At 34.9% G+C, this 57,671-nt stretch carries 53 protein-coding genes (2 of these 53 only partly in view); 33 read left to right on the top strand and 20 right to left on the bottom strand.

Annotated features, from left to right (window positions below; translation table 11 throughout):
• A protein-coding gene (locus AO58_RS0107805; protein WP_074917690.1) for an O-antigen translocase crosses the window boundary here: on the top strand, positions 1-26 show its end. Its footprint begins 1,246 nt before the window's first position; only the last 26 of its 1,272 coding nucleotides appear in the window; its start codon lies beyond the left edge, outside the window; it ends in the stop codon at positions 24-26.
• Here the strand turns inward: AO58_RS0107805 and AO58_RS0107800 are convergent.
• Positions 23-1,162, bottom strand: coding sequence for a glycosyltransferase family protein (locus AO58_RS0107800; protein WP_024981176.1), 1,140 nt, complete (start codon positions 1,160-1,162; stop codon positions 23-25). The genes AO58_RS0107805 and AO58_RS0107800 overlap by 4 nt on opposite strands.
• Positions 1,163-1,254: 92 nt before the next feature.
• Here AO58_RS0107800 and AO58_RS17050 point away from each other — a divergent pair, with 92 nt between their 5' ends.
• From AO58_RS17050 to AO58_RS0107785, 3 genes are read left to right on the top strand one after another with little or no spacing between them, the layout of a single operon-like run.
• Positions 1,255-2,031, top strand: a complete 777-nt coding sequence (locus tag AO58_RS17050) for a glycosyltransferase family 2 protein (RefSeq protein WP_162150399.1) — start codon at positions 1,255-1,257, stop codon at positions 2,029-2,031.
• Positions 2,028-2,435 carry a sugar 3,4-ketoisomerase gene (locus AO58_RS0107790; protein WP_024981174.1) on the top strand — a complete coding sequence of 136 codons (408 nt, stop codon included), beginning with the start codon at positions 2,028-2,030 and terminating at the stop codon, positions 2,433-2,435. The genes AO58_RS17050 and AO58_RS0107790 overlap by 4 nt, the downstream gene beginning before the upstream one ends.
• A complete protein-coding gene (locus AO58_RS0107785; protein ID WP_024981173.1) occupies positions 2,432-3,535 on the top strand; it encodes a glycosyltransferase family 4 protein in 1,104 nt (367 codons plus the stop codon). Before AO58_RS0107790 ends, AO58_RS0107785 begins: the two co-directional genes overlap by 4 nt.
• Here AO58_RS0107785 and AO58_RS0107780 read toward each other — a convergent pair.
• The gene (locus AO58_RS0107780) at positions 3,522-4,418 is read right to left on the bottom strand and encodes a glycosyltransferase family 2 protein (RefSeq protein WP_024981172.1); all 897 of its coding nucleotides are present in this window, start codon (positions 4,416-4,418) and stop codon (positions 3,522-3,524) included. The genes AO58_RS0107785 and AO58_RS0107780 overlap by 14 nt on opposite strands.
• Entirely contained in the window at positions 4,418-5,101 is a 684-nt protein-coding gene (locus AO58_RS0107775) for a cell division ATP-binding protein FtsE (RefSeq protein WP_024981171.1), read from the bottom strand. Before AO58_RS0107775 ends, AO58_RS0107780 begins: the two co-directional genes overlap by 1 nt.
• 349 nt (positions 5,102-5,450) lie before the next feature.
• Between AO58_RS0107775 and AO58_RS0107770 the strand changes: the two genes are divergently transcribed.
• The 7 genes from AO58_RS0107770 to AO58_RS0107735 all read left to right on the top strand — a co-directional run bounded on the left by AO58_RS0107770 (position 5,451) and on the right by AO58_RS0107735 (position 14,493).
• Positions 5,451-8,465, top strand: a complete 3,015-nt coding sequence (locus AO58_RS0107770) for a tetratricopeptide repeat protein (RefSeq protein WP_024981170.1) — start codon at positions 5,451-5,453, stop codon at positions 8,463-8,465.
• Between the two features lie 66 nt (positions 8,466-8,531).
• Positions 8,532-9,395, top strand: a complete 864-nt coding sequence (locus AO58_RS0107765) for a PhzF family phenazine biosynthesis protein (RefSeq protein ID WP_024981169.1) — start codon at positions 8,532-8,534, stop codon at positions 9,393-9,395.
• 123 nt (positions 9,396-9,518) lie between these two features.
• Positions 9,519-11,267 (top strand): TonB-dependent receptor, encoded by a 1,749-nt coding sequence (locus AO58_RS0107760; protein WP_024981168.1) that lies wholly within the window; start codon positions 9,519-9,521, stop codon positions 11,265-11,267.
• Positions 11,268-11,323: 56 nt separating this feature from the next.
• Positions 11,324-11,773, top strand: a complete 450-nt coding sequence (locus tag AO58_RS0107755; protein WP_024981167.1) for a hypothetical protein — start codon at positions 11,324-11,326, stop codon at positions 11,771-11,773.
• A 413-nt stretch (positions 11,774-12,186) separates the two neighbouring features.
• Positions 12,187-13,773, top strand: coding sequence for a hypothetical protein (locus tag AO58_RS0107745; RefSeq protein WP_024981165.1), 1,587 nt, complete (start codon positions 12,187-12,189; stop codon positions 13,771-13,773).
• A 4-nt stretch (positions 13,774-13,777) separates the two neighbouring features.
• The gene (locus AO58_RS0107740; RefSeq protein WP_024981164.1) at positions 13,778-14,122 is read left to right on the top strand and encodes a hypothetical protein; all 345 of its coding nucleotides are present in this window, start codon (positions 13,778-13,780) and stop codon (positions 14,120-14,122) included.
• A gap of 11 nt (positions 14,123-14,133) precedes the next feature.
• Complete coding sequence (locus tag AO58_RS0107735) at positions 14,134-14,493, top strand: hypothetical protein (protein WP_024981163.1); 360 nt, start codon at positions 14,134-14,136, stop codon at positions 14,491-14,493.
• Positions 14,494-14,540: 47 nt separating this feature from the next.
• Here AO58_RS0107735 and AO58_RS0107730 read toward each other — a convergent pair whose 3' ends face one another.
• The gene (locus AO58_RS0107730; protein ID WP_024981162.1) at positions 14,541-14,747 is read right to left on the bottom strand and encodes a hypothetical protein; all 207 of its coding nucleotides are present in this window, start codon (positions 14,745-14,747) and stop codon (positions 14,541-14,543) included.
• Positions 14,748-14,940: 193 nt separating this feature from the next.
• Here AO58_RS0107730 and AO58_RS0107725 point away from each other — a divergent pair, with 193 nt between their 5' ends.
• From AO58_RS0107725 to secDF, 5 genes are all read left to right on the top strand, one after another.
• On the top strand, positions 14,941-16,566 hold the full coding sequence (locus tag AO58_RS0107725) for an amidohydrolase (RefSeq protein ID WP_024981161.1): 1,626 nt from the start codon (positions 14,941-14,943) through the stop codon (positions 16,564-16,566).
• Positions 16,567-16,987: 421 nt separating this feature from the next.
• Positions 16,988-18,664, top strand: coding sequence for an asparagine synthase B (asnB, locus tag AO58_RS0107720; protein ID WP_024981160.1), 1,677 nt, complete (start codon positions 16,988-16,990; stop codon positions 18,662-18,664).
• A gap of 185 nt (positions 18,665-18,849) precedes the next feature.
• Positions 18,850-20,793: a DNA topoisomerase (ATP-hydrolyzing) subunit B gene (gene gyrB / locus AO58_RS0107715; protein WP_024981159.1), complete on the top strand. Its 1,944-nt coding sequence runs from the start codon at positions 18,850-18,852 to the stop codon at positions 20,791-20,793.
• Positions 20,794-20,848: 55 nt separating this feature from the next.
• Complete coding sequence (gene mdh, locus AO58_RS0107710; protein ID WP_024981158.1) at positions 20,849-21,784, top strand: malate dehydrogenase; 936 nt, start codon at positions 20,849-20,851, stop codon at positions 21,782-21,784.
• A gap of 226 nt (positions 21,785-22,010) precedes the next feature.
• Positions 22,011-24,989, top strand: a complete 2,979-nt coding sequence (gene secDF, locus AO58_RS0107705; RefSeq protein ID WP_024981157.1) for a protein translocase subunit SecDF — start codon at positions 22,011-22,013, stop codon at positions 24,987-24,989.
• Between the two features lie 231 nt (positions 24,990-25,220).
• Here the strand turns inward: secDF and AO58_RS0107700 are convergent, their stop codons facing one another.
• The gene (locus AO58_RS0107700; protein WP_024981156.1) at positions 25,221-26,669 is read right to left on the bottom strand and encodes an IS1182 family transposase; all 1,449 of its coding nucleotides are present in this window, start codon (positions 26,667-26,669) and stop codon (positions 25,221-25,223) included.
• A gap of 382 nt (positions 26,670-27,051) precedes the next feature.
• Here AO58_RS0107700 and AO58_RS0107695 point away from each other — a divergent pair, with 382 nt between their 5' ends.
• On the top strand, positions 27,052-29,160 hold the full coding sequence (locus AO58_RS0107695; RefSeq protein WP_024981155.1) for a prolyl oligopeptidase family serine peptidase: 2,109 nt from the start codon (positions 27,052-27,054) through the stop codon (positions 29,158-29,160).
• A 46-nt stretch (positions 29,161-29,206) separates the two neighbouring features.
• A complete protein-coding gene (locus AO58_RS0107690) occupies positions 29,207-29,845 on the top strand; it encodes an acyloxyacyl hydrolase (RefSeq protein WP_024981154.1) in 639 nt (212 codons plus the stop codon).
• Positions 29,846-29,892: 47 nt separating this feature from the next.
• Here the strand turns inward: AO58_RS0107690 and AO58_RS0107685 are convergent, their stop codons facing one another.
• From AO58_RS0107685 to AO58_RS0107670, 3 genes are all read right to left on the bottom strand, one after another.
• Complete coding sequence (locus AO58_RS0107685; RefSeq protein WP_024981153.1) at positions 29,893-30,291, bottom strand: T9SS type A sorting domain-containing protein; 399 nt, start codon at positions 30,289-30,291, stop codon at positions 29,893-29,895.
• A gap of 648 nt (positions 30,292-30,939) precedes the next feature.
• Positions 30,940-31,338, bottom strand: a complete 399-nt coding sequence (locus AO58_RS17045) for a T9SS type A sorting domain-containing protein (RefSeq protein WP_024981152.1) — start codon at positions 31,336-31,338, stop codon at positions 30,940-30,942.
• A gap of 227 nt (positions 31,339-31,565) precedes the next feature.
• Complete coding sequence (locus AO58_RS0107670; RefSeq protein WP_024981151.1) at positions 31,566-31,961, bottom strand: T9SS type A sorting domain-containing protein; 396 nt, start codon at positions 31,959-31,961, stop codon at positions 31,566-31,568.
• A gap of 191 nt (positions 31,962-32,152) precedes the next feature.
• On the opposite strand from AO58_RS0107670, the gene AO58_RS0107665 reads away from it, so the two are divergent.
• The 3 genes from AO58_RS0107665 (at position 32,153) to AO58_RS0107655 (ending at position 34,516) form a co-directional block, all read left to right on the top strand.
• Positions 32,153-33,040 (top strand): AraC family transcriptional regulator, encoded by an 888-nt coding sequence (locus tag AO58_RS0107665; protein ID WP_024981150.1) that lies wholly within the window; start codon positions 32,153-32,155, stop codon positions 33,038-33,040.
• Positions 33,041-33,094: 54 nt separating this feature from the next.
• Entirely contained in the window at positions 33,095-33,946 is an 852-nt protein-coding gene (locus tag AO58_RS0107660; protein WP_024981149.1) for an alpha/beta hydrolase, read from the top strand.
• A 72-nt stretch (positions 33,947-34,018) separates the two neighbouring features.
• A complete protein-coding gene (locus AO58_RS0107655; protein WP_024981148.1) occupies positions 34,019-34,516 on the top strand; it encodes a hypothetical protein in 498 nt (165 codons plus the stop codon).
• A gap of 60 nt (positions 34,517-34,576) precedes the next feature.
• Here the strand turns inward: AO58_RS0107655 and AO58_RS0107650 are convergent, their stop codons facing one another.
• On the bottom strand, positions 34,577-35,530 hold the full coding sequence (locus AO58_RS0107650) for a TerC family protein (RefSeq protein WP_024981147.1): 954 nt from the start codon (positions 35,528-35,530) through the stop codon (positions 34,577-34,579).
• 293 nt (positions 35,531-35,823) lie between these two features.
• Here AO58_RS0107650 and AO58_RS0107645 point away from each other — a divergent pair, with 293 nt between their 5' ends.
• The 12 genes from AO58_RS0107645 (at position 35,824) to AO58_RS0107590 (ending at position 47,726) form a co-directional block, all read left to right on the top strand.
• Positions 35,824-38,013, top strand: a complete 2,190-nt coding sequence (locus AO58_RS0107645; protein ID WP_024981146.1) for a glutamine synthetase III family protein — start codon at positions 35,824-35,826, stop codon at positions 38,011-38,013.
• A 344-nt stretch (positions 38,014-38,357) separates the two neighbouring features.
• Positions 38,358-39,584, top strand: a complete 1,227-nt coding sequence (locus tag AO58_RS0107640; RefSeq protein ID WP_024981145.1) for a hypothetical protein — start codon at positions 38,358-38,360, stop codon at positions 39,582-39,584.
• Between the two features lie 68 nt (positions 39,585-39,652).
• Positions 39,653-40,147, top strand: a complete 495-nt coding sequence (locus AO58_RS0107635) for a hypothetical protein (protein ID WP_024981144.1) — start codon at positions 39,653-39,655, stop codon at positions 40,145-40,147.
• Positions 40,148-40,151: 4 nt separating this feature from the next.
• On the top strand, positions 40,152-40,550 hold the full coding sequence (locus AO58_RS0107630; RefSeq protein ID WP_024981143.1) for a hypothetical protein: 399 nt from the start codon (positions 40,152-40,154) through the stop codon (positions 40,548-40,550).
• A gap of 35 nt (positions 40,551-40,585) precedes the next feature.
• Positions 40,586-40,873 (top strand): CsgE family curli-type amyloid fiber assembly protein, encoded by a 288-nt coding sequence (locus AO58_RS0107625; protein ID WP_223253682.1) that lies wholly within the window; start codon positions 40,586-40,588, stop codon positions 40,871-40,873.
• 15 nt (positions 40,874-40,888) lie between these two features.
• Entirely contained in the window at positions 40,889-41,293 is a 405-nt protein-coding gene (locus AO58_RS0107620) for a curli production assembly/transport component CsgF (protein WP_024981141.1), read from the top strand.
• Between the two features lies 1 nt (position 41,294).
• Complete coding sequence (locus AO58_RS0107615) at positions 41,295-42,668, top strand: CsgG/HfaB family protein (protein WP_024981140.1); 1,374 nt, start codon at positions 41,295-41,297, stop codon at positions 42,666-42,668.
• A gap of 41 nt (positions 42,669-42,709) precedes the next feature.
• Positions 42,710-44,191 carry a carboxypeptidase regulatory-like domain-containing protein gene (locus tag AO58_RS0107610; protein WP_024981139.1) on the top strand — a complete coding sequence of 494 codons (1,482 nt, stop codon included), beginning with the start codon at positions 42,710-42,712 and terminating at the stop codon, positions 44,189-44,191.
• 142 nt (positions 44,192-44,333) lie between these two features.
• The gene (locus tag AO58_RS0107605) at positions 44,334-45,512 is read left to right on the top strand and encodes an AIR synthase related protein (RefSeq protein ID WP_024981138.1); all 1,179 of its coding nucleotides are present in this window, start codon (positions 44,334-44,336) and stop codon (positions 45,510-45,512) included.
• Positions 45,513-45,626: 114 nt separating this feature from the next.
• Positions 45,627-45,983 carry a hypothetical protein gene (locus tag AO58_RS0107600; protein WP_024981137.1) on the top strand — a complete coding sequence of 119 codons (357 nt, stop codon included), beginning with the start codon at positions 45,627-45,629 and terminating at the stop codon, positions 45,981-45,983.
• A 467-nt stretch (positions 45,984-46,450) separates the two neighbouring features.
• Positions 46,451-47,047, top strand: a complete 597-nt coding sequence (locus tag AO58_RS0107595) for a GNAT family N-acetyltransferase (protein WP_024981136.1) — start codon at positions 46,451-46,453, stop codon at positions 47,045-47,047.
• Positions 47,048-47,285: 238 nt separating this feature from the next.
• Positions 47,286-47,726 carry a hypothetical protein gene (locus tag AO58_RS0107590; protein WP_024981135.1) on the top strand — a complete coding sequence of 147 codons (441 nt, stop codon included), beginning with the start codon at positions 47,286-47,288 and terminating at the stop codon, positions 47,724-47,726.
• 202 nt (positions 47,727-47,928) lie between these two features.
• On the opposite strand, the gene AO58_RS0107585 is transcribed toward AO58_RS0107590, so the two are convergent.
• From AO58_RS0107585 to AO58_RS0107535, 11 genes are all read right to left on the bottom strand, one after another.
• The gene (locus AO58_RS0107585) at positions 47,929-49,143 is read right to left on the bottom strand and encodes a peptidylprolyl isomerase (RefSeq protein WP_024981134.1); all 1,215 of its coding nucleotides are present in this window, start codon (positions 49,141-49,143) and stop codon (positions 47,929-47,931) included.
• Between the two features lie 204 nt (positions 49,144-49,347).
• Positions 49,348-50,454, bottom strand: coding sequence for a peptidylprolyl isomerase (locus AO58_RS0107580; RefSeq protein WP_024981133.1), 1,107 nt, complete (start codon positions 50,452-50,454; stop codon positions 49,348-49,350).
• A gap of 16 nt (positions 50,455-50,470) precedes the next feature.
• The gene (gene gldI / locus AO58_RS0107575) at positions 50,471-51,103 is read right to left on the bottom strand and encodes a gliding motility-associated peptidyl-prolyl isomerase GldI (protein WP_024981132.1); all 633 of its coding nucleotides are present in this window, start codon (positions 51,101-51,103) and stop codon (positions 50,471-50,473) included.
• Between the two features lie 4 nt (positions 51,104-51,107).
• Entirely contained in the window at positions 51,108-52,112 is a 1,005-nt protein-coding gene (locus AO58_RS0107570) for a DHH family phosphoesterase (RefSeq protein WP_024981131.1), read from the bottom strand.
• Between the two features lie 59 nt (positions 52,113-52,171).
• Entirely contained in the window at positions 52,172-53,425 is a 1,254-nt protein-coding gene (locus AO58_RS0107565) for a chloride channel protein (protein WP_024981130.1), read from the bottom strand.
• Positions 53,426-53,484: 59 nt separating this feature from the next.
• Positions 53,485-53,871, bottom strand: coding sequence for a RidA family protein (locus AO58_RS0107560; protein ID WP_024981129.1), 387 nt, complete (start codon positions 53,869-53,871; stop codon positions 53,485-53,487).
• A gap of 401 nt (positions 53,872-54,272) precedes the next feature.
• Positions 54,273-55,331, bottom strand: coding sequence for a nucleoid-associated protein (locus AO58_RS0107555; RefSeq protein ID WP_024981128.1), 1,059 nt, complete (start codon positions 55,329-55,331; stop codon positions 54,273-54,275).
• A gap of 147 nt (positions 55,332-55,478) precedes the next feature.
• Entirely contained in the window at positions 55,479-56,018 is a 540-nt protein-coding gene (locus tag AO58_RS0107550) for an IS1096 element passenger TnpR family protein (protein ID WP_024981127.1), read from the bottom strand.
• Between the two features lie 155 nt (positions 56,019-56,173).
• Positions 56,174-56,569, bottom strand: a complete 396-nt coding sequence (locus tag AO58_RS0107545; protein ID WP_024981126.1) for a hypothetical protein — start codon at positions 56,567-56,569, stop codon at positions 56,174-56,176.
• Positions 56,570-56,649: 80 nt separating this feature from the next.
• Positions 56,650-57,414 (bottom strand): DUF2490 domain-containing protein, encoded by a 765-nt coding sequence (locus AO58_RS0107540; RefSeq protein ID WP_024981125.1) that lies wholly within the window; start codon positions 57,412-57,414, stop codon positions 56,650-56,652.
• A gap of 200 nt (positions 57,415-57,614) precedes the next feature.
• Positions 57,615-57,671, bottom strand: partial view of a carbonic anhydrase gene (locus AO58_RS0107535; RefSeq protein WP_074917619.1) — the end only. 600 nt of this gene lie beyond the right edge of the window; only the last 57 of its 657 coding nucleotides appear in the window; the start codon falls outside the window, past its right edge — the gene reads right to left on this strand; the stop codon is at positions 57,615-57,617.

Genomic DNA, 57,671 nt, shown 5'->3' with positions numbered 1-57,671 from the left:
GAAAACTATTTTTACCGAAGAGTTAAAGTTTCCAAGCCGCAAGATATTGTTCTGCGATTTTTTTATAATGATGTTCTTTTTCTATGAATGCTCTTGCTCGTTCTCCAATTTCCTTTAGTTTGCTTGGGTTTTCGATTAAGTGGGATAATTGGTTCACAAGGTAATCTTTATCTGGTATCGTGTGAATTGCTACATTTTCATTTAAACCATAATAATTCGTAAACGCCTCGTTAGCACCCGTAAAAACTACTTTTCCTTTTGCCATAGCTTCCAAAGCGTTATACCCTTGGTCCATAGCATAAATTTGGTCCAGCACGATATGTGCTTTATTGTACAGGCTGATGTAAGCTTCATAGGGTTGGTTTTCGCAAATAGAGATACGAACTTTACTACCGAATTTTTTCTCAATTTCGGCCAATGCTTTTTCAAAATAAGGTATTCCTTTTTTAATATAACTCCCTCGATTAATACCTAAGAAAATCACAACGGGTTCAAGATGGCTTATGGCTTCAAAAGGAATCTTTTCACAATTTACCGGATTAGGAATCAAGGGTGCATTGAATCCCATACGTTCCATCGGAATTTTATAATCCATATCAGAAGTCGTCATCGTTTGACAATTTTGTGCTAACCATTCGAAGGTTTTTCTGTAAGCTGGTTTGGTGTATTTTAAAGGGTAATAAAAATGATTTTTGAGTGTAGCATCTTCAAAAAAAGGCGTCAAAATAGAATAAGGCAATTCTTTTTTTAGCAAATAATCAATGACGGGCGTTTCGTCACCGCAAACCACCAAACTTCTACTTTTTATATTTTGAAATAACTTGCGATATAGAAATCTCGAAACCCAAGGAAAAGTGGCTAATGCATCTGAGTTAATGAGTTGCACATGGTCAAATTTATTAAGCTTTGGAAGTAAAAAGTAAAAACGAATCGCATGTTCTATCTGCTCCATTTCAATTCGAGTTACACTGTAAATAAGGTTTCTTGTTTTCTTAAAAAACCAATTACTATTGGTAATTTGGGCTCGAAACGAATAATCAGAAGGGAAGTTTTTGAAAGCATCACCCGAGGCTACAAGTACGACTTCATGACCCAATGCCACCAAGCCTTCTTTTAAAGAATTGTGCAACCTGCTGTATTCGCCAATCAAAAGTATTTTCATTTACAAACCCTATTTTTCTATATTTGTGTAAATGTAAGAACAAATTGAATATTCGCTATACAAAAGAGGCTGTTGAAATTATAATTGCAACGATGAATAGGAATTCGTTGGATTTTTTGATTCCGATGTTTCCTTTTGCTCATTTTGCTGATTTTTCAATTTTAATCGTCAATCAAACCGATGAAAATGCTATTTTAACCTCCAGTTTTCCTACTGTCAAAGTCATTAATTCCTTTGAAATAGGGTTGTCTAAAAGTAGGAATTTGGGATTGAAAAATTCCCAAGGAGAAATTTTAATTTTGGCAGATGACGATGAAGTATTTCAACCTGATTTTATAGAAACAATTGTCGCTGCTTATGAACTGTTTCCCGATGCAGCAGTGATTAGTTTTCAGATTGAAAACGAAAATAGGAAGTTGTTTAAAAAATATCCAAAGAAGAGTCAAAAGTTTTTAAAACCATTGACTTTGTTTTCTGTAATGTCAATTGAAATAACGATAAATAAAGCCATTTTGGACGCCTCAGGAATTGAATTTGATACTCATTTTGGATTAGGAGCGACCTTTGAGATGGGTGAAGAAGCGATTTTTTTAATGGATTTGTACGGTCAACAACAGCAAATTTCTTTTGTTCCCAAAGTAATTGCTGCCCATGAGACACAAACGACTACAGATAAAGTATCGTTTTTGCAACGGTATTACATTCAAGGCGCTTTTTTGAAACGTATAGGAATGAGCAATTGGATTTTTCGCGTTTTACAAAAAGTGTTTTATGATGTAAAACAGAAAAAGATAAGGCTAAAAGAAACACCCAAAGCCATTCAATTTGCGTTTAATGGGCGCAAAAAATACTTAGAAATTACCCAATGAAAACTACTCTTAAAGACCTAAAAACGATTGCAATTCCAGTGGTAGAAGACACTCGAGGGAATTTAGGATTTATTCAAAAGGATATCTTAACCTTCGATTTCAAACGAGTTTATTACCTTTTTGATGTGCCAAGTTCGGCATTTAGAGGAGGACATTCGCATATTGTTCAGCAAGAAGTTTTGATTGCTTTAAGCGGCAGTTTTGAAGTGGTGTTAGATGATGGCTTGGATAAAAAAACAATTTTACTCAATAAACCTTCGGTTGGATTACTAATTCCGACAGGGATTTGGAGAGAATTACAAAATTTTTCTTCGGGTGCTGTTTGTTTGGTTTTGGCATCGGATGTTTTTGAAGAATCGGATTATATTCGAGACTATCCACAATTTTTGGCATCCAAACAATGAAATTGCTTTATCTGATTCCCTCTGTCAATAATGCGGGAGGTGTGGCCAAAATACTTTCTCTAAAAACGCATTATTTTATTGAAAAATGGGGTTATGAAATCCACGTAGTTACCCAAAATGAAGGCCATAAAAATCCCTTTTTTGATTTTCATCCTACTATTGTTTGGCATGATATTGAGCGAAAAGGGCAATCGATGAAGGCTGTTTTTCAATATAAAAAGCAACTTAAGGAATTAGCACTTTCTTTACAACCCGATAGTATTATTGTTGCAGACAATGGATTGAAAGCCTATTTGGTTCCATTTTTATTAAACAAAAAAATACCCATTGTATTCGAATGTCACGGGTCGAAATACCAAAAAGAAGCGCCGTTTTCTATTTCCTTTTTGAACAAAATGAAATACAATTACACCCTTTGGTTTAAAGAATGGGCAGCCAAGCAATTTGATGCCTTCGTTGTTTTGAATGCTGAAAGCGCCAAAGAGTGGCCTGCTTCAAATTGTACCATTATTACCAATCCCTTAGTAATTAGAACTTCAGAAAAGAAGCAAATCAGTTCTAAACGCGTAGTGGCAATTGCCAGAAATGCCTATGAAAAAGGATTGGACCGTTTGCTGGTGATATGGCAGCAAGTGGCTAAACTTCAACCCGAATGGGAACTTTGTATTTATGGCGTTTTGAATCCTGAAACCCAATTGCTTCCGTTGGCTCAGGCATTAGGTGTTGAAAGTAGCGTTACGTTTTATCCACCTGTTGTGGCCGTTGAGACGGTTTATTTAGATAGTGCTGTGTTTGTGATGACTTCACGTTATGAAGGATTGGGTTTGGTGCTGCTTGAGGCTATGGCTTCTGGTTTGCCTTGTGTGGCTTACGATTGTCCAGTAGGTCCAAGGTCAATTATCACTGATGGTGTAAATGGCTTTTTGGTTGAGGATGGTAATGTTGATGCATTTGTGGAACGATTGGTTTTGCTTTTTCAGGATGAAAAAATGAGAAAAACGATGGGTGAAAATGCTCAAAAAAGTATAGCTAACTATGAGCTAAATACTATTATGCACCAATGGAAAGCCTTGTTCGATAGTTTGATTATACAGCGTTAGTTTGCAAGTGACATAAATAACCCAATTTGTACCAATCGAAAAGGAGTAATGATGGTTTTTTTGAACACAAATTTTGGCTGACTTTCTTTTTCGTTTTTTGAAACAACCAACTGAGTAGTCCCACTAATTTTAATTTTTCTGCTAATAAAAATACGCGAGCAATCTTGCTTTCTTTGGTATCGATGATTTGATGGCGGACTAAAAACAACAAGTTTTTTTGCGCCATTTCTGTTTTGGCTAAAAAAGCTGTTGAAGTTTCTAAATTGAGATGAAAAGTAGGGTTGTCAAGATGGAATACAGTAATGTTCTGTGAAGCTAAATTGGTGAGAAAACAAAAATCTTCATATCCGTATTCTTTTAGAGATTCTGGAAACGGAAATTGTGTAGCGATTTCTTTTTTGATTAATAAATTAGAAGTTAAAGCGCTGCTGTTGGGTTTTTTATTCCTGATGTTGCAAGGAAGTGCTTCTCTTTTTTGACCATACACCCAGCGTAACAATTGTGAGTTGTGTGGCTTTTTGGGATGATATATAATACCTCCAAAAACCAAAGATGACATCGGTTTTTGTATAAACGAAAGATAGTTTTTGATAAAAAAAGAATCTCTAGGAAAGGTGTCGCAATCCAAAAGAAGTAACCAGTCAAATTGAGCTTTTTGAATCAGTAGGTTTCGATTGTTTCCTCTACCTAAATTGACTTTGTTTTTAGAAAAAGTGCAATAGGGTAGCTTTTCAATAGCAAGATTTTCTTCTATATGTGATGTAGAAAAATCGTCTTGGCAAAGGATTTCGAATTGAATTCCGGCGGCAATACATTGTTTGTGTACTTCCAAAACTAATGGAAATACCGCATAATTGTATACCGGAATAAGAACAGAAAGCATTATACCGTGCGCTGAACCACTTCAAAAATTTTAGAATCTTCGCACTTCAATGTTTTGGAGGGGTATTTTAGCAACAAGGCATAATCGTGAGTGGCCATGATGATGGTTTTTCCGTTGGCATTGATTTTTTTAAGCAATTCAAGTACTTCGGCACTGGTTTGAGGATCCAAATTTCCGGTAGGTTCGTCGGCTAAGATGAATTCAGGATCGTTAAGCAAGGCTCTGGCAATGGCTACTCGTTGTTGTTCTCCGCCCGAAAGTTGGTGTGGCATTTTGTTGCCAAAATCTTGCATGCCTACTTTGGTAAGCACTTCTTCGATTTTGTCATTCATGGCAACTGCCTCTGTCCAACCTGTTGCTTTGAGTACAAAAAGCATATTATCGTTTACAGAACGATCGGGTAAGAGTTTGAAATCCTGAAATACGATTCCGATTTTGCGTCTCAAAAAGGGGATCTCGTCTTCTTTTAGGGTTTCTAGACTGAAATCTACAATATGTCCGTTCCCTTCTGTTAAGGGTAAGTCGCCGTAAAGGGTTTTTAATAAACTACTTTTTCCAGATCCCGTTTTTCCAATAATGTAGATAAACTCACCATGATTTACCTCTAAATTTACTTCGGATAAAATGGTTCTTCCTTCTTGATATATGGTTACGTTGTGTAAAGCTAATACGGTTTGTGACATGATTGAAGTGATTTATTGCGTAAAAGTAAGAAGTTAGTGTTTGGATTCAAAATAAATTCAACGCATTCGAATAAAAAACGATACTGTCCTTAAAAATTGTTTGTAAAAAATCACTATTGTTTCTTTATAGCAATGATCGCAGCGGCATCCTTTTTTGTATAACAGACAGTTTTTTAACTGCCTGTTATACAAAAAAGATATAGCGAAGAGCAGGACGATGTGGCTAAATAAGCCTATTGTTGCCGCTTCAAGAAAATAAGTAAAGGGTTTTGAATGATAATAAAATGTTATAAAGCATCGTTAGTAAGGTGATAATATGATATATTTGAATGATTAAAAAATAAGCAAAATGCGTATATTTTACAGGCTTTTTTTCTTGCCTTTTCTACTTACTTTTTCTATTGTTTCTGCTCAAAAATCAACCCTTTATACTCATGATTTAAAGGATTTTAATACGGCACTTTTGTTGTATAACGATCAGCAATATGCTGCTGCAAAAGTGATTTTTGAACAAGTTGCCAAAAAAACAAATCAGGAAGAAATTTTGGCCGATTGCGCCTATTATGTGGCCAATTGTGCGATTCGTACGCAACAGCCGAATGCGGATCAGTTGGTAGAACATTTCGTGACGAGGTATCCAACGAACATCAAACGCAATCAGGCGTATCTTGAAGTGGCTCATTTTTATTTTGAAAAGAATAATTTTCCGAAAGCTTTGTTTTGGTTTGATAAAGTGGAAAGTAACGAGCTTAGCAAAAAAGAATTGGATAAATTCAATTTTCAAAAAGGCTACAGTTATTACAATGCCAGAAAGAAAAAAGAGGCTATAAAATATTTGAATACTGTTGTGAATACGCCAGAATACGGTGCTCAAGCCAAGTATTACTTGGGCTTTATGGCGTATGAAGGCGATGATTACAAAGCGGCAACAAAGTATTTTGATGAGGTTTCAGGTGAAGAAAAATACAAAGAGAAGTTATCGTATTTTCAGGCGGATATGAATTTTAAGTTGGGTAATTTCCAAAAAGCGATTGATTTGGGTTTGAAAGCGATGGCTCAATCGAATGAAATGGAGTTGTCTGAACTAAATAAAATTATAGGAGAAAGTTATTTTAACCTCAAAAACTACGAAAAAGCGATTCCGTATTTATCTGAATATAAAGGAAAAAAAGGCAAGTGGAACAATACCGATTTTTATCAATTGGGCTATGCGTATTATCAGCAAAAACAATATGAAAACGCCATTGCTCAGTTTAATAAAATCATTGACGGAAAAGATTTTGTGGCCCAAAATGCCTATTATCATTTAGGCGAATCGTATTTGGATTTGGGACAAAAAACACAAGCTTTGCATGCGTTTAAGAATGCCTCTGAGATGGATTTCAATGCAGAGCTTCAAGAAGACGCTAGGTTGAATTATGCCAAATTGAGTTATGAAATTGGAAATTCATACGAAAGTGTGCCTTCTATTTTGTTAGCTTTTTTAGAAAAATATCCACGAAATGCGAATGCGAGTGAAGTAGAGAAATTGTTGATTGATTCTTATATCTCTTCTAAAAATTACAAAGAAGCCCTCGTTTTATTGGAAAGAAATAAAACGGCAGAGAATAAAATCGTGTATCAAAAAGTGTTGTTTTACAGCGGAATCGAAGCGGTTACGGCTGGTGATTATGCCACAGCAAACAAGCTTTTTACCCGAGCCATAAACGAATCAAAAGATCCTGCAATCAACGCTCGCGCCACGTTTTGGAAAGCTGAATCGGATTTTGTCTTAGAAGATTATGCTACGGCTTTGGCAGGTTTTAAACAATTTGCCAGTTTATCTAGTGCCACTGCGACACCCGAATTCAAAAACAGTAATTATAATTTAGGCTATGCGAGTTTTAAATTGAAAGAATATGAGCAAGCAGCCACTTATTTTCAAAAGCAAATAGAAGAGAACAAAGAAGATAAAGTGCGTTTGGCAGACGCTTATTTGCGTTTGGCGGATTGTAGATTTGTGGGTTCAAAATATTGGCCCGCGATTGATAATTATCTGAAAGCGATCGAATTGAATAGCGTAGATTCAGATTATGGCTATTTTCAAAAAGCGCTTTGTTATGGTTTTTTGGCAAAAAATGATAAGAAAATTGCTGAATTGACGGCGTTTTTAGCCCGTTTTACAACTTCGGTGTATCGTGATGATGTTTTGTTTGAACTAGGAAATACGTATGTTGCCGATAAGAAAGAGGAATTGGCACTTAAAACCTACAATCAATTGATTGCCGAATTCCCGGAAGGATCATTTACTTCCAAAGCGTTGTTGCGTCAAGGATTGGTGTATTACAATGATGATAAAAATGATTTGGCCTTGGCCAAGTTCAAAAAGATTGCGGCCGATTTTCCTAAAACTCCAGAGGCTTTAGAGGCGGTGTCTTCCGCGCGTTTGATTTATGTAGATAGCGGCAAAGTCAATGAATATGCGGCTTGGGTGCGAACGCTATCTTTTGTTTCGGTTACCGATGTCGAATTGGAAAACGACAGTTATGAAGCGGCCGAAAAACAATGGCAACAAGGCAATACCAAACAAGCTCTTGCGGGTTGGAATGCGTATCTGACGTCTTTTCCCAACGGGATTCATGCTTTAAAAGCCAATTTTCAAGTAGCGCAAGCGTATTACAATGAAGGCGCCACTGGAAAATCAATACCGCATTATGATTTTGTGGTGGCTCAATCTCGTTCTGAATTTACTGAACAAGCCCTAGTGCGTTTGGCTCAAATTCATTTAAAAGATAAAAGAAGCGAGCTTGCTACAATAGTCTTATTGCGTTTAGAAACCGAATCGGATGTGGCACAAAACAAAATTTTTGCGATGGCCAATTTGATGAAAATGTATTACGAAACGAAGAACTACAGTAAGGCGGTGGTCTATGCCGAAAAAGTTTTAGCCGAGCCCAAAACTGAAGAAATGGTCAAAAGCGATGCTCAAATTATAGTAGCTCGAAGCGCGATTGAAGTTGGAGACGAAGCCAAAGCGAAACTGGGTTATGCTAAATTGTTGCCCATTGCCAAAGGCGAAGTAGCGGCCGAAGCTATTTACTACGATGCGTATTTCAAAAATAAAGAGGGCAAATTTGAAGCTTCGAACGAAGCGGTTCAAAAACTAGCTAAAAATTACTCCAGTTATCGCTATTTGGGCGCCAAAGGGTTGGTGGTGATGGCTAGCAATTTTTATGGTTTGAAAGACAGTTTTCAAGCGACTTATATTTTAGAAAGCGTCATCAATAATTTCACGGATTATAAAGATGTGGTCGCTACGGCACAAGCAGCATTAGACAAAATTAAAACAGAAGAAGCCAAAACGAATGCTTCGATTACCAAATAGTTTCGATGCAAAATGTAAAAAAGATGGTTTTACATTTTACTTCTAACAAAATACCTTTTACAATTTATGACTTTACCATTTTATATCGTTGATGTTTTTACGAACAAAAAATATGCAGGGAATCAGCTGGCTGTTTTTTTAGATGCAGCAGGCTTGAGTGCAGAACAAATGCAAAAGATTGCTCGCGAAATAAATTTTGCTGAAAGTACTTTTATTACCAAGCTGGATGCTCAAAATAACAGTGCCGAGGTTAAAATTTTTACACCAGCGCATGAAATGCAATTTGCGGGGCATCCTATTATTGGAACTTCTTGGGTTTTGATGCATAAAGTGTTGGAGAATGCGCCTGAAAAGATCAAATTAACGGTTCCGATTGGTCCCATTACGATTCAAAAAACGGAAGTATTGCTTTGGTTGAAAGCCGCGCAACCCAAATTTTGGGATGTTTTTTCGAAAGAGGTATTCCCTTCGTTTAGTAATTTGAAAAAAGAAGATTTTGAAAATCAATTTCCTATTCAAGAAGTCACCACCGGAAGCGCTTTTGTATTGGTAGGATTAAGTAGTAAAAGAGCATTAGACAACTTGGTTCTTGATAAAGACAAAACTGATGATTGGCTCAAAAAGAATTGTAAAACCGCCCACAGAGCCTTGTATTTTTATTATTTAGAAGGGACAAAATTATTTAGCCGATTGTTGTGCATCGAAAACAATCAATTGATAGAAGATGCCGCCACAGGAAGTGCCAGTACTTGTTTGCAAGCCTTTTTGTTGAAATATCATTTACCAGCTTTTGAAATCATTAATTATCAAGGAGAGGCTATAGGTCGTCCGTCTCAGATTCATTTCAAAGGGAAATTGACGGATGAGGAATTTGATATTCAAATAGGCGGAACAACTCAGTTTATTGCCAAAGGCGAGTGGGAAGTTTAATGCCATTGCATCAAAAATTAATTTATTTAGGAAACACAATAAAAATTACGGAGAAAGTGTAGCGTTAGAAATGAAATTTTTCTTTTGCTTTTTTCATTTCTCTGAATAAAAATAAAGTAAAAAATGAAATACCAAAATCGAATCCTCCTTTTCCTGTTGTTGTTTGCGGTGCAGTTTTCCTGGGCCCAAAAAAAGAACGAAACGATTAGCGCAGAAGAAGTAAATGTGGTCAAATCTTTTTCGCCTACCGTTTTGGATGCTTTCAAAATCAAAGAAACGCCGCTTTTGGACGATAAGGGTAACGCCAAGAAAGAAACCGTGAAGTATACGGTTTTGCCTTTTCCAGTTGCCTCAACTTTTACCCCTAGCAAAGGAGTAGCCGCCGACGTCGAAAAAAGCAAAGCCATTAAGTTATTCGAAAATTATGCTGCTTTCGGAATCGGGAATTATGGAACGCTCAAAGGGGACCTTTTTGTGAATAAAAAATTAAATGCTTCGGATTATGCGGGAGGACGTTTTCAACATCATTCTTCTCAAGGTGGAATCAAGGAGGTGCTTCTCGATGACCATTTTTATGACACCAAATTAGATTTGTTTTATGGTAGTAATCAGTCTGATATTTCTTGGAAAGCAGAAGCTGGTTTTCAGAGCCAAACCTATAATTGGTATGGATTGCCTGAGGGATTTGGAAGTACTTTAACAGATGCACAACGCAACGATTTGATTAAAGGCATCAGCCCTGAGCAAAAATACAATACGATTACACTTGGAGGTACAGTAGACTTTGAGGATAGTATGTTTGGGGAAACTTCGGTAAAGTTTCATCATTTTTCTGATGCATTTGGTTCGTCTGAAAATCGATTTTGGGGCAAGCCTACTTTTGATATTGAATTGATGAATGCGGCCATTCATACGGATGTGGTGTTGGATTATGTTGGAGGAACTTTCGAGAACAACTACTTTAAAACAAATACCGAAGCGGTAAAATATGGTTTTGTTAATTTTGGAATTGCGCCTAGTTTTGACATGAAAGAAGACGATTGGTCTTTAGAAATTGGGGCGAGTTTGTTTTATAGCTTCAATACGCAAGCCAGTAAAAGCAAATTATATTTTTATCCAAACTTCAAAGCATCCTACAAAGTGGTGGGCGATTTGATGATCTTTTATTTAGGGGCTGATGGAAGTTTAAAACAGAATACTTATATGGATTTTGTGAATGAAAATCCATTTCTTTCACCAACTTTATTAATTCAGCCTACAGATTCTAAGTACAATCTTTTTGCTGGATTAAAAGGTAAATTGGCAAATTCAGTTAGTTATACTGTTAGTGCGTCTTACTTGAACGAAGGCAACAAAGCTTTGTTCAAAGCGAATAATTATAAAGAAAACAGTGCGAATGAGCCTTACGCTTTCGGAAATTCATTAGGCATAGTCTATGATGATGTTAAAACGATCAGCCTTTATGGCGAATTAAAAGCTGATTTTTCTAAAAATGTCACTTTCGGAATCAACGCCACCCTAAATACCTATACGACGGATACGCAGGCCGAAGCTTGGAATTTGCCCACGATGAAAATCAATTCAACCTTAGAGGTTGTTATTACCGATAAATGGTTTGCGGGCGCCAAAGTCTTTTTCGTAGGCGAGCGAAAAGAGAATCAATTCAACACGGATTTGGTTACCAATTCTAATAGTATTATTTTACCTTCTTATTTTGATGCTAATTTGCATGTAGGCTACAAATACAACGAACGCATTACCGCATTTTTAAGAGCTAACAATATTGCCAACCAAGCCTATCAAAAATGGCTCAATCTTCCCGTTCAAGGTTTTCAAATTGTAGCGGGAGCGAGTTATAAATTTGATTTTTAAATTTTTTCATAAAAACTCTGACAGGGTTCATAACCCTGTCAGTTGAAGTTTTTCTTATGACATTCAAACAAAAAATACACGCCTACTACCTACAATTAGTACAAGACCGAATCGATGCCTTTCGCGATATGATTACTGCATTGACCGAAGACTCAAAGAATGACGCAAAAGGATCAGCAGGTGACAAGCACGAAACGGCACTTTCTATGATGCATCTTGAGCAAGAAAAATTCAACCACAAACTCCAAGAAGTTTTGGGGCAAAAAGCGGTGTTAGATAAAATTGATACTACCATCGTAGCCGAAACCATCGTTGTAGGCAGTTTGGTTGTAGCCAATGGCATTTACTTGTACCTCAGTTTGGCCTTGCCCAAAATCACAATCGAAGGCACCAACATCATCGCGCTTTCGCCACAATCGCCTTTGGGCAGTAAATTAATGGGCAGCAAAGTAGGTTTCGAATTCGAAATCAACACCACCAAATACACCATTCAAGAAATACATTAAAAACAGTAGTTGGAGTAGGAGCAGGAGGCAAAAGGCTTTCTTAGCAACATCGTCCCGTGATCCGCTATATCTTTACTGCCGAACCCCGGCAGCAAAGGATGCCGCTCCTCCCGGGGCTAGTAGGGATTATTTTGGATTTTCGGGAAATATATATTCTATCAATCTGCAAGCCCTATCTTGGGCAAAACCTTCTATCGATAGTTATGGTAAAATGGCGTGAGACTTTTATCGCGTTTACGGATGGCAAAACAATTAAAATGGCGAAGATTCGGAGATGTTCGCAGCCTGTTCGACAATTTTTTTACTCTTCGAAGGGGAGGATAGAGCCGTTCTTTAAAACAACTCTGCACCAATAAAAATGAAATAAAAATAAATAAAATACTACTTTTGCAATTAAATTTATTAATAAAAATATGAAACCCCCTTTTTTAATTATCTTATTGCTTACCTTTTTTTTAAACTCATGTACTAAAGAAGAAGAAGACGCTTCTTCCATTAACGATCGACATTTTATTGATAACAACCTTAAAGAAAAAAATATACTCAAATTCTCTGAGATTTTATCTAAAGTGACTTACAATAGAAAGGATGTAAGAGTGTTCCTGAAAAATGAAGCACTGAAACAATTTGATAAAGACTATAACGTTCTTTATTATTTAGTTAGAAATAGTGTAATAAATGGAGACCGTTTTAGAGATATTTTAGTAAGCTTTTCTTCTGAAAAAGATATCGCTGAAATTGAGAAAAATGTTCCTTTAATTAATATTTTAGTTCCTAGCATTCCTTTTTTTAATATTTCTGCAAATAATTTAGATACTAATGATGCCGAAATACCGGTAGTTGTTTCAAAAGAAAACACAACGGACTTATATTTAAATGGAAAACTAGAAGTAACACTAGAGAAAGGTGAAGTTCCAGATTTTCATGTTTTTGTTGTAAAAGAAAACGATAGGGTTAACGTTAATTCCATTCATTTTAATTCATTGACAGCTAAAAACAATTCTATGAGCTTAAAAAACACTGTCGAATTTTTATCTCCTAACTTTAATGGATTAAAAAAAGATAATGTAAATACAGATAAGACGAATGTTAATAAAAATGAGTTAAGTAAAATTGTATTTGATTCTTTTTCTTTCTTTAATCAAAATACATCTTACAATGATGTAGCGGCAAACAAAGCTTATCAAAGAGATTATGTTTATTATGGAATAACAAACAAAGATTCTAAAGGTATTCTAAATCAAAATGTAACTGATTATATCGATTATTTAGAGATCAATCCTAATCTCTATTTCAAACTTGCTTTAAATTCAGGCGATAAAGGTAATCCTTCTATTACTTATGAGACAGTAACTCAGACAAAAAGACAATTGAGTACTGAAGAATTAATTGATAGAATGTGGACTAAAGGGGCTTATGAATTTAAATTTGAGATCTTTTCAGAGAACAGTAGTAATAGTTCTTCCATAATTATTCCTGTAAAACCTTCAGATATTTGGAATTTTAATATCACTCATACCAGACAGAACGGAACTGTATTTAGAAGTAGTAAAAACACTTACAAAATAAATCCAGCAAATTTCACAAGTAAAGTTTTTCGTTTAAATGATATGGTTGCTTTTAATAAGTGGGATATATCAAAAGAATCTCTACACCGCTTTATAAATGTATCCGAAGTTAATTTATCAAGTTCTATTACAGAAGAAGTTAATTATACCGTCAGTAAAGTTGCTGAAGGAAAGTTTGAAGGATCAGTAAAATTAGGTGTTGGGTCGAAAACGAGTGCCGAACTTGGAGGAAGTGGTTCTTATAAAGAAGAAACTACACAAGAAAAGAAATTTCTTAGAACATTTAATGTTGGAGATGATGTATTAGCTACTTCTATTAAAGTATATTTTTACAATCCGATTATTAATAATATTAACAACAATGGTGAATGCGACTTGTTTTACTATAGTACTGGTGCTGTTAAATTTTCTATAATTCCAAAAATTCAATAAAATTATGAAAAAAAAAATATTATTTTTCTTTTTATCCGTATTCATTTTTTCATTATATTCTTGTTCTTCAGATGACAATAACAGCGAATCTTATGATTTAAATGTTGTTTTTATTAGTAATAATCCAGATTCCAATGTATACATCAGCGGCACTGGTATTGATGGTAAGTATATTAAAAAAGCACATAAAGAAGTTGTTACTGTGCCTAGATCTAACGAAAAAAAATTTTATGCAAGATGTGAGGATGAAAAAACTTTGTTAACTATAAAAATTTTTAATTCCAAAGGGAAATTAATTCAAGAAAAATCTCAGAACTCAGTGGTAACTATTATACTGCCTAAATTTTGATAAAAAAAATTATGAAAAAAAAAATATTGTTTTTCTTTTTATCCGTATTCATTTTTTCATTATATTCTTGTTCTTCAGATGACAATAACAACGAATATTATGATTTAAATGTTGTTTTTATTAGTAATAATCCGGATTCTAATGTATTAATCAGCGGTACTGGGATCATTGGAGGTAAGTACATTAAAAAAGTACATAAAGAAGTTGTTTCTGTGCCTAGATATAGCGAAAAAATTTTTTATGCAAGCTGTGAGGATGAAAAAACTTTGTTAACTATAAAAATTTTTAATTCCAAAGGAAAATTAATTCAAGAAAAATCTCAGAACTCAGGGGTAGCTATTATTATACTGCCTAAATTTAAAAAAAAATAAGCTGTCAAAAATGACAGCTTATTTTTTTACCAAAAGGGCAATGAAATTTAGTATTGATTCGTTCTCCATTCAGGATATTTATTGTCTAAAAAATTTTGACTGTCTTTAGGTAAATTATAATAAAATTGTTCTCTCCCTTTTAAAATGCCTTTTTCAAATTCTTCTCTTTTTACTTCTTGAATATCTTTAAAAGCATTGATTCCGTAAACAGCTCCAGCAACTGCCACAACAAAGCAAATACCACAGAAGGACATGAGGACTTTTGTATTAGTATCTAAAAAAGAAATTTTAGTCTCCTTTTTTCTAAAACTTCTATTCTCTCGGGAATGGAAAGGTTTTTTAAATTGGATGTGACTTCATTTAAGGCTGTTTTTTAGCAAGCAGACTAAAAGTATTTTAGACTTTACTTTTCCTTATCTTAGCGTGACCAAACCCAATTTCAAAATTATGAAATCATTTTATCTGTTTTTTGTATCCCTATTCCTGTTTTCTTGTACGTCTAACACACAGACAGAAGTGGATACGCTTGTGACCAATACTAGCATTTATACCGTAAACGCTGCCTTTGAAAAAGCTTCTGCTATTGCCATTAAGGATGGAAAAATTCTAGCCATCGGAAATACGGATTCGCTTCTGAAAAAATATACTTCCAAGATCATTTTAGATTACAAAGGAAAATTTGTTTATCCTGGATTAATAGATGCGCATTGTCATTTTTATGGGTATGGCCTAACGTTACAAGAAGTAGATTTAAGAGGCACGAAAAGCTTCGAAGAAATAATTACGCGCCTTAAAGCGTTTCAAAAAGCAAAAAATCCAACATTTATTGTCGGTAATGGTTGGGACCAAAACGATTGGGCGGTGAAGAAATTTCCAACCAAAACAGCACTCGATGCTGCTTTTCCAAACGTTCCTGTGGTGCTCAACCGCATTGATGGGCACGCTATTGTGGTCAATTCCAAAGTGCTGCAAATGGCTGGAATTACCGCCAAAACAAAAGCGGAAGGCGGACAAATTGAACTTCAAAATGGTGAGCCAACCGGAATTCTGATTGACAATCCTATGGAATTGGTGTTTAAAATCATTCCAAAACCCAGCCGAAAAACACAAATCGCCGCGCTTTTGGATGCCGAAAAAGTAATGTTTGATTATGGCTTGACTACTGTGAACGACGCAGGATTAGAACCTGATATTATTCATTTGATAGACAGTTTGCAACAAGCGGGTAAAATGAAAATCAATGTCTATGCGATGATTACGGCGAATCAAAAAAATATGGATTTGTATTTCAAAAAAGGAATCTACAAAACCAATCAACTGAATGTGCGTTCATTCAAAATGTATGGCGACGGCGCTTTGGGGTCCAGAGGTGCTTGTATGCACAAACCGTATTCGGATAGTCCTAAACAATTTGGAGCTTTGTTGTCTCCAGTGCCTCAATTGAAAGCAGTAGCTCAACAAATTGCCAATTCGCCTTTTCAACTCAATACACACGCCATCGGAGATTCGGCCAATACTGTTTTGCTTAAAATCTACAAAGAAGTATTGACAGGTAAAAAAGACCGTCGCTGGAAAATTGAACACGCACAAGTAATTCAGGAATCCGATTTTGATTATTTCAAACTCGGAATCATTCCTTCTGTTCAACCCACACACGCCACTTCCGATATGTATTGGGCAGGTGATCGTTTAGGGAAAGACCGTTTGAAAAATGCCTATGCGTATAAAAAGCTACTTCAAAAAGCCGGTACCATAGCCCTAGGAACTGATTTTCCTGTGGAAGAAGTCAATCCAATGCTTACGTTTCACGCTGCAGTAGCACGTCAAGATGTAAAAGGATTTCCTAAAAATGGTTTCCAAATCGAAAATGCTTTGTCTCGCGAAGAAACCTTAAAAGGAATGACGCTTTGGGCCGCCTATTCTAATTTCGAAGAAAACGAAAAAGGAAGTTTGGAAGTCGGTAAGTGGGCGGATTTTGTGGTTTTTGATGTCGATTTGATGCAAGTGGAAGCTAGTCAGATTGTTAAGATGAAGCCTTCAAGTACTTATATCAAAGGATCAAAGCAAAAATAATCGTGATTATAGCAATAACTTATTTTTAATAGTCCATTTTGTCAGTTCGAGGTTTGATTTTAATTCTAAAAAAGCAATATTAAATGACATTTGCATTGTCAGGTTGAGCGCAGTCGAAACCCTTCTTAAACAAAAACGTCAATGGTAGCTCACTCGAGAACCCTTGTAATATCTCGACTGCGCTCGATATGACAAAAATAGGATTGGCTATAATGAAATAGTGTTTGGAATTAGATAGCGTTCTCGATTTACAGATTTTAAGCGTTTCTTCTAATTGGTTCTGTTTTGTATTTCATATTTTACTTAAAAATCCATTTTTGGTTATAATTTATAACTAAAAGTGGATTTTGTGTTTTCTATTTGTATCTGTTGTGTCATCTTTGCTTCATCAAATTAAATAATCAGATTAAAAAATATAGCTATGTGCGGAATTGTATGTGCCTTTGACTTAAAACAGAAATCAGAAACCCTAAGACCTCAAGTTTTAGAAATGTCTAAAATTATCCGCCACCGTGGACCAGATTGGAGTGGCATCTTTAGTAATGAAAAAGCGATTTTGTCTCACGAACGTTTGGCCATTGTAGATCCAGCTTCAGGGAAACAACCATTGTTAAGCGAAGATGGCAATTTGATTTTGGCTGCCAATGGCGAAATTTATAACCACCGCGATTTACGCAAACAGTTTGATGGTAAATATCAATTTAAGACCGAAAGTGATTGCGAAGTAATTTTGGCTTTATACAAAGAAAAAGGAGTTGATTTTATTGACGAAATGAATGGAATCTTCGGATTTGCTATTTATGATGTTGAAAAAGACGAGTACTTTGTAGCTCGTGATCATATGGGAATTATTCCTTTATATATAGGATGGGATCAACACGGCACTTTTTATGTAGCTTCTGAATTGAAAGCATTAGAAGGCTATTGTACAAAAATAGAGTTGTTTCCTCCAGGACATTATTTGTCAAGTAAAGATGGTGAGTTTGTACAATGGTACAAAAGAGATTGGACAGACTATGAAGCGGTAAAAGACAATGAAACTAGTATTCCAGCGATTAAAGAAGCTTTAGAAGCTGCGGTTCACAGACAATTAATGAGTGATGTGCCTTATGGAGTGTTGCTTTCAGGAGGTTTGGATTCGTCAATTACATCGGCGGTAGCCAAAAAATACGCTCAAAAACGTATTGAGTCAGACGATCAAGTAGATGCTTGGTATCCACAATTGCACTCGTTTTCTGTTGGTTTAGAAGGTTCGCCAGATTTAGCTGCTGCTCAAAAAGTGGCAGAACATATTGGAACGATTCATCACGAAATTAAATTTACCATTCAAGAAGGATTGGATGCTGTTCGTGATGTGATTTACAACCTAGAAACGTATGATGTTACTACTGTAAGAGCTTCAACTCCTATGTGGTTGATGGCAAGGGTGATTAAATCAATGGGAATTAAAATGGTGTTGTCTGGTGAAGGTGCCGATGAGTTATTTGGAGGCTATTTGTATTTCCATAAAGCGCCGAATGCAAGAGAATTTCACGAAGAGAACGTTCGTAAATTAGGGAAACTTCATATGTACGATTGTTTGAGAGCGAATAAAAGTTTGGCTGCTTGGGGGATTGAAGGACGTGTACCATTTTTAGACAAAGAGTTTATGGATGTAGCGATGCGCATTAATCCTCAAGATAAAATGATCAACAAAGAACATCCAATGGAGAAATGGGTGGTTCGTAAGGCTTTTGAAGACATGTTGCCTGAAAGTGTGGCTTGGAGACAGAAAGAACAATTTAGTGATGGTGTGGGATACAGTTGGATTGATACTTTGAAAGCAGTGGTTGCTGAAGAAGTAACTGACGAGCAATTAGCGAATGCTAAATATAAATTCCCTTTGCAAACACCAACTTCAAAAGAGGAGTATTACTACCGTTCTATTTTTGCAGAACATTTCCCAAGTGATGCAGCGGCTTTGTGTGTTCCTCAAGAAGCTAGTGTGGCTTGTAGTACCAAAATCGCCTTAGAATGGGATGAAGCTTTTAAAAACATGAACGATCCATCAGGTAGAGCCGTGGCCAATGTGCACGATGATGCTTATGTAAAAGCATAAATTTTGAATTAGTTATTCAGGTTTAAATGTGGAAAACGCGTCCTTTTTAAGGCGCGTTTTTTGTTTTGGGATATAAACCATAAATGTTGATAACTTGGACGCTTAAAAAGCCATTTTTGAACTAAAATCCTTTCTGCTTTTGTATATTTGCGTGTTATAGAAAATATATTTTAGAATAAACACATATGAGCGAAGAAATCAATAAGAACAATTATTCAGCAGATAGTATTCAGGCATTGGAAGGAATGGAGCACGTAAGAATGCGTCCATCGATGTATATTGGAGATGTAGGTGTCCGTGGTTTGCATCATTTAGTGTATGAAGTGGTAGATAACTCTATAGATGAGGCGATGGGTGGGCATTGCGACACCATTAGCGTTGCAATAAATGAAGATGGTTCTATTACAGTTGAAGACAACGGTCGTGGAATTCCAGTAGGGATTCATAAAAAAGAAGGCGTTTCAGCACTTGAGGTAGTAATGACCAAGATCGGAGCTGGAGGTAAATTTGATAAAGATTCTTATAAAGTATCTGGAGGTTTACACGGTGTTGGGGTGTCTTGTGTGAATGCCTTATCTTCTCACTTGAGAGCAACCGTTCATAGTAGTGATGGTAAAGTGTATGAGCAAGAATACGAAAGAGGAAAAGCTTTATATCCAGTAAAACAAATTGGAGATACCACTAAAAGAGGTACTATTGTAACTTTCTATCCTGACCCAACTATTTTTACGCAAACTACAGAGTATTCATATGATACACTTTCTGCACGTATGCGTGAATTGTCATTTTTGAATAAAGGAATTTCAATCACATTTACAGATAAAAGAGAAGTTGATAAAGATGGTAATTTCTTAGGAGAAGTATTCCATTCTACCGAAGGATTAAAGGAATACATTCGCTATTTGGATGGAAACCGTGAGCCAATTATCGGACACGTGATTTCTATGGATCACGAAAAAGGAGAGATTCCTGTTGAAGTAGCTTTAATATACAATACAAGTTATTCTGAAAATATATTTTCGTATGTAAACAATATCAATACACACGAAGGAGGAACGCATTTGCAAGGTTTTAGAAGTGGTTTGACAAGAACGCTTAAAAAGTATGCTGATGCTTCTGGAATGTTAGATAAATTAAAGTTCGAAATTACTGGAGATGATTTCCGTGAAGGGCTAACTGCGATTATTTCTGTTAAAGTAGCCGAGCCTCAGTTTGAAGGACAAACAAAAACCAAATTAGGAAATAGAGAAGTAGTTTCTCCTGTAAGTCAAGCGGTAGGTGAAATGCTGGAGAATTATTTGGAAGAGAATCCAAATGATGCTAGAATCATTATCCAAAAAGTAATTTTAGCGGCTCAAGCACGTCACGCAGCTAAGAAAGCTCGTGAAATGGTACAACGTAAAACCGTTATGGGCGGTGGAGGTTTGCCTGGTAAATTATCCGATTGTTCAGAACAAGATCCTGCAAGATGTGAAGTGTACCTTGTCGAGGGAGATTCGGCTGGTGGAACAGCAAAACAAGGTCGTGATCGTGCGTTTCAAGCTATTTTGCCTTTGAGAGGTAAGATTTTGAACGTGGAGAAAGCCATGCACCACAAAGTTTTTGAAAACGAAGAGATTCGAAATATTTTTACAGCACTTGGTGTAACTGTAGGAACAGAAGAAGATAGTAAAGCGCTTAATATTTCTAAACTACGTTATCATAAAGTAATTATTATGTGTGATGCCGATGTTGATGGTAGTCATATTTCTACGTTGATTTTGACCTTCTTTTTCCGTTTTATGAAAGAATTAATTGAAGAAGGACACGTGTATATCGCAGCGCCACCTTTGTATTTGGTTAAAAAAGGAAATAAAAAAGAATACGCTTGGAATGATGTTCAGCGTGATCAAGCCAATGAAAGGATGGGTGGTAGTGCAGCAATTCAACGTTATAAAGGTCTTGGAGAAATGAATGCGGAACAGTTGTGGGAAACGACTATGGATCCGAATTTCAGGACTTTACGACAAGTAAATATTGATAGTTTGGTAGAAGCAGATCGTGTTTTCTCAATGTTAATGGGAGATGAAGTTCCACCAAGAAGAGAATTTATTGAAAAAAATGCTGTATATGCCAATATAGATGCGTAAATTAGGGGATTGATTATAAGGATCAATTTTTATACATAAATAAAACAAAATTAAAATGAAAGTTACCATTGTAGGAGCAGGAAATGTGGGAGCAACCTGCGCAGATGTAATTGCTTACAGAGGAATTGCAAGTGAAGTAGTATTATTAGACATTAGAGAAGGTTTTGCTGAAGGTAAAGCTATGGATATTTCTCAATGTGCTACTAATACAGGATTTAATACCAGAGTTTCTGGAAGTACTAATGATTATTCTAAAACAGCGAACAGTGATGTAGTAGTGATTACTTCAGGTATTCCAAGAAAACCTGGAATGACACGTGAAGAATTAATCGGGATCAATGCTGGAATCGTAAAAACGGTTGCTGATAATATTCTAGCACATTCACCAAATGCAATTGTAGTAGTAGTGTCTAATCCAATGGATACAATGACCTATTTAGCGTTGAAAGCAACAGGTTTGCCAAAAAACAGAATCATCGGAATGGGTGGAGCTTTAGACAGTTCTCGTTTTAGATATTTCTTATCAAAAGCACTAGATGTACCCGCTAATGATGTTTCTGCTATGGTTATTGGAGGACATGGAGATACAACCATGATTCCATTAACTCGTTTAGCGTCTTATAACGGTATTCCAGTAACTCAATTTGCTTCTCAAGAAGTATTGGATAAAGTAGCGGCAGATACTATGGTTGGAGGAGCTACTTTAACCGGTTTATTAGGTACATCAGCTTGGTATGCACCAGGTGCTTCAGTAGCTTACCTTGTAGATAGTATTTTGAATGATCAAAAGAAAATGATTGCTTGTTCTGTTTTCTTAGAAGGAGAGTATGGTCAAAGCGATATTTGTATTGGTGTTCCATGTATTATTGGTAAAAATGGAGTAGAGCAAATACTTGATATTAACTTAAATGAAGCTGAAAAAGCAGCATTTGCCAAAAGTGCAGACGCTGTAAGAGCAATGAATGCTGATTTGAAAGCTGTATTGGTATAGCCATTTTTACATCTCAAAAAAAAGACTGCACTTTTGCAGTTTTTTTTTGAGATTAATGGGCAAAAAAATTGGTTTATCATTCCGTTAATGATATATTTGCTCGGTTTAAAAAAAATGATATAATGCACGATTGATTTTTTTGTTTTAAAAAAAACGAGGTCACCGCTTATTTTATTGAGGTTTAGAACAAAAAGAGTATTAAAAAAATAATTAATTTTTAGTAGTAATGCAGAATAAAGGACTAATTAAATTTTTCGCAATTCTATTTGCATTGGTAAGTATTTACCAACTTTCATTCACATTTGTTTCTGATAAGATTCAAAGTGATGCAAAATCATTTGCTGGTGGAAACACTGACAAAGAAGTAAAATATTTAGATTCCATTGGGAAAGAAAAAGTATTCAACCTTGGTTTTACTGATTTTACCTATAATGAGGTTAAAGACAAACAAATTAATAAAGGTCTTGACTTAGAAGGTGGAATTAATGTTATTCTTCAAATTTCAGTTAAGGATATCTTGAAAGGTTTGTCTAATAATTCTAAAAACCCAGTTTTTAATAAGTCATTAGCGGATGCAACTGCAAATCAAAAAGGGAATCAAACCTATTTGGATGCCTTTTTTGAGGCTTTTGAAGCCAATGCAAACGGTACTACAAAATTAGCGTCTCCTGAAATTTTCGCCAACAGAAGCTTGCAAGGTGAAGGTGGTGTTGATTTTCAAATGACAGATGCGCAAGTACAAAAAGTAATCAAAAGAAAAGTTAATGAATCTGTTGAGAGTGCTTTTGGTGTTTTAAGAGAGCGTATCGATAAATTTGGCGTTACACAACCAAACATCCAAAAATTAGGTGAGTCTGGAAGAATTCTTGTTGAATTACCTGGCGCTAAAGATGTAGATAGAATCAAAAGATTATTACAAGGAAAAGCAGAATTACAATTCTGGGAAACCTATAAAATTGAAGAAATTGGTAATTTCTTAGTAGCTGCTAATGATGTTTTGAAGAAAACGGAAGTGGCAAAAGTTGAAACTAAAAAAATAGCTAAAGATACATTAAGTGCTTTATTGGCTGACGAAAAAGATTCAACTGCTACAAAAGCAGGCAAAAATCCTTTGTTTGATAAAATTATTGCTCAAGGTGGCGGGCCTGTTTTAGGAATGTTTTCTCCAAAAGACACTGCTGTTGTTAATGGATATTTAAAAAGAGCTGATGTAAAAGTATTATTATCTGGAGATCAGCGTTATGCTAAATTTGTTTGGGGGAAACCTACATCAATTGCTGATGCAAAAGCAAAAGACAAAAAAATCGATGCGGTTGAATTATATGCCTTAAAAGGAAATAGAAATGATGCTCCTTCAATGGCTGGTGGTGTAGTTACGGATGCAATGGATACCTTTGATCAAATGGGTAAACCTGCAGTATCTATGCAAATGAACTCAAAAGGAGCCAAAGAATGGGAAGAATTAACGGGAAGAGCTTATACTACTAAAGGATATATTGCTATCGTTTTAGATAATGTGGTGTATTCTGCACCTGGAGTATCTTCAGGACCAATTTCTGGTGGTAGATCTGAGATTTCTGGAAATTTTGATATTACAGAAACTAAAGATTTAGCCAACGTTTTAAGAGCAGGTAAATTACCAGCTTCAGCTGATATTGTTCAATCAGAAGTAGTAGGGCCATCTTTAGGTCAAGAAGCTATTGATAATGGAACAATGTCTGCAATAGTTGGGCTTTTATTAGTTTCGCTTTGGATGATGGTATATTATGGTAAGGCAGGTTGGTATGCAAATATCGCATTGGCGGTTAACTTGTTGTTCTTGTTCGGAATTTTAGCAAGTTTAGGTGCGGTGTTGACCTTGCCTGGTATTGCGGGTATCGTTTTAACAATGGGTACAGCAGTGGATGCGAACATCATTATTTACGAAAGAGCGAAAGAAGAATTACGTTTAGGTAAAACATTGAATGAAGCTGTTATTGCTTCTTACAGTTGGAAAGGTGCTATGCGTTCTATTGTAGATGCTAACGTAACCCATATTCTTACTGGTGCTGTATTGTTTATTTTTGGATCAGGACCAATCAAAGGATTTGCTACTACCTTATTAATTGGTATCGTAACTTCATTGTTTACTTCTATTTTTATTGCTAGAATTTTTATTGATAGAAATATTGCAGGTAAAAATGACTTGTCATTCGTTACTAACTTCTCTAAAAATTTCTTTACTAATTTCCACTTTAATTTCTTAGGAATTAAAAAATGGTCTTATGCATTCTCAGCTATTGTAACTGTGGTATCTATTATTTCTATAGCTACAAATGGTTTTGATCAAGGGGTTGATTTCGTTGGAGGAAGAACATTCCAAGTGCGTTTTGAGAAACCTGTAAAAGCTGAGGAAATTAAAGAAGAATTGACTAAGGTTTTTGGAAGTGCTGAGGCTAAAATATTTGGTAAAGACAATCAATTGAAGATTACTACTAAATATAAGGTTGAAGAAAACGGCAGTGAAGCTGACGAGGAAGTAAACAAAATTTTATACGAAACCTTAAAAAAGCATTATTCTGCAGATGTTACTTATGATAAATTTGTAAATGCTTACGACGGTAAAGTTGTAGGGGTGGTTTCGGCTTCAAAAGTTGGACCTACAGTAGCAGAAGATATTAAAACAAATTCATACTGGGCAGTTTTAGGAGCTATGCTTATTGTTGGTTTGTATTTGGTAATCAGTTTCAGAAAATGGCAATATAGTTTAGGAGCTATTGCTGCGGTAGCGCATGACGTTATCTTTGTATTAGGAATCTATTCTTTATGCTACAAATTCATGCCATTCGGTATGGAAATTGACCAACACTTTATTGCGGCAATCTTAACAGTTATTGGTTATTCAATGAATGATACTGTAATTGTATTTGACAGAGTACGTGAATTCTTAGATGGTAAAACGAAAGGTAATTTTGCTGAAATCGTAAATAATTCTATTAACTCTACGATGTCAAGAACGATTAATACGTCATTAACGATGATTGTGGTATTGTTAATCATGTTCATCTTTGGTGGAGAGTCTATTAGAGGATTTATCTTCGCTATGTTGATTGGTATTGTAGTAGGAACATATTCTTCATTATTTATTGCTACTCCAGTATTAGTAGATTCTATCTCTATTGCTGATAAAAAATTAATTGAAGAAAGACATAACGAGAACAATTAAGTTATAGTCTGTTGATAACAAAGGGCGCATTGTATGATGAGGCCACTGAAAAACCTCGTCGAATTTGATAGGCATTGTTTTTAGACAATAAAAAAACGCTTATAATTGGAATTTTACCTTCCTTTTATAAGCGTTTTCTCTTTTTGATTAATTTTATTTGAGATTTTATTGTGGCTACATTTCGATTTATCTAAGTTCATTTTAGATGAATCTGGAAGTAGACCTGATTTGCTACATTAATTTCAGTATTCTTTTTAAATTGACTGTAAAAATAGCCATTGCACCCTGCATTTGCATATTGTCTATACCGTACGATAGTGCTCTGTCATAACCGTGTACATTTTTTAACTCACTATTTTTAGCCTCTATCTTGTATCGATGTTTTGCTTTTTCCTTGTAATATTCTGTTTCTTGAAAATCTATTTGGTCTTGATGTAATTTTGATTTTATAGATACCGAATACGTTTTTGTTTTGGCTCCATCTTTATAGCAACCTTCTTTTAAAGGACAAGACTTGCATTTTTTGATATCAAAATAATAAGTATCTACTTGATTTGCCCCGACATCTTTGGTTCCCCCTCGTGCTTTTCGTATTGCCATATGTCCTGCTGGGCAAACAAACCTATCAGCATCTTTATTGTAGTCAAATTTATCTTCATCTTTTCTAAATCCTTGTGCTATCGATGGATTTAGTTTTGCTACTATTTTAATGTTTTGTTCACTTGTTATTTTTAGGTTTTCTTTTCCAGAATAAGCCGCATCGCCAATAATGGTGTCAACATCAATTCCGTTTTCTTGACTAATTTCTAAAAGTTTAGGCAATTCCGGTCCATCGCCTTTTTCTCCTGATGTAACTACGGCCGCTGTAATGATGCGTTCTTGGGTCATTGCCAAATGGGTCTTGTATCCAAAAAAGGAGCTCTCGGCAGATTTATGGCCTATTTTTGCATCGGTATCTTTTGATAGCGTTAAATTTTCTTGAGTATCTTCTAGGGTTTCTTTTAGCAGATTTAATTTTTCTTTCACAGCGGGTATTGAACTTATCGATGGCTCATTTTCGATACGTTTTCCTAAGTCTTTGCAATAAGCTAGTTCCTTTTCTAAATCATTATCGGTATTTTTTTCAGGCATACGTTCTTTGAATTGGTCGTCAAAGATGTATACTGTTTTTCGAAGAAGTTTTGAACGTTCTCTCAATACATCGATAGCTGAAAATGGATTGGATCTTGATAAAGTATGTGTGGCATCAACGATAATAGACCTCGAACGGATGATACCTTTTTCAATAGCGATGGCTACCGTTTTGTTTATCAATAGATTTAATAAATCGGTGTCTTTTAAACGCAGTCTTCTGAATTTTGTCAACGAACTAGAATTGATAACATCGTCTTCTGGATTCATGTCCAAAAAATATTTAAAGGACATATCGTAACGCGAACGCTCTACTACATCAACATCAGAAACGGTATAAATTGTTTTAAGAAGCAGATACTTGAACATACGAACAGGACTTTCTGCCATACGCCCATTATCGGCGCAGTATTTATTCAATAACTCGTCGTAAATAAAGGAAAAATCAATCAAATCATTGATCTTTCTTAAAATATTTTCCTTTGGAACGATTAAATCATACAATGTAGAATGCTCGCTGAATCGTATTGTTTGTTGCTGTACTAACACTTAAAAAATATTAAAATTACAGCTAAATATAATAAAAAAGGAGCAGGAAAGCTAAGCTTTCTACTCCTTTAATTATCGCTTTTATTCCTTAAAGTACTTTTTCAGTGGCCTCTTGTATGATGCGCCCTTTTTTTGTTTACTCATTAGGTTTGTAGTTGTGTTAACTAAAATAGGAATTGTTGATCAGTTGCGTGAGGGATGGCAGTGGAGCTCTCCCGATTTTTCATCGGGAAGCGGGAACGTACAGCCCGACCCGGAATTTTTATGGAGGGGCACGCCCAAAAATAACTTTTGTTTTATATTTACTTTGAGGGTAATTTATTAGATTTGTTTTGAAGTATTTTTATCAAATTGTCTTCCATTTTAAATTAATTTCACATATATGAAAAAAGTAATTTTAAGTACTATGATTGTTTCTTCTTCTTTGCTTTCGTATGGGCAATCCGCGATAAAGTATCCTGCCACTAAAAAGACTGACAAAGTAGATGTTTATTTTGGTAATTCTATTCCAGACCCTTTTAGATGGTTGGAAGATGACCGTTCAGCCGAGACTGCCGAATGGGTAAAAGAGCAAAACAAAGTGACCTTCGATTATTTAGCAGCGATTCCTTTTCGAAATACGATTAAAGCTCGTATGGAAAAACTTTGGAATTACGAAAAAGTATCGGCACCTTTCAAAGAAGGAGATTATACGTATTATTATAAAAATAATGGATTGCAAAACCAATCAGTATTGTTTAGAAAAGATGCTAAAGGTACTGAAGAGTTGTTTTTAGATCCCAATACTTTTTCTAAAGACGCTACAACTTCATTGGATGGTGTGAGTTTTTCTAAAGATGGTTCTTTAGTGGCTTATTCCATCTCAGAAGCGGGAAGTGATTGGAGGAAAGTTATTTTTATTGATGCTAAAACGAAGCAGAGCATTGGTGAACCTTTGGTGGATGTAAAGTTTAGTGGTTTGTCTTGGAAAGGGAATGAAGGAATTTTTTATTCTAGTTACGAAAAACCAAAAGGAAGTGAACTTTCTGCAAAAACAGACCAACACCGCTTATTCTTTCATAAGCTTGGAACTAAACAAGCAGAAGACGCTATTCTATTTGGAGATCAAGAAAAACGCAGATATGTTGGTGGCTATGTATCGGATGATAATCGTTATTTGTTTATTTCTGCGGCTAATTCTACCTCAGGAAATGAATTGTACTTTAAAGATTTGTCTGTTACAAATAGCCCTATTGTTGCTATTCATAAAGGATTTGAATATGATGTTGATGTATTGGATAATGAAGGCAGTACATTGTTTATTGTTACCAATTTAAAAGCGCCTAACAAAAGAATTGTTACTGTAGATGTAGTAAACCCAGGTGTTGAAAACTGGAAAGATTTGATTCCAGAAACCGAGCAAGTATTAAATCCATCGACTGGTGCTGGATATATTTTTGCTAATTATATGAAAGACGCTGTGTCTGTGGTCAAACAATTTGATTATAAAGGAAAACTAATCCGTACTATTGCCTTGCCAGGTGTTGGTACAGCTTCAGGTTTTGGAGGCAAAGCCAAAGATAAAGAGTTGTATTTTTCATTTACCAACTACGTTACACCAGGAACCACTTATACCTTCTTCCCTGAAAGTGGTAAGTCGTCTGTTTATGTTAAGCCTAAAGTTGATTTTGTTTCTGAAAATTATGAGTCTAAACAAGTATTTTTTACTTCAAAAGACGGAACCAAAGTTCCGATGATTATTACCCATAAGAAAGGATTGCAATTAAACGGAAAGAATCCAGCTATTTTGTATGGTTATGGTGGATTTAATGTGAGTTTAACACCAAGTTTTAGCATTGCCAATGCGGTTTGGTTAGAAATGGGCGGAATTTATGCTGTTGCCAATATGCGTGGAGGCGGTGAATACGGTAAAAAATGGCACGACGCGGGAACCAAAATGCAAAAACAAAATGTATTTGATGATTTCATTGCGGCGGGTGAGTATTTAATTGCTCAAAAATATACTTCATCCGATTTCTTAGCAATTCGTGGTGGTTCTAACGGTGGTTTATTGGTTGGAGCTGTAATGACACAAAGACCCGACTTGATGAAGGTTGCACTTCCTGCGGTTGGTGTTTTGGATATGTTGCGTTATCATACATTTACTGCTGGTGCAGGTTGGGCGTACGACTATGGCACAGCTGAAGATTCTAAAGAAATGTTTGCCTATTTAAAAGGCTATTCGCCAGTGCATAATGTAAAATCAGGAGTAAAATATCCTGCTACATTAGTAACCACTGGAGATCATGATGATCGTGTAGTTCCGGCGCACAGTTTTAAATTTGCTGCTGAATTACAAGAAAAACAAACAGGCAGTAACCCCGTTTTGATTCGTATTGAGACCAATGCGGGACATGGCGCTGGAAAACCAGTGTCTAAGACAATTGAAGAAGCTGCCGATATTCAGGCGTTTACTTTGTTCAATATGGGATTTAAATCCATTCCTAAATAATACAAATTTTTAGTTTACTTTTGAAAGCATTCCTAGAGTCATAGGAATGCTTTTTTATTTAACTCAATTAAGTGCATGCGATTATTTATTTCTTTTTTTATTTCTCCTTTGTAGTAATCTTATATGGTGTCAATCGAGTAATGATAGTTGGAAAGTAGGTTTTTCTTATGGAACAGGAAATGCTTTTAAAAACACCGATTATACGTATACCAATTCCAGTTATAAAGTGTTGTTTTATAAAAAATGGGGGACTTACAAGGGAATTGATTTTTCTTTTTTCTTTGGCCCAGAATACAATCACGCTTCTCATCAATTGCTGAATTTTTATTTTGTAAAACCTGAAACGCCAAATTATGAAGCCAAACGAGACGCTTTTATGCAATTAAAAACCATTAACGAAGGTGTTTTGCATTTAGGAATGACGGTTCAAAAAAAGATCAGTAAACGAAGTGCTATTTACGTTTTAGGAAGCATAAGTCCTATGCTTACGGATACCGAGACCGAACGCTTGTCTAAAGGTTTTGCTTTTTGTGATATTCTAGCGCTTGGGTATACTCTAGAGTTAAAGCATTTTATTATTGATATTCGTCCCAGTTATAGGCATGTTTCTAATGCAGGATTAAAGCAATCGAATGCAGGTTTTAATACTAAAAATATTGAGTTTGGAGTTGTAGTTCCATTATAAACAAAAAGCCGACTTTTGGAGTCGGCTCTTATTTTGTTGTTTGTGTTTTATTTGTTGATTGTAGCTACAATTTTTTGTGCATTGTTTTTAAAAACTTCAGCGATAGCTTTTCTGTTGACTACTAATTCTTTTTTATCAATAGCGATTTCATGCTTTACTGATTTTAGTTTGTTTTCAACTACTAAATAGTATTTTCCTTGTGGAAATTCTTCTAGATTGTAGTTTTTTATGATTCCATTTTTTCCTGATGCTTTTTCAGTAAACAATAGATTGTTTTCTTGATCATAAATCGAAATTATAACATTTTGTTGGCCATTAAGAGAAAAACTAATTTCGTTTCCAGTTCTTTTTTTTACATTCAGTAAAAAATCTCCTTCAATTGCGTAAGTGTTTAAACTTGCTAGGGCAAATACTGCTACTAAACCTAATTTTGAGAATGTTTTCATAATGTTTGTTTTAAGTTGTTAGTTAGAATTTCTGGTGCTAAATTACTTGAACATGTTTTATTCAAACACAACAGGATTTTCTAATTTAGTTGTTATTTTAACCTTTCGAAAACGTAGTAGTGTTGTTTTTGGTAATTTAGCATATGTTTTAGTTAATATAGTATAGGTTCTAGATATGAAATGTGTATTGAAAAATGATTTTTATTGTTTTTTTTATCATCTAAAGAATTTTTGTAACGTATAAAAATTGAAAAATTGGCTTTTTTTATGATAATAATATAATTTTAGTTTTTAATCTGTTTTTGTATAAATAAATGCTTTGATTTTTTCGAATTTGTTAGTGTAGCAGTAGCGGAGAACATAGTGTGTTTGCAAAACAGATGAAATGGGTGAAACTAATTAGTGGTGTTAAGAAGTTTCAAAAGTATATGGTTATTCGAAAAATCCTAATGAATAGTTGGTGAGCTAATCTTTTACTATATTCTGAAACGAGTTGTAAATGTTATTTTTTGTTTTATTCTGTAAAAAGAACAGTATTGAAGGGTATCAGCAAGTCTTTTTATGGTAAAGTAAAAGGAATGCTCAATACTAAAAAAAAAGAAGACCGCTTAGGATGGTCTTCTTAGTGTGAAAATGGATAATACAAATTTATTGCACTGTAAATAATTTTTTTTTGTCTGCCTTGTTTAGGTATACTTCTACGATTGGATTTTTACTCAATTGTGAATTGGATTGAGTAATGGTTATTTTGTGCTTTACCGATTTAAGATCACTAGATACAATTAAATAATATTGGCCTTCTGGAAATTCATCAAGATTATAGGTTTTTGTAATTCCTTTTTCGCCAATAGCCTGTTCTGAGAATAATTCTTTGTTAGCGGCATCAACAATGGAAATCTTTATTTTTTGTTTACCATTTAATATAAAATGAATTTCATTTCCCTGTCTTTTTTTGACAGTAAGAATAAAATCGCCTTCAATGGCGTACGTTTTAATACTGAAGGCGAATAAAAATACAGCGAATAAAAAAGTTGAGATAGATTTCATGCTATTTGGTTTTAGTTTGGTTGTTATTTGTCTTACAAAATTAATTTTATTAGTTCCTGATATCACAACTATTTTTTCTGATACATATGCTATTTTGTCATTATGATCTATTAATGGATTAAAATGAATTTTACTAATCTGTTTTATGTTTTATTGTGGCATAAAAAAAGCTGTCCATCAAGACAGCTTTTAAAAAAAAAAGTATAAATTCTAGTTTCTTGACCTTATTATTTTGAAACCAGCGAGTTATTTTTGAATGAATTTTTGTAAACTTCTAAATAAGCTCTTCTGTTTAAAACAGAATTACCACTATTTACTTTGATTTCGTGTTTTACTTCTTTAAGTGCAGTAGTTACCACTAAAGTGTAAGTTCCCATTGGTAAATCAGCAAGATCGTAATGTTTGATGATACCATTTTGTCCTTTTGCATTTTCAGAGTAAACCAATTCATTTTCGGCGTCGTAAATAGCAATTAAAGCTTTTTCAATTCCATTCATTGAAAAACTAATTTCGTTTCCTTTAGTGTTTTTTACATTTAGGAAAAATTCACCATCAATGGTATATGAATTTAAATTGGCTAATAAGAATATTGCGATTAAGCTTAATTTTTGAATTGATTTCATAGATTTTATTTTGTAATTGTTGTAATTAATAATTTATTTGGCAAAATTATTGAAGTTTATGCAAGACGAAAACAACTTTTTTTTTCTAATATCTATGCTATATTGTCATTTTAGAAAACGATTTATGTTAATTTTGATAATATTGATTATCTTTTATGTAGCTTTGGTAGGTCAAGTAAAATCTATGTTTTATGAAAAAAATGGAAGTTGCTTTAGAAGTTATTGCGCCCTCTTACGGGAGTTCATTTACGATTCTTCAATTTGATGAAAACACAAATAGTAAGTCACATGTGTGGCATCATCATCCCGAGATTGAAATTGTTTATGTACATGGTGGTTCAGGAAAACGCCAAATAGGGAGTCATCTTTCTTATTTTACCGAGGGTGATCTAATTTTAATTGGAAGTCATTTGCCGCACTGTGGTTTTACAAATGCTCAGACAGGAAATAAGTCCGAAACTGTGATTCAATTTCATCCTGATTTTTTAGGGGATGATTTTTTTAAGATTCCAGAAATGAGTAAAGTTTCTAATTTACTGCAACAAGCCAAGGCTGGTATTGCTTTTAGCGGTGAAGCAAAATTGCGAATTGGAGAAAAGGTCGGACAAATGAATGCTCTTGATCCATTTGAGCGTTTGCAAATGTTGTGGAGTGTGCTTTATGATATGAGTAATTCAACAGAAAACTCCATTTTGAACGCTGAGGGTTTTTCTTTAGAATTACAAGTTCAGGATAATGATCGAATAAATGTTGTTTTTAATCATGTTAAAGATCATTTTCAAGAGCCGATTACTTTAGAAGAAGTGGCAGAATTGGTCAGTATGACAATTCCTTCTTTTTGTCGTTATTTTAAGAAGATTACCAATAAGACTTTTACCACTTTTGTAAATGAGTACCGCATTGTTCATGCTTGTAAACTCTTAACAGAAAAACCCATGAGCATTAATGATGTATGTTTTGAAAGCGGATTTAATAATTTTAGTCATTTTAATAAATCTTTTAAAGCTTATACGGGCTGTAGCGCCTCTCAATATCGTAATGGATTGAAACAATCATTAAGTAGTTTATTCTTTTTTTAATACAAAGTAAAGGGTAAGTTTTGTAAATTGGCCAATAAAGTTATACTAGTACTTATGAATAGGTTCAAAATTTTTGTTTTATTATTTTTCTTTTTAATGACTATTCCCGTTTTTTCTGCCAAAGTAGATACGATTATGGTGAATAGTATTGCGATGAATAAGAATTTCAAAACTGCAGTCGTACTTCCAAATTCTTATGCCAAAAGTAAAATTTCTTATCCCGTTTTGTACTTGTTACATGGTGCTTACGGACATTTTAGTGATTGGTTAAAAAATACACCAAGCAAGAATTTAGTAAAAAATTTGGCCGATCAATATGACTTGATTATTGTGATGCCCGAAGGGGAGAAATATAGTTTTTATTTGGATAGCCCGATAAACAAAGGGAGTCAGTTTGAAACCTTTATAACCAAAGAAGTGATAGGAGCAGTTGATGCCTCCTACAGAACTATTACTGATAAACGGGCACGTGCTATTACAGGTTTGTCTATGGGTGGACATGGAGCGTTATATTTATCCGCAAAACATCCTGAATTGTTTTGTGCAGCCGGTAGTATGAGTGGTGCCGTGGATATGAGTGTTATGCTCGATAGACAGTCATCTGCTCAAGTAATTGAATTGATGCAACCTGTTTTTGGGGAGGAAAGTAATAATAGAAAATTATACGAAAAACACGCTGTTTTAAGAATGATCGATGCGATAAAGGCCAATCAAATACCTTTAATAATGGATTGTGGCGTAGATGATTTTTTGATTGAGTCTAACAGGGAATTACACCGACAATTAGTTTATAATAAAGTAGCGCATGATTATATAGAGCGAGCAGGTGCACATACTTGGGTGTATTGGGAAAATGCCCTGCCGTATCATCTCTTGTTTTTTAGTAAAATTATGTCGAGAAAATAATATTTTTTTAATAACACAAAAAATGGTTCGGTTTTTGAATTGCACACTTAATAACTTAAAAAAATAATAAAAATGAAAAGAATAATTACATTAATTGCTGTTATTGGAATGATAGCATTTTCAGGATGTTCATCTGATGATGACTTTGATTCTGATACAATTGGAGAGGTTTTTGAACTTAGAAACGTAAATTTTGATTTTAATGCAACTGATGGATATAATATTTATCAGAAACTATCGCCACAAATTTTTCCGTCTGATGTCATTTTGGTTTATAGGTTAACGGGAACGGTTAATGGTTCAACGCCTATATGGCAATCCATCCCAAGAACGCTATATACTTCTCAAGGCGAGCTAGATTATGATTTTGATTTTAGTAGAGAAGATTTTACAATTTATGCAGGTGGCAATTATAATTTAGCACTAACGCCTGAGTTTTTAAGAAATCAAACATTTAGAATTGTTATTGTACCAGCTGCTTTTTCAAGAAATTTGAATTCCAATGATTATTTCTCAGTTATAAAAGCCTTAAATTTAAATGATGGTAAAGTAAAACAGATTCAATTATAACTTGGATAGGTGTTCCAATAAAAAAAGCGGTGTTGTAAGAGACACCGCTTTTTTTTTGTTTTAATCAATGATTTCCTCTTCTTTGTTGAGTTTTAACGAAACAAGAATTCCGGTTCCTAATGAAAGTACAATAAATCCTAACGAAGCCCATTCGGGGACTTCTATATAATCATGCAGTAACATTTTCAGTCCCACAAAACTTAAAATTGCAATTAAGCTGTATTCCAAATAACTAAATTTTGCCAACATATTGGCTAAAAAGAAATACATCGAACGTAATCCTAAAATTGCAAAAATATTGGAGCTAAATACCAAAAAAGGATCTGAGGTAATGGCTAATATGGCTGGAACACTATCCACTGCAAATAAAACATCCATAACTTCAATAACGATCAACGCCACAAAAAGTGGAGTAGCATGATTTTTATCTTTTATTTTAATAAAGAAATGCTCTCTGTCAGTATGTGAAGTAAGAGGAATGATTTTGCCAAGGGTTTTGTATACAAAAGAATTTTTAGGTTCAAATTCATCATCTTCGCCAGCAAAAAGCATTTTGATGGCAGTAAATAGTAAAAATCCACCGAATAAATAGGTGGTCCAAGCAAATTTATTGATGATCATCACACCAAAGAAAATCATTAACCCTCTAAAAACGATGGCACCCAAGATACCCCAAAAGAGGACACGATGTTGGTATTTTTGTGGGATTTTGAAAGCAGCGAAAATAATGGCAATTACAAATATATTGTCCACACTCAAAGATAACTCTATCAGGTAGCCCGTGATAAATTTCATAGTAGCTACCGTGGGTTTTAGTTGAGTTGGATTGTCTATTAAGTTATTGTTGTACAGCCAATAAATTACACCAGAAAAAAGCATGGATAGCGTGAACCAAATTAAAGTCCATTTACTTGCTTCTTTAGTACTTATTATATGGGGGTTTTTATTGAAAACACCTAAATCAAGTGCTAAAACCCCCATAATCATTACAATGAAAAATCCCCAAACTATCATATATTATTGTTTTATTTGAGACAAATGTAGTTGAAGAGTTGATACTAGTAAAATTTTTAGAAAAATATTTTATATTTTTATTTGACCTCCAAAAACAACTTGGTTAAAATGTAAAAATATAGATATTAATACAGGGATAATTATGGAGTTGATAGATTTGTAACAATAAATTATTAAATTCTTATTTTTTGTATTGAGCCCTATAAAATGTAGAGGTAAAATTCATGTAGAATGATAAAAGTTTTATATTTGCATTAAATTTTAGGGGTTTAATAAATAAAAAACAATCTTTTATGTCTACATTACGTTTTCAAGCTTTAAAAGAAGCATCTACAAGAAAGCCAGTTAAATTTGAAGAAACCGATAGAAAATCAACTCTTTTTGGTTCCAATGTGTTTAATGATAAAGCGATGAAGCAATATTTGACTTCAGACGCTTATAAAGCAGTAAAAGGAGCTGTAATGCACGGAACCAAAATCGACAGAAAAATTGCTGATTATATAGCAATGGGTATGAAAGAGTGGGCTTTGTCTAAAGGGGTGACGCATTATACGCACTGGTTTCAACCATTAACAGGTACAACTGCAGAGAAACACGATGCTTTTTTTGAAACGTCATACGATGGTAGCGATTCTGTAGAGAAATTTGGTGGAGCACAATTGGTTCAACAAGAGCCAGATGCATCAAGTTTCCCAAATGGAGGGATTAGAAATACTTTTGAAGCAAGAGGATATACCGCTTGGGATCCAACATCTCCAGCTTTTATTTATGGGACTACTTTATGTATTCCAACTGTTTTTATTTCCTATACTGGCGAAGCTTTAGATAATAAAATTCCATTATTAAGAGCATTATCGGCGATGGATGAGGCTGCAACGGAAGTATGTAAATATTTTGACAAGAACGTAAAGAAAGTAACTGCTACTTTAGGATGGGAGCAAGAATACTTTTTGATTGATAGCTCTTTAGCTAATTCTCGTCCTGATTTGATGATGACTGGTAGAACTTTACTAGGGCATACTTCTGCAAAAGGACAGCAATTAGATGACCATTATTTTGGTTCAATTCCTTCACGTGCTTTAACGTACATGAGAGATTTGGAACAAGAATGTATGTTGCTTGGAATTCCAGTAAAAACACGTCATAATGAAGTAGCACCAAACCAGTTTGAGTTAGCGCCTATTTTTGAAGAAACGAACTTAGCAGTAGACCACAACTGTTTGCTAATGGATGTTATGGGTAAAGTAGCTGAAAGACATGATTTTAAAGTGTTGTTACATGAAAAACCATTCAAAGGAGTTAATGGTTCTGGAAAACATAACAACTGGTCATTAGCTACAGATACAGGGGTGAATTTGTTAAGCCCAAGTAAAACGCCAATGAGTAATTTACAGTTCTTGACTTTCTTCATTAATACGATTAAAGCAGTAAATGATTATGAAGAGTTATTAAGAGCATCTATTGCTACAGCAAGTAATGATCACAGACTTGGAGCAAATGAGGCGCCACCAGCAATTATCTCTGTTTTTATTGGAGAGCAATTGACAAAAGTTTTGGCGGAATTAGAAGGCGTAACTGCTGGAAAATTATCTCCTGAAGAAAAAACAGACTTAAAATTGAACGTTGTTGGTAAAATTCCAGACGTACTTTTAGATAATACAGATAGAAACAGAACTTCTCCATTTGCCTTTACTGGAAATAAATTTGAGTTCAGAGCAGTTGGTTCTTCTGCTAACTGTTCTAACGCAATGACTACTTTGAATGCTATCGTAGCCAAACAGTTGAAAGACTTTAAAGTAGAAGTAGATGCTTTGATTGAAGCTAATGATATGAAAAAAGATGATGCTATCTTTAATGTATTGAGAGAATACATCAAACAATCTAAGAAAATCTTATTTGAAGGAGACGGATATAGCGAAGCATGGGCCAATGAAGCAGCAAAAAGAGGATTGAGTAACTTCAAAACTACTCCAGAAGCTTTAAAAGCTAGAGCCTCTAAAAAAGCTTTAGATTTGTTTAGCGAGTTAGCAATTATGAATCACGTGGAAGTTGAGGCTCGTTATGAAATCGAATTGGAAGAGTACACTAAGAAAATCCAAATTGAAGGACGTGTATTGGGAGATATTTCTAAAAATCACGTAATACCAACAGCTATTCGTTACCAAAATACTTTAATAGAGAATGTTAAAGGATTAAAAGATATTTTTGGTTCTGATTTTGAAAATGTAGCCAAGGAACAAATTATTTTGATCAAACAAATTTCAGGTCATATTGAAGGAATTAATTCTAAAGTGGCTTTGATGACCAACGAGAGAAAAGTAGCGAACAAGTTAACAGATGCTCAAGAAATGGCTGAGGCTTACTGTAATAAAGTAAAACCTTATTTTGAAGAGATTCGTAACCACTGTGATAAACTAGAATTGTTAGTTGATAATGAGTTATGGACTTTAACTAAATACAGAGAATTATTGTTTACTAAGTAATATTAGAGTATTAAATACTTTAAGGGAGCCTATTATTAGGTTCCCTTTTTTTGTTTTAAAGCATGAATAATTAACGCTATTTTACCTACTTGTTTTATTTTGCAAAATGTAGTTTATCGGAGTAGTTTTGCACTTTGTCGAAAAGTTATGTAAATCCCTAAAATACTGTATTTTATATTTTTAAAATCCGTAAAAACCATATTATATTTGACACATCAAAATAAACAAGGTTTAAATTTTTAACAAATTAAAGCCGCTTTTTTAGAAAAGTAAAAGCCCAAATTACTTTTTTTTAAATGACCTACATAACAATTTGTATTAATAACCAATTAAATATATTTATCATGAAAAAAGTAATTTTAAGCGTCTCTGCGATGCTTGTTTCAGTTCTCGGATTTTCACAAGCAAACACTAGTGGAGTTAGTTCAGTAGGTACAGGTAATAATGTAGTAGTAACACAAACTGGAAGCGCAAATGATTCAAAAGTTAATCAATTAGGGTCTAATTTCGTTGATGGTGGACATGAAAATGATGCTCAGGTAGCGCAAACAGGTAAGAAAAACAAATCAGATGTTAAACAAGCAGGCGATCGTAATTTAGGGTCTGTAATGCAATTGGGTGACAAGAATAAGGCAAAAATCGATCAAGGAGTAGGTAATGCTGAGGATAATATTGCATCAACATCTCAAACAGGAGATATGAATACTTCTAGTCAAAAGCAACGATTTGATAATAATATGGCAACAGTAACACAAACTGGTGATGGAAATGCAGCAACGCAAGATCAAAGCTCTGGACCTAATCAATCAGCTGGAAATACTGCAAAGGCCACTCAAACTGGTGATGACAATACTTCATGGCAAAAGCAAGTAGGCAATAGTAATACTGCCACTGTACAGCAGTTTGGTACAAATCATGATGCAGTTCAAGATCAAATGGGCTTGAGTAATGTTGCTTTATCTGTTCAAAGTGGTGATAGTAATACATCTAGTCAAATTCAACTTGGCGAAAATAATGATGCCTTTATCTCACAATCTAACCTTAATAATTTTGCAGCTCAATTGCAAGTAGGAGATGGGAACAAAGCAATAATTTGGCAAGACCAAGCTGGATCTTTAGGAAGTGATCAAGCTTTACAAGCACAAGATGGAAATAACAACTATGCAGCTGTAGACCAAGGTACTTTTGGGAATGATTTGCCTGCAGCCGCTGATTTTGGATCAATTAATATATCTGCAGTAGGTTCAGTTGCTGTACCTTTTGCACCACACGGATCAAATTTGGCAGCACAAATGCAAATTGGTGATGATAACAAAGCCTACACTAGTCAAGGTGGACAATTTAATGAATCTTTGAGTTGGCAAGAAGGTAATGGAAACGACACTAAGACGTATCAATATGGTAAAAGTAACTTAGCTGCTACAAGTCAATTTGGAGACGGTAATTTCTCAAGATCGTTGCAAATTGGAAACGGCAATATGTCTGGCACAGGCCAAACAGGTACAGGACATATTAGCGCGACTTTCCAAAATGGAACAGGAAATATGGCTTTAGTGCTTCAATCTAATTAAGAATTATTTTAACTGGATGAATTGTGCATACTGCAATTCATCCAGTTTTTTTTTAAAAATTTTCCAACATGAAAAATTTAATTTTATGTATCGCATTATTTTTTCTTTTTCAGTTTAAGTTTTATGCTCAAAACCAGTTTGGTTTAGAAGATAATTTTAGTAAAGCTGAGAAACAATTGATTTTGTCCAATCAATCAGAAAAAATCAAAGGGACTGTTCGCAATACTAATGGAATTTTTATACAGCAAATTGGAAATTTTAATAGTTCAAATGTTGATGTTATAGCAAGGAGTACAGAAATAAGTTTAGATCAACAAGGGAATAACAATAGTATTATAGTTTCAAAGGAAGCCTTTACGGTACAACAGAAAATAATGCAAAAAGGAGATAATAACAACGTTTTTGATATCGGTGGTTATTCTCGACATTCAGTTTCTATGGAGTTTATGCAAACAGGAAACAATCAAAATATTCACTCTTTTGGGGCCAATTCACTTTCCAAAGACATGAAAATATCACAAAGTGGAAATGGATCAACAGTTATAGTAGTCAATTTAAAATAGCGTCATGTTTAAAATTAAGTGTTTTTTACTTTTTTTATTCTTTATCAATCTAAGTTACGCACAAGTAACTCAAGATGAGGTTAAGGCTAAAATTGAAATTAAGAACATGGAAGGAAATACTATTCTTATAGGAACAGCAGAGAACAGTTCAGATATTTTAAAAAGTGCTAGCTATAAATTAACTGTTATTAAAAAAAATAGTAAAAGTAATAATCAAACTAATAATGCTCAAGAAGGTATGTTTACTTTGAACGCTGGGGAATTTAGAAAATTATCCAGTACTCAAATAAATATTGAAGATGGTGATGAAGTAATTGTAATGTTAGTTTTTTTTGATGAAAGCAAACAGATCATTAGCAAAGATAGAGTCGTCCTTGGTGAGCAAAAAAAAAAGTTGATATAAAAATACCGATCGATGGTTTTGAGTTGCGTGGGGTAGTGCTTAATGAAACAAAAACACGAATTGGACAAGATTTTTATGATCGTTATTATTACAAGTATAATGAGATAGGAATAAATGCTAAGAAAATTGTAAGCATAGGTGAAGAATTCACTTTTGCAAGAAATACAAAAATAATAATAAGTATAGATAATTCAATAGTTTATGAATTTATTGCTCGTCCAGATGACGAGTATTTAGAATCGGTAGCTCAAGAAGCCGTTGAGGGTACTTTTTATTTTTTTAAAGAACTAGAAAAACAAAGCAAATATTTCATTCAATACTAATTTATTATTTTAACCATGAAACCAATTTTAACCCTACTTTTTATTGGCTTAGTTAGTCCCGCTTTTTTTGCACAAAGCTTGGTGTATAAACCTCGAAATCCTGCTTTTGGTGGAGATACCTTCAACTATCAGTGGTTGATGAGTTCTGCAGAAAATCAAAACAAATTCAAAGATAAATCACTTGAAAGAGTTGAGAAAACTGAACTAGAAAAGTTTACAGAGAGTTTGAATTCTCAATTATTAAATCAAATTACTAGATCTCTTTTTACCCAACAATTTGGTACTTCGGGTCTTACAGAAGGATCGTATACGTTTGGAAGTTTATCTGTAGATATTTATCCTTCAGATGGAGGACTAAGTGTGACTATTTTGGATACCAATACAGGAGAACAAACTACTGTAATAATACCAAAAAAATAGTATGAAAAGCCAAAAGTATATACTAATGACTTTGGTCATTTTACTAACTAGTTGTGGGGCTTATTTTAATCAACCTACAGGAGTGCAAAAAGCCGTTATTGGCGAAAATACCCCAGCAACTTCATTATTAAAAAACCTACCTAAACCTCAAGAACCTGTGGTTGTTGGGATCTACAAGTTTAGAGATCAAACTGGACAATACAAAGAAGCAGAAACGGGAAGTACTTTTAGCACTGCAGTAACCCAAGGTGCGACTTCAATTTTAATCAAGGCGCTAGAGGATTCCAAATGGTTTGTTCCAATTGAAAGAGAGAATATTGGAAATTTATTGCAAGAACGTAATCTTATACGTTCCACACGTCAGGAATATTCCAAAAGTTCTAATCCAAATGAAGTTCAAATCACCCCTTTATTATATGCTGGCGTATTATTAGAAGGTGGAATAATTTCATATGATTCAAATATTTTAACAGGCGGTTTTGGTGCACGTTATTTTGGTGCAGGAGGGTCGGTTAAGTACAGACAAGATCGAGTAAGTATTTATTTGAGGATGATTTCTACCGCTAATGGTAAAATTTTAAAGTCTGTGTACGTTTCTAAGACTATTCTTTCTCAAGCCATTGATCAAAGCTTGTTTCGCTATGTAAATTTCAAGAGATTGTTGGAGGTTGAAACAGGTTTTACTACAAATGAGCCTGTTCATATGGCCGTTACGGAGGCCATTGAAAAAGGTGTTCAATCCTTGGTTTTGGAAGGTTTAAAAGCTGGAATTTGGAAATCTTCCGCACCAAAAAAGGAAGTGGATGATTACATAGCAAAGTATTCTGATGAAAAAGAAGAGGCTGAGGTGGCTTTACTTCATGGAAGAGATAGAGTAGAAAAAAGAGGGCGTTTCGGTATAGAAGCAACGGGAGGTGTAACGTATATGGATGGTGATTATACAAATCCAATTGCTAAGCCAATGGGAAGAGGCGCGTTTAAATTTTATTTCACGCCCAACTTTTGTTTTAGCGCTTCCACCAATGTATTTAAGCTAGGTAACAAAAACAAACTAGATGTTGGTTATGCGACTTTAGATGCTAATTTAGAATTTTTGCTATTGCCATATGATGCTTTAAGTCCTTATGTTTTCATTGGAACAGGCTCCGGATTTAACAAAAAATATGAAAATTTTCATTCAAAAGTTCAATATGGGGCTGGACTAGAATATTTAGTTTCAAACAATTTAGGGATAAAATTGTATGGAGAGTATAATATGACTTTTTCTGACAATATAGATTATATCAGTAATGGGATTCGTGACGATTATTATTGGCGATTTGGCTTAGGCATGACCTATTATTTCCCTAAAAAATTAAAAAATAAAAAAAACTAATGTATTCTAAACATCATTCAAACATTATATACTTATTCTACATGAAAAAATTATATCTATTACTTTTTGTGTGTTTTGGTTTATTTGTAGCTTGTAGCGAAGAACAAATAGATGAAGTAGGCAAGGGAATTGTAAAAGGAAGAGTGGTTGATAAAATTAGTTTCGAGCCGATTGCTAATGCCAAAATATCTTCTAGTCCAGTAACGAGTACTGTGTTTACCGATGCTGAAGGTTATTTTACCATAAATGATGTGCCTACAGGGGAATATTCTTTTCAGGCTCAAAAGGAAGGTTTCTTAGCTAAATTCGAACCAGCAAATGTTACTTTGAATGCTACTAGCCAAATTGTATTTGAATTATCAGTATCTTCTGCTAATAATAAAGCTCCAGAAGTACCTGTTTTGTCTGCTCCAATTGACAATGCAACCAATCAGCCCTTAAATGTAAAGCTAACTTGGACAGCTTCAGATATTGACAAAGATCCTTTGGTGTACACTGTTACATTAAAAAATGGAACTAATAACGATGTGATTACCTTTGCTGACCTAAAAACGGCTAGTCTTGATTTGTCAAATTTGAGTTATAACACTAAATATTTTTGGCAAGTATCAGTTTCAGACGGGATTAATAAGCCCGTAAATAGTATTACTTTTTCCTTCACAACACTTCCATTTCCTGATGGTAGGTATTTATCAGTTAAAAAAGTGAATGCGAACAATGTTATTTTTGCAGCGAATGATCAAGGGAACCAATTGCAACTTACTTCTTCGAATAGCAATTGTTACCGACCTAGACGCAATGTAAACTCAAACAAAATTGCATACATAAGTTCCGATGGTTCGCAAAACCATATTTATACCATGAATGCTGATGGATCTTCCGTTAGAAAAGTAACCAATGCTATTCCTATTGCAGGTTTTAATATGGAGCATGTTGGATTTAGTTGGGATCATTCAGGGAATCAAATTATTTATCCCAATTTTGACAAGTTGTATCGAATTAATAGTGATGGTACAGGTCTTGTGTCCATTTTTCAAACACCGAATGGTAAATTTATTTCGGAGTGTGTTTGGAGTGCTGATGGCAGTTCTATCGTGTTAAAAGTAAATAATAATGTGGGCTATGATGTAGAGATTTATGTCATTTCTCCTTCGGGGGTAGTCTTGTATACTGTAGCTTCTGGTTTAAGTGGTGCTTTTAGTGGGTTGGATATTAATGTAGATAATAGCCGTATCGTTTTTTCTAGAGATGTAAGCGGTTTTCAAAATATTGAATACAGAAGCTTAGATGCAAGGTTGTTTATTTTTAACACGCTTTCGAAAACCACACAAGAAATTTCATCTAAAAAAGTTGCTGGATTTAATGATTTTGATGTCCGATTTTCGCCAAATCAAGCTGAGGTTATTTTTGTAAATTCATCCAATGATGGAGTTTCCACACGTGAAATTCAAAAAGTTAATCTATCCGATGTGAATTCAAGAGCCACATTATTTTCAGGGGCTTCTATGCCTGATTGGAGATAAATATTTTTTCATTTTTAGTTTTGTTTTTAAAACCGATATGATTTTCTAATCTGTCGGTTTTTTTTGTAATGCAACTTCTGGTTTAAACCGAGAATTTAAAAAAACTGGTTATCTTTGCACCACATCAACACAAACTAATTTCATGAGTTCAGATACTTCTAAAAGATATGCACAACGTGGTGTTTCGGCATCCAAAGAAGATGTGCATAATGCTATTAAAAACATCGATAAAGGTTTATTTCCACAAGCATTTTGTAAAATTGTACCCGATTACCTTACCCAAGACAAAGACTATTGCTTGATTATGCATGCCGATGGTGCAGGAACCAAATCCTCTCTTGCGTATATGTATTGGAAAGAAACTGGGGATATTTCTGTTTGGAAAGGCATTGCGCAAGATGCATTAATTATGAATATTGATGATTTATTGTGCGTAGGAGCTACTGACAATATTTTACTTTCTTCTACTATCGGAAGAAACAAAAATCTAATTCCTGCTGAGGTGATTTCGGCGATTATTAATGGTACTGAAGAATTAATTCAGGAACTGGCTACTTTTGGGGTGACTATTCATTCTACCGGTGGTGAAACGGCCGATGTAGGTGATTTAGTTCGTACCATCATTGTAGATTCTACGGTTACCGCAAGAATGAAACGTTCTAAAGTAATTGATAATGCCAATATTCAAGCTGGTGATGTTATCGTTGGTTTGGAATCTTTTGGTCAAGCGACTTATGAAAAAGAATACAACGGAGGAATGGGAAGTAACGGATTAACTTCTGCCCGCCACGACGTTTTCGAGAAATACTTAGCGGCCAAATATCCTGAGAGTTTCGATGCTGCTGTTCCTTCTGACTTGATTTATTCTGGACAAGTAAAACTAACTGACGCTGTAGAAAATTCTCCAATCGATGCAGGTAAATTGGTCTTATCACCAACAAGAACTTATGCGCCGATTATAAAAGCTATTTTAGATAAATATGCTGCTAACGAAGTGCACGGAATGGTACACTGTAGCGGAGGTGCACAAACTAAAATCTTGCATTTTGTCAATAATTTACACATCATAAAAGACAATTTGTTCCCAGTACCGCCTTTGTTTCAATTGATTCAAGAACAATCCAAAACCGATTGGAAAGAGATGTATCAAGTGTTCAATTGCGGACACCGAATGGAGTTGTACGTTCCAGAAGCTATTGCACAAGATATTATTGCGATTTCAAAATCGTTTAATGTCGATGCGAAAATTGTAGGTAGAGTAGAAGCCTCAGATGCCAAGAAACTAACCATTAACAGCGAATACGGTACTTTCGAATACTAAATTGTTTAAAAGTTTAAAATGGTTTAAGCAACTGACGATTACATCTTTTAAACAACCTTAAACCTTAAACTTTAAACCATTTTAAACAATCTTAAACCCTAACCCCTTTTCCCTATGTACGAACTACTTTTTTGGCGTTATCAAGAAGGCATTTACCTCAATCATCATTTGGTTTACGAAGCCTTGGTCGAGCAAGAAATCGTTGAGGGTTTAGAAGATTTACCTGTCGAGGTTATTTTGAATCGGTTGAATAGTGTTTTCGCTACTTGGGAAAAAGTAGACGACAGCAGTTGGAAAAACACCAAAGGAAAAGGCGCTTTTCAAGTCAAAACCACTCCACAAAGCATTCAAATTGACTGCTATGGCACCGATGGAAAAACGATGAATCTATTGGCCGACACGCTCGAAGAGTTCAAATGTCCGGTGTACGACCCTCAAGTTCCCGTTCGCTACGACGAGTTTAATGAATAATTTATAGGAGCTATTTCCAGCGCTCCGTTACAAGTCCTCACAAAAAAAATGATTTTTCTACATTCTAAAAGGAGCTTCTGTTAGTCGCTCTTTTAGAACAAGAAAAATCAATTTTTTTTGCTCCGGGCTTTCCACTACGGTCTGGACTAAGTAGGTCGCTACATAGTTTTGATTATTTTTGATGGTTTTTAAGGTTGATAAAACGCTTAAAGTTTTATCTTTAAACCTGATTCGATTAATATCCCATAAACAAAATAATGATTGTTGATTGATTACACTAAACTCAATTGCATCTCGATTTAGCGGGATGACATAATGATTACTATTTATAGGCTTTAGCCGAAATTAGTGTAGATTTTGGCTAAAGCCCAATAAGAAATTCATTTTTAAGAATGGGCTAAAGCCCATTCTTATTGATTTTTCGCAAAAAAATAATCAACTAAGGATGTAAGACTTATTTAAATACTATGAACTTTAATTTGTTTTCCAACGCTATTTTAGAAAATGACCGTGTGCAGTTACGCCCGCTAGAAATGGATGATGTTACTCATTTATTGCCCATTTCTCTTCACGAACCCGAAACTTGGGAATTCTCATTAGTAAAAGCCGATGGTCAGGCCAATCTCGAAAACTATATTCAATTAGCTTTGAAGGCTAAGGAAACGCAGAAAGAATTTCCTTTTATCGTTTATGATATACAATCGGGGAAATATGCAGGAAGTACTCGTTTTTATGACATCAACTTTGAATTCAAAACGCTGCAATTAGGCTACACTTGGTATGGTAAAGATTTTAGAGGAACGGGACTCAACAAGCATTGCAAATATTTGTTGCTTCGTTTTGCTTTCGAGACTTTAGGAATGGAACGCGTAGAATTTAGAGCCGATGCCAATAACCAACGCAGTATTGCGGCGATGAAGCGCATTGGTTGCACGGTGGAAGGTATTTTGCGAAGTCATATGCCTACGCATACTCTCGAAGTACGAAGAGATAGTATTATTTTGAGTATTTTGAAGGATGAGTGGTTTGATAAGGTAAAAATGAATTTGGAGCAACAATTGTAATCTCTTTCCAAAAAGGCAGGATGTTGTTCTTTAGCCCCGATTGTAGTTGAAATCCTTTGCTGACGGGGTTCGGCAGCAAAGATTGTAACGGAAAGCGGGACGATGTAGCCTGATAAAGCCTTTTGTATCTGCTCCTGATATAAAATAATGTTTCGATATTATTTTTTGGAATTGGGTGGTTATCCCAAAAAATGGAAATACCTTTGCGCTTTAGTTATACAATTTAACACACTTTCATATGAAAATAAATTTAAAAAGCGGGATTGAGCAGCTTTTGTTCGGGATGAAACAAAATGATGTGACCGCCATTTATGGTAAGCCAGACCGCAATTACAAAGACGAAGATGATAACGTGATTTTGGTGTACAACAAATTGAAAATGCGTTTGACTTTTTATCAAGAAGAAGAGTTGAGATTGGGCTATATCGTGGCTTCGAGTCCAAAATTAGAATTGTTTGGTAATTTGATTATTGATAAACCAATTGCATCGGTTAAAAAAGACTTGGCTGCAAAAGGAATAACCAAATTCACACAAGAAGAATTTGATACGTTTGAAAATTACTTTAACGAAGAGAATTGGTTTATTCTTCAAACCGAATTTGAAGAAGTAGTAAAGTTTGAGATTGGTGCGATTATCAATCAAAAAGACGAATTTGACTGGAAATTTGGAAAGAAATAAGTTTTCCTAAAGCATAAAAAAAACCGATAACATTCATTTTTGTTATCGGTTTTTTATTTTGTTCCAAAAAGAATTTTACATCAAGCACAATTTCTATATAGTCCAATCCTGTTTTGTCATATCGAGCGCAGTCGAGATGTAACGAGGGTTCTCGACTGCGCTCGAACTGACAAAAATTAACTATTTATAGAAGTTATTGGATTTATTTTGTTTCTGGTTTTTTATCCATTATTTCTAATTCGAATACAAGATTAGCATTAGGTGGAATTACTCCGCCAGCGCCTCTTTCTCCATAGCACAAATTAGATGGCATAACGGCAATCATTTTTTCTCCTAAATTCAAAATACCCAAGGCTTCAATAAATCCAGGTATCATGCCTGTTTTTTTGCCAGCTTCGAAAGGAAAAGGTTGGTAGCCGTTTTGAGCCGCACGGTTCGCGTCGAATTTTCCGTAAGCTTTGTTGACGTCCTGGTAGCTGCTGTCAAACAGGTTTCCATCTTCAAAATAACCTGCGTAGTGAAAATAAATCGGAGTTCCATCAGCTGGTTTTACATCGGTTCCTTTTTGGATGATTTGATAGATCAATCCCGAAGGCGTTTTTGTTCCTGATGCTCTAACTGAGGCAATGTAATCAGCTTTAGCTTTTATTACGGGACCGAATTTTGCTTCATAGGCTTTTTTGGCTTCGGCTTCTAAAGCGGCTTTTTTAGCTTTGTTTTCAGCATCAATAGCGGCTTGTTTTTTGGCATCTTCTGCTTTATTGGCATAATAGTCTGTGAAAACTTTGGCTGCATTGAATTTTTTAGCCAAAGCGCCTTTGCGTGTAATGGTAACCTTAGTAATTACATCGTTTTGTTCAATGGCATTTACTACATTCATTCCTTCGGTTACGTGACCAAACACGGTGTGCTTTCCATTTAACCAAGGCGTTTCTTTGTGTGTGATAAAGAATTGGCTTCCATTAGTAGCGGGACCAGAATTCGCCATAGATAAAATACCGCCTTTGTCGTGTTTCAAATCGGTGAATTCGTCTTTGAATTTGTAGCCAGGATCTCCTGAACCATTACCTTCTGGATCACCACCCTGAATCATAAAATCTTTAATTACACGGTGGAATTTTAATCCGTCATAAAATGGCTTTCCTTTTAGTTTTTCTTTGTTTACATAAGGATTAGTTCCTTCTGCTAAACTTACAAAATTAGCTACAGTAACCGGAGTTTTTTGAAACTCAAGCGCCAAAACAATGGTTCCTTTATTGGTTTCGATGGTAGCAAATAATCCTTCTCCAGGTGCAACTTTTGTTGGATTAACAGCGGTTTTCGCTGCTGGTTTTTTAGCAGGAGTGGCTACTTTTTTTACTTGTGCATTGATGCTTACTATTCCGAAGAATAACAAAAAAAGCAATTTTGATTTCATATTTAGATACTATTTGTTTTTTTAAAGGAATATGGTATCGCCATTCTTCATTAGTGTTTGTGATTTGGAATCATGGCGATTTCATTTGTATTGATGGTTTTTAATTAGTCCTTAGTTCTTAGTTTTCACTCCATAGTCCTTAGCTGTTGTAAATAGTGCTTAGTAATAGCTAATTACTAAGCACTATGGACTATTCACTAAATACTACATTTTCTCTAATAACTCAATTTCGAAAATAATGTTAGCATTTGGTGGAATTGGTCCTACACCTTGCGCACCATAACCTAAATTAGATGGAATGAAAATAGTAGCTTTTTCACCAAATTTCAATTTTTCAATTCCTTCGATAAATCCGGGAATCAAACCGTCTTTTTTACCATACTCAAAAGGAATTGGTAGGTATTGTTTGGCTGCGGCACGAGCGGCATCAAATTTTCCGAAAGTTTTTGAAACACTCTCGATGCTACTATCAAATAAAGTTCCGTTTTCTAAAAATCCTGCATAGTGAATGTACACATTGGCTCCAACAGCAGGTGTTTTACCATTGCTTTTTTGAGTGATAACGTATTCTAAACCTGTATTGGTTTTGGTAGCTTTTGCTTTCAAGGCTTTGAAATCGGCTACTTTTTGGTCTTGTACGGCTTTGAATTTTGCATTATAAGCGTCTAATTCGGCTTGTAATTTTTTCTGATTTTCAGCTTCAACAATATAATAATCGTGGAATGTTTTTACAGCGTTGAATTTTTTGGCTGCTTCTCCATTTCTGATAATGGTCACATTTTTCATGTGATCCCCTTGTTTGATTTGGTTGACTACTTCCATTCCGTTGCCTACAACTTGACCAAAAATAGTGTGTTTTCCGTCTAACCAAGGCGTTTCTAAATGCGTGATAAAAAATTGACTGCTATTGGTTGTTGGTCCATTATTGGCCATAGCCAAAACACCTGCTTTATCAAATCTAAATTCACAAAATTCATCTTTGAATTTGTAACCCGCATCACCAGAACCTGTTCCTAGAGGGTCTCCAGTTTGAATCATAAAATCTTCGATCACGCGGTGAAATTTTAACCCATCATAATACGGACGGTCTTTTAAATTAGGATTGGTAATGAATTCATTGGTTCCTTCAGCTAATGTTACAAAATTAGCTACCGTTACAGGAGCTTTATCATACGCTAGTTGTAAAATGATATCCCCTTTATTGGTTTCAATTTTGGCATATAATCCATCTGGCAAATCGTTTTTTTCTTCATTCTTACAAGAGAAGAATGCTGTTAAGGTCAGTAATCCAAGAATAATTCTTTTTTTCATTTCTAGTGTATTAATTTTATTGTTGTAGTGTGTCTTTTACAATAGTTTTTTGTGGCAAAAGGGCTTTGGTTTTTTGTGCTTCTTGTTTTTTGAATTCAAGTTCAGACATGAAATTATTTAAAGTAACAGTGCAAAGCAAGGGTACATTTGTGCCAATTTTTTTATTATCTCCGTGATAGCCATAACTCATGTGCGAAGGAAACATGAAAACAAACGTTTCTTTTTTATGCATCAATTTGATACCATCTCGAAGCCCCATCATGATGTTTTGCTTGTCTACATAATAGGTTTGCGGTTGGGTTTCTTCCTTAGTGTAAATGATGTTACCTTTTAAATCTTTCACTTCATAGTCGAAGAAAGCAATATCTCCTTTTTTGGGAGTAAGAGTATCTGTGATGTTTTTATTTGAAACATGATACCAATACCCTTTTTTGGAAGCTAAAAATTCGATCGCGGCATTTTTTTTGATGACCGCTTGTATTTGATCTTCTTCAGAAGCAACCAATTTTTTGTTTCGATCGATCGATTTTTTCATAAAACTACCCGAGGCTTGCGAAATGGGTCGTCTTGCTTCTTGTTGTTGTTGTTGGCAGCTATAGATGCTAAGAGCAAGAAGAACTACTATTATATTGTTTTTTGTACGATTCATGGGGTTATACATTAAGTTGATGCACTAATTCTTCAAATTTTGCTACTGTATCACTAAGCGATTCCTCAGATTTTCCTCCTGCGGCATTGATGTGGCCTCCGCCATTAAAATGGTTTCTAGCAAATTCATTGACATCAAAGCTACCTTGAGAACGGAATGAAATTTTGATGATTTTTTCTTCTTGATTTTCAATAAAAATAGCTGAAAAAATAATGCCTTTGATGCTTAATCCGTAATTGACAATGCCTTCGGTGTCGCCTTTTACAAAATGAAATTCATTCAATTCGGCTTGGGTAAGGGTAATGTAAGAAGTTTGTTTTTCAGCAATCACTTTCATGTTTTGCAAAGCTCTTCCTAGTAATTGCAATCGGTCGTAAGAACTGTTGTCGAAAAGTTGGGTTGGAATAACGGTATTTTCAACACCCAAATCAATCAATTCGGCTACAATGCGATGCGTGTTTCCTGTAGTTTTTGGAAAGCGAAACGAACCGGAATCGGTTAAAATACCTGTATAGATGCAAGTTGCAATAGTTTTATCAATACTTGATTTTTGACCTAAATAGGTAATGAAGTTGTAAATCATTTCGCAAGTAGAACCAAATTGCGTATCCGAATACATAATAGTGGCATAATCATCGGGTTTTTGATGATGATCAATCATGATAAAAGGAACGGTAAGTTGTTCTAAAACCGTTTCCATCTCACCAGTACGATGAAAAGCATTAAAGTCTAGGGTAAAAACGAGTTCGGCATCCTTTAAAATGGCAGTACAATTGTCCTTGTCCTTCTCGTATATTTTTACGGTATCAGAACCTGGTAACCAAGCCAGAAAATCCGGAAATTCATTGGGTGCAACCACAATAGGTTGATGATTCTGTTTCAGTAAAAAATGATATAAGGCCAGAGTAGAGCCCATGGCATCACCATCTGGTCCGCGATGTGGAATTATGGCAATCTTTTTAGGTGTAGCTAAAAGCGCTTGAACGGCTTGAATGTCTTGTAATTTCATAGATTGCGAAATTACATTTTTTTATCTAATGAAAAAAAAGTGTGTGTTAATTTGGGAATTTAAAAGGATGAAATTGATTTTTTAATTTTTTCATAGGCTTTATATTTTGGCCCTTTTACAATTTGCGATTTATAAATCCCTACCGAACCAGAGCAGAAGTAGGCAACGGTGCAAGCCAAAGCGATGTATAGGGCACTTTCCCAACCAAAAAGCTCTAATCCCATGATCGTACAAGCAATAGGTGTGTGCGTGGCTCCAGAAAATACGGCTACAAAACCTAATCCAGCCAAAAGAGCAATAGGCATCGGAACAACAAGCGACAAAGCACTTCCTAAAGTAGCGCCCACAAAAAACAAAGGCGTAACTTCTCCTCCTTTAAAGCCAGCACCTAAGGTGAAACCAGTGAATAGAATTTTCAATAAAAAAGCATACCAAGGATTTGCAGTACTAAAAGCTTCAACAATCACTGGTACTCCTAATCCAATATAAGGTTGAACGGAAAAATTGAAAATTACCCAAGCCAAAATACAACCGCCTACGAAAGGTCGAAAAGGCGCATAAGCAATTGTTTTGCTAAATAAATTTCCCCAAAGGTGTGTGGAACGCGAAAACAGTAATGCTGCGAGTCCGAACAAGATACTGGCCAGAATTGTCCAAAAAAACAAGGAGATAGTCATTGCTGGTACTTCAGGAATACTGTAATGTGTATGAGTTACCGGCCACAATTCAACCGTGAAATAAGCGGTAAATGCCACGGCAAAGGAAAGGACGCAATTTTTGAAGTTGATTTTGCTAAAGTAAACCACTTCGATTGCAAAAATTGCTCCCGCAAATGGAGTACCAAATACAGAGGCAAAACCCGCACTAATTCCCATTATCAGTAAAGACTTTCGATCAATAGTTGCGGTTCCAAAAAAACGCTTCATACTGTCGGCAATCGCAGCACCCATTTGTACAGCCGTACCTTCTCGTCCCGCAGATCCACCAAATAAATGTGTTAGCAAAGTGGTTATCAAAACCAACGGAGCCATTCTAAAGGCTATAGGCTGTTGTGGCGCATCGTACTCTTCTAAAATTAAATTATTGCCCTTGACTACTGCTTGTCCGTAGTAATGGTATAGTAATCCGATGGCCAATCCGCCCAAAGGCAATAAACCAATGATCCAAAAATTATCCGTTCTAATTTGTGTTACTTTTTCTAAAGCTAGTAAAAATAGGGCAGAGGCTGACCCAGAAAAAAAGCCTACCAATAATACAACAGTAAGCCATTGTAGTAAGGTAAGCGTTTTGTTTTTAATAGTGTGAAAAGTCATAAATAATAGCAATCATTAGTTTTGTTACAAAACTAAACATTCCATAGTATATTGGGAGGTTATTCTGGTGCAATTGCTGTAAATTCAATTTCGACCAAATATTCTGGCGCTACCAATTGATTAATACCATAAAACCCAGTCGTAGGTTTGATGTCTTTAAAATAAGTCGAATGTGCTCTTGCTACTTCTTCAAAAGTGCTTACATCGGTAGTGAAAATGCGTGTTCGAATCACATCTTTCATCCCTACATTCAAATCTTCTAAAACTTTTTCTACTCTTTCGAGTATGTTCAGCGTTTGCGCATACGCATCATTTGCCTTCACTTTTTCTCCATCCACAATCGCTACAGTTCCCGACACCTCTATGATGTTTCCAATGCGAACCGCTCGGCAGTATCCCATTTTGTCTTCCCATGGCGAGCCTGTTAAAATGTTTTTTCTTGTCATAATTTTGGTTGTATTGTTGCCTTATTAAGGGCATTTTGATTAGTTTTTGATTAAAACAAAACTATGAAAACGAAGGGTAATAAAAAACTCATTTTCAAGAGTAAAAGTGATACTTTTATTTTAGTAGTGGTCGTATGAACGAAATTTAAGAATAGTAAAAAAAAGTTTCATAAAAAAATCCTCAACTGCAGGTTGCAATTGAGGATTGTGATTTGGTTTGGTAAAAGAGAAGCACTTAATTCTATAGTAAACCGTATTTTTTTAAGGTCACTATTTGGGCGTTACCACAAGGGTCGGGCTTTACGTTACAATCTTTTTGAGGCAGAAAAAGCCTCAAAAAGGATTTTCACTGCAATCCCTAACACAAAATGCTGAAATTAAAAGCATTAAGCTCAGGAAATCTAGTTTTTCTCTTCTTTGTTGAAATACACTAGGTAGTAATACATTTGTTTTTCTTCGTCCCAGCCTTTTTCTACAAATTTTTCGGCACTTTCTGGATTGATAAAATCCATTTTGATTTGGATATGCGTATCGAGATTAATCACGTTTTTGATGGATTTTCTCGCGTCCGAAACGGCTGCATTGGCAATAGGGAAGGAGGTCACATCTTCGATGCTGTATTTCTCCCCTTTGTCTACTTTATAGTTTTTGAATTCAGGAATCAAATCGGGATTATCAATAACCTCGTTCAAGAAATTCGATTCTTCAAATTGGTCATTTTTAGCAAAATAATTCACCGAGCGGTTCATGAACATCACTTCTTCTTTTTTGTCTTCGGCAGGAAAAACAACGTCTTTGGCAAAGTTTTGACAAAATTTCAAGTACTTTTTGGTGATGAAGTTTTCGTCCTCAAAAGCATCTACAGACAAGAAATGCTCCAACCAATAGCGCGCATCATAACGATTGCTGTCAACGGTCAATATTTTGTAACCTTCTTCTTTTTTGTGGTTAAAGATTAAACAACCTTTGTCGAGTTTGTTCAAGCTCACGCCGTGTTGTAGAATCATCTCCAAATGCGTTTCTTTTTCCTCAAATTGTAAAAAGTCGGATTGGATTTCGCTTTTAAAAACACCAATCGCATCTACTATGTTATTGTCTATCGAAACATTCGTCAAGTGCGCTACATACACCTCGCCATTCTTGATGTGCGGATGATTGGATTGCTCGAACAAATGCTGTGTGATTTGTTTTGAAACTTCGTGCAAACTGCCTGGATTATCAAAAATTTGAGTGGCAAATTTGAACATGTCGTTGTAATCCAAATCTACTTCGTGTGCAAATTGAAAGTAATTTTCTTCTTTTTCTCTGAAAGGTTTCAAGAAGAACTCTTTAATCAACGGGACAATTTCATCGTTGAGGTTAAAAGGTTGTTCTGATAAGAAGATCGCTTCATTACGACTCTTGTTTCCAACACGATGTATGGAAAGCGTTTCGATGTGGGTGTTGAATAAGTTGATCATTAAGGTAAGCCCCTCCCTTCCTCCCCAAAAGGGAGGAGTCAAGCACTGGACAGTTTATTTGATTAAATACATTTTTGAAATCTCGTTGTAGTTCCCCTATTGTAAAGCCCCTCCTTTGGAGGGGTTGGGGAGGATGGTAGGGGGCTTCTAGTTCCAATTCTCCTCAAAACCGTAGTCTTCGAAGCTATCGTCACCACTAAACATATCTAGATCGTCTTCGTCAAGATCGTCTTCGAATTCGCCGTAGATGTCGTCGTTCATATCGGCTTCAAAGTTTTTTTCACCGGCTTCTGCAGGCATGATGCCGTGAGAGAATAAGGTTTCTGGATAGGTACCACCCGCCACTGGTTCTTCGATAGCAGCCAATTCTACTAAGAATGTCCACATGTTGATGAAATCATACACATAGATAATTTTAGTATTGGCTTCGTTTAAAATATCTGACAAAGGGTAATCGCTCATGGTGCGTTGTTCGCCGGGTACATCTCCGGTGTCAAACAAAGGGATTTCATCCTCTTGGTTCCAAGTTTGGTCACAGGTATAAAAGGAAGCTACCTCCATACCATCGAAGCCAAATGCGTTAAAAATAGCATTGTGCAAATCTTCTAAAGTATCGTCAGCAAGTATTGCTATGTCTCTAAAAATGTCTTCTTCGGTATCAAGAATAACTCTGAATTTATAAACCATAATGTTTGTTTTTGTTGAAAGGTCAAAGGTAAAATTTAATTTTAGAAAACTGTTTTGCAATCTTATTTTGTTGAAAAAATTTTATTTTCAAAAGTTACGAAAACAAAAAAAGCTGTCCGTAACAGACAGCTTTTACTATGATTAATAGTGAAGTTTTAGTGTTTTTCTTCAGAACATAAACCTACGATTTCATGGAATACATCATGTAATGCAGTCAATGATTTTAGGGTAGCTTCATCTGAACCTTTTGCTTTTACTAGTTTGTCCAAACCTTTAGCACCTTCTTGCAATTTTTTGATAGAAGCTAAGATGGCTGGCGTTTTGAATTCGGCTGGAATTGCTTCTTTTGATAAGGCGTTCGCTTTTTGAATTATTTCTTCAGAACGCGTTTTAATAGGATTCAAATCGCCTTCTTCAGCAGGATGAAAAGTTTGTGACATTACCCCGTGAAAGGTTTTGATAGCAGGCCATTTTTCAAAAGTAGTTTGTGCAGACAAATTGGAAACCACCAAAAAGAAGAATAAAACAGGTAAGAATTTTAAGAATTTCATGGTTATTGTTTAAAAGTTATTGGTTCAAAGATATTAACTTTTTAGTTGTTGAAAAAAAGAACGAATTTAAATAACAACCATTATAAGTTAAAATTGGTAATGTAAGATACTCTCAAGGTAGGATTTTCTTCTTGAATGGTGTTTTTTAAATTCCAAATGTGTTGATGGATATAAGATAATTGAATTTGATGGTGCGGATTGATATTGTAGCCAAAACCACCGATGATACGGTTTTGATTTAAAAAGGTACTTCCTGCATTGCTGCCAATATTCATAAACACTTCATCGCCTACAAAGGTAAAAAGCTTTGTTTTGCCGTCTTTTTTAGTTAAGTTATAATTGACAAGTAGCATATAACGAAGGCGGTTGCGGTAATCATGGTGATAGATTTTGTAATCTGTTTGACCAGAAACAGGGTCTTTTTGCCCCACGGCTACCCCAACAAAACGATTTTCATCTCGTAATCTATTTACAAATTTAAAATCACCTGAAGCAATGGTATAAGTACCCTGAATCCATACATGATCTTCAGGAATATTGATTTTATTCATAGCAGGATCACCATAAGAATAGGTGTTGTAATGCGAGTAACCAAGGCTTCCTACGAAGTTTTTGGTAAACTGATAATCAACAGAAGGACGCACAAACCATTGTTGTTTTTCACTAAACCCATTGGCATAGCGCATAACGGCTTCAAAGGAAACAGAGGTTTTTTTACCAATCATGTTTTTGCCAAAATAATGAAACCAAATGTTATTGTTGTCTGATTGCACTTGAGCAAAAGCAGGGTTTATGGCTAGTATTATAAACAGTAGCAGCCCTGAAATAAGTGATGTTTTTTTCATTTTATTTTAAAATACAAATGCACTTTTTTTATATTTCTAGTTGTCATTTAAAAAAAAAATCAATACCATTTGCAACTAATTACAATTAGTTGGATGAATTTAATGGGTTGTGATTTTTGCTATTTGTAGCCAATTTTTTTAAATAATATCTCTTTTAATCAGATTTCAAATCAATGAATTTAAAAAAAAGATTCTGTGAATTATTTAATCAAACTAACGCGTCCTGTATGAATGTCATATAGCATCGGAACCACTTG

The organism is Flavobacterium succinicans LMG 10402 (assembly GCF_000611675.1).
GTDB lineage: Bacteria > Bacteroidota > Bacteroidia > Flavobacteriales > Flavobacteriaceae > Flavobacterium > Flavobacterium succinicans.
The sequence above is the reverse complement of the archived record's forward strand: the minus strand, read 5'-3'. Positions and strand labels throughout refer to the sequence as shown.

What these genes read in the sequence shown, in the direction of transcription:
- AO58_RS0107800 (WP_024981176.1), bottom strand. Translation starts at nt 1,162, where the DNA reads ATGAAAATACTTTTGATTGGCGAATACAGCAGGTTGCACAATTCTTTA.
- AO58_RS17050 (WP_162150399.1), top strand. Translation starts at nt 1,255, where the DNA reads ATGAATAGGAATTCGTTGGATTTTTTGATTCCGATGTTTCCTTTTGCT.
- AO58_RS0107790 (WP_024981174.1), top strand. Translation starts at nt 2,028, where the DNA reads ATGAAAACTACTCTTAAAGACCTAAAAACGATTGCAATTCCAGTGGTA.
- AO58_RS0107785 (WP_024981173.1), top strand. Translation starts at nt 2,432, where the DNA reads ATGAAATTGCTTTATCTGATTCCCTCTGTCAATAATGCGGGAGGTGTG.
- AO58_RS0107780 (WP_024981172.1), bottom strand. Translation starts at nt 4,418, where the DNA reads ATGCTTTCTGTTCTTATTCCGGTATACAATTATGCGGTATTTCCATTA.
- AO58_RS0107775 (WP_024981171.1), bottom strand. Translation starts at nt 5,101, where the DNA reads ATGTCACAAACCGTATTAGCTTTACACAACGTAACCATATATCAAGAA.
- AO58_RS0107770 (WP_024981170.1), top strand. Translation starts at nt 5,451, where the DNA reads ATGCGTATATTTTACAGGCTTTTTTTCTTGCCTTTTCTACTTACTTTT.
- AO58_RS0107765 (WP_024981169.1), top strand. Translation starts at nt 8,532, where the DNA reads ATGACTTTACCATTTTATATCGTTGATGTTTTTACGAACAAAAAATAT.
- AO58_RS0107760 (WP_024981168.1), top strand. Translation starts at nt 9,519, where the DNA reads ATGAAATACCAAAATCGAATCCTCCTTTTCCTGTTGTTGTTTGCGGTG.
- AO58_RS0107755 (WP_024981167.1), top strand. Translation starts at nt 11,324, where the DNA reads ATGACATTCAAACAAAAAATACACGCCTACTACCTACAATTAGTACAA.
- AO58_RS0107745 (WP_024981165.1), top strand. Translation starts at nt 12,187, where the DNA reads ATGAAACCCCCTTTTTTAATTATCTTATTGCTTACCTTTTTTTTAAAC.
- AO58_RS0107740 (WP_024981164.1), top strand. Translation starts at nt 13,778, where the DNA reads ATGAAAAAAAAAATATTATTTTTCTTTTTATCCGTATTCATTTTTTCA.
- AO58_RS0107735 (WP_024981163.1), top strand. Translation starts at nt 14,134, where the DNA reads ATGAAAAAAAAAATATTGTTTTTCTTTTTATCCGTATTCATTTTTTCA.
- AO58_RS0107730 (WP_024981162.1), bottom strand. Translation starts at nt 14,747, where the DNA reads ATGTCCTTCTGTGGTATTTGCTTTGTTGTGGCAGTTGCTGGAGCTGTT.
- AO58_RS0107725 (WP_024981161.1), top strand. Translation starts at nt 14,941, where the DNA reads ATGAAATCATTTTATCTGTTTTTTGTATCCCTATTCCTGTTTTCTTGT.
- asnB (WP_024981160.1), top strand. Translation starts at nt 16,988, where the DNA reads ATGTGCGGAATTGTATGTGCCTTTGACTTAAAACAGAAATCAGAAACC.
- gyrB (WP_024981159.1), top strand. Translation starts at nt 18,850, where the DNA reads ATGAGCGAAGAAATCAATAAGAACAATTATTCAGCAGATAGTATTCAG.
- mdh (WP_024981158.1), top strand. Translation starts at nt 20,849, where the DNA reads ATGAAAGTTACCATTGTAGGAGCAGGAAATGTGGGAGCAACCTGCGCA.
- secDF (WP_024981157.1), top strand. Translation starts at nt 22,011, where the DNA reads ATGCAGAATAAAGGACTAATTAAATTTTTCGCAATTCTATTTGCATTG.
- AO58_RS0107695 (WP_024981155.1), top strand. Translation starts at nt 27,052, where the DNA reads ATGAAAAAAGTAATTTTAAGTACTATGATTGTTTCTTCTTCTTTGCTT.
- AO58_RS0107690 (WP_024981154.1), top strand. Translation starts at nt 29,207, where the DNA reads ATGCTTTTTTATTTAACTCAATTAAGTGCATGCGATTATTTATTTCTT.
- AO58_RS0107685 (WP_024981153.1), bottom strand. Translation starts at nt 30,291, where the DNA reads ATGAAAACATTCTCAAAATTAGGTTTAGTAGCAGTATTTGCCCTAGCA.
- AO58_RS17045 (WP_024981152.1), bottom strand. Translation starts at nt 31,338, where the DNA reads ATGAAATCTATCTCAACTTTTTTATTCGCTGTATTTTTATTCGCCTTC.
- AO58_RS0107670 (WP_024981151.1), bottom strand. Translation starts at nt 31,961, where the DNA reads ATGAAATCAATTCAAAAATTAAGCTTAATCGCAATATTCTTATTAGCC.
- AO58_RS0107665 (WP_024981150.1), top strand. Translation starts at nt 32,153, where the DNA reads ATGAAAAAAATGGAAGTTGCTTTAGAAGTTATTGCGCCCTCTTACGGG.
- AO58_RS0107660 (WP_024981149.1), top strand. Translation starts at nt 33,095, where the DNA reads ATGAATAGGTTCAAAATTTTTGTTTTATTATTTTTCTTTTTAATGACT.
- AO58_RS0107655 (WP_024981148.1), top strand. Translation starts at nt 34,019, where the DNA reads ATGAAAAGAATAATTACATTAATTGCTGTTATTGGAATGATAGCATTT.
- AO58_RS0107650 (WP_024981147.1), bottom strand. Translation starts at nt 35,530, where the DNA reads ATGATAGTTTGGGGATTTTTCATTGTAATGATTATGGGGGTTTTAGCA.
- AO58_RS0107645 (WP_024981146.1), top strand. Translation starts at nt 35,824, where the DNA reads ATGTCTACATTACGTTTTCAAGCTTTAAAAGAAGCATCTACAAGAAAG.
- AO58_RS0107640 (WP_024981145.1), top strand. Translation starts at nt 38,358, where the DNA reads ATGAAAAAAGTAATTTTAAGCGTCTCTGCGATGCTTGTTTCAGTTCTC.
- AO58_RS0107635 (WP_024981144.1), top strand. Translation starts at nt 39,653, where the DNA reads ATGAAAAATTTAATTTTATGTATCGCATTATTTTTTCTTTTTCAGTTT.
- AO58_RS0107630 (WP_024981143.1), top strand. Translation starts at nt 40,152, where the DNA reads ATGTTTAAAATTAAGTGTTTTTTACTTTTTTTATTCTTTATCAATCTA.
- AO58_RS0107620 (WP_024981141.1), top strand. Translation starts at nt 40,889, where the DNA reads ATGAAACCAATTTTAACCCTACTTTTTATTGGCTTAGTTAGTCCCGCT.
- AO58_RS0107615 (WP_024981140.1), top strand. Translation starts at nt 41,295, where the DNA reads ATGAAAAGCCAAAAGTATATACTAATGACTTTGGTCATTTTACTAACT.
- AO58_RS0107610 (WP_024981139.1), top strand. Translation starts at nt 42,710, where the DNA reads ATGAAAAAATTATATCTATTACTTTTTGTGTGTTTTGGTTTATTTGTA.
- AO58_RS0107605 (WP_024981138.1), top strand. Translation starts at nt 44,334, where the DNA reads ATGAGTTCAGATACTTCTAAAAGATATGCACAACGTGGTGTTTCGGCA.
- AO58_RS0107600 (WP_024981137.1), top strand. Translation starts at nt 45,627, where the DNA reads ATGTACGAACTACTTTTTTGGCGTTATCAAGAAGGCATTTACCTCAAT.
- AO58_RS0107595 (WP_024981136.1), top strand. Translation starts at nt 46,451, where the DNA reads ATGAACTTTAATTTGTTTTCCAACGCTATTTTAGAAAATGACCGTGTG.
- AO58_RS0107590 (WP_024981135.1), top strand. Translation starts at nt 47,286, where the DNA reads ATGAAAATAAATTTAAAAAGCGGGATTGAGCAGCTTTTGTTCGGGATG.
- AO58_RS0107585 (WP_024981134.1), bottom strand. Translation starts at nt 49,143, where the DNA reads ATGAAATCAAAATTGCTTTTTTTGTTATTCTTCGGAATAGTAAGCATC.
- AO58_RS0107580 (WP_024981133.1), bottom strand. Translation starts at nt 50,454, where the DNA reads ATGAAAAAAAGAATTATTCTTGGATTACTGACCTTAACAGCATTCTTC.
- gldI (WP_024981132.1), bottom strand. Translation starts at nt 51,103, where the DNA reads ATGAATCGTACAAAAAACAATATAATAGTAGTTCTTCTTGCTCTTAGC.
- AO58_RS0107570 (WP_024981131.1), bottom strand. Translation starts at nt 52,112, where the DNA reads ATGAAATTACAAGACATTCAAGCCGTTCAAGCGCTTTTAGCTACACCT.
- AO58_RS0107565 (WP_024981130.1), bottom strand. Translation starts at nt 53,425, where the DNA reads ATGACTTTTCACACTATTAAAAACAAAACGCTTACCTTACTACAATGG.
- AO58_RS0107560 (WP_024981129.1), bottom strand. Translation starts at nt 53,871, where the DNA reads ATGACAAGAAAAAACATTTTAACAGGCTCGCCATGGGAAGACAAAATG.
- AO58_RS0107555 (WP_024981128.1), bottom strand. Translation starts at nt 55,331, where the DNA reads ATGATCAACTTATTCAACACCCACATCGAAACGCTTTCCATACATCGT.
- AO58_RS0107550 (WP_024981127.1), bottom strand. Translation starts at nt 56,018, where the DNA reads ATGGTTTATAAATTCAGAGTTATTCTTGATACCGAAGAAGACATTTTT.
- AO58_RS0107545 (WP_024981126.1), bottom strand. Translation starts at nt 56,569, where the DNA reads ATGAAATTCTTAAAATTCTTACCTGTTTTATTCTTCTTTTTGGTGGTT.
- AO58_RS0107540 (WP_024981125.1), bottom strand. Translation starts at nt 57,414, where the DNA reads ATGAAAAAAACATCACTTATTTCAGGGCTGCTACTGTTTATAATACTA.